Origin of the sequence: Streptococcus gallinaceus, assembly GCF_040545695.1 — a bacterium.
In the GTDB taxonomy this organism is placed as follows: Bacteria; Bacillota; Bacilli; order Lactobacillales; family Streptococcaceae; genus Streptococcus; species Streptococcus gallinaceus.
The window spans coordinates 1-57,671 of record NZ_JBEPMK010000005.1; the positions used below are offsets into that span (position 1 = coordinate 1).

The window sequence follows — 57,671 nt, forward strand, 5'->3', positions numbered from 1 at the left end:
ATAACAAGAGAAGCAAAACAAAATTAAAAGGACTGAGTCCCGTTCAATACAGAACTCAATCCTGTGCTTAAAATATAGTGTCCAACTTTTGGGGGCAGTACAAAATCTGTCAAGGACTTTGCTATTCTGAGGGCAAAGTCCATCTGTATCTTATAAGCCCATTTTGAGATTGAAGAAAGTTTTCATCCGTGAGTAGGCTAAATTTGAGCCGACAAAGTAGACATGATCACCTTTTTCAATCTTACCATACGGTCCAGGAGAAAGAACGAATTCTCCTTCATGTTCAATCGCAATGATGGTTGCACCCGTCAAATGCCAAATATTTAGCTCGCTCAGCGGTTTTCCAAAATGCTCTGTATCTTGGCTAACGATAATCTCATATGGCGTCAATGGGTATTGGCGACTAATGGATTGACTTTGGAGCAAAAATTCATTGACTAGAAGAGACAAATCTTCCATCTGCTCTTGCTGGTCCTTGATATTTTTTCGGATACGCTCCTTAATCACTGCAATCGAATGAGTGCTTTCGTACTTATCCAAAAACTCAATCGCTTTTTCTTGCGACAAGACAATTGCTCCGCTGCCGTGTTTGAGGGTGACAATTTTCAAGTCCGCCAAAATATTCAATGCTTTTCGCGTCGTCTCCGGAGAAACGTTAAATTGAGCAGACAAGGTCGAACGTGACTTCAACTTTTCGCCAGCTTCGTAATCCCCATCGGCAATGCGCTTGGCAACTTCTATCGCGATTTGTTGGTACTTTGATTCTTTGACTGTTGACGATTGTTTCTGCATTTTCAGTTGTCTCCTTTCGTAAATTTCTTATCTATTAAATCACAATTTTATATTTTTTTCAATATTTAGTGATGATTGACTGCACAAAGAAGAGCTGGTGTTCCAGCTCTTTTTCTATCTCATAACTATTCTTTTTCTGAATGTTGTGCGACGAATTCTTTTGTCTTTTCTGCACCAGTCGCTGCTGCTTCTTTGATTTTTTCAGCAGATTGACTTGCAAATTCACCCGTTGCTTGTGCAGCGTCTGTCAAGCGATCTTGAACCGTTACAGATGACTTTTCAAATTCTTCTTTGGTTTGAATATCCACGACATTGACGTTCAACTCAATCACTTTCAAGTGGGTCATGACTTCAACATTTTGGGCCACGATACCTTTCATACTTTCAACAATGGCTGGGATGTCTTTTCCGTATTCCACGATGACGTTCAAGTCTACAGCAACTTCTTCAGAACCAACTTCAACATTAACGCCATCTGTCACTGAATCCGAATTAACCAAGTTGTTTTTCAAATTTGAGAAAAATCCGCCATTAACAGCCAAGAGACCATCAACGTTTTCCAATGCATGCCCAACAATTTTTTCAATGACAAGGTCATTGTAAGTAAGGTTGCTTTTCATATTTTGTACATCTGTCATAGATTATTTCTCCTCATCAGTTGATTTTTTCAAGCCGTCTACTGCACCTTTTACAGTGTCCTTAACATCTTCAATCGTTTCTTTGACTTTACCAGCCAATTTTTCAACTTTACCTTCGGTTTCGACTTCTTTGTCGCCAGTCAATTTACCAAGACCTTCTTTTACAGATCCAGTTACTTGGTCCAATTTTGCATCGAATTTTTCTTCTGACATAGTTTGTTCCTCTTTCTTTTTTAAAAAATTATTTGACACGTGGTTCAGGTTTGAGGTCTTCTACCTTTTCAACACCTGTACCAACTGCTGTTTTAACGTTTTCTACTTGATTTGAAGCAAAGTTTGTCGTTGCTTGTGCTGCGTCTGTCACGCGATCTTGCAAGCTGATAGAGTCCGCTTCATGCTGCGCACGTGTTTTGATATCCACCACCTTGACATTTACTTCTACGACATCCAAGTCGGTCATCTTTTTCACTTCAGATTCAACAATGGCCTTGATGTCTGCGTAAATAGTCGGCAAGTGTTTTTGGTACTCTGCTACGATATCTAAATCCACAGCCACTTGTTTTTTACCAACTTCGACTGAAATCCCATCTGTTACAGACTCAGTATTGACCAACTTATCTTTTAGATTGGCAAAGAAGCCACCGTTGACAGCCAAGAGACCATCTACATGTTCAATCGCTAAGCCGACAATTTTTTCAATAACCTTGTCTTCAAAAGTGAGCTGGCCGCGAACTGCTTCCGTCGGAAGAGTTGATGTATTTTTTACGTAAGTATTCGTTGTCATAGTATTCCTCTTTCGTTATTTAAATTGATTGACTAACTTTGAAATCAAACCTGTCCGTTGGCAATAATTTCCCAACAAGACGCCAAAAATTGTAAATAGTATTAGAAAAATTGTTTTCAAGAACCCAACTGTTAAGAAGAGAAGTGCCAAGAACAGTCCCAAGCCCCCTCCTATAAGCGGGTATCGATAGGTTTTGAATAAATCCATTTCTTCTCCTTATAAGACGCGGTTGACAACACGGCCTGTTTGCCCAGCTGTCTGCAACTCGTCTACAAACACTTTGAAATTCACTGGTCTATCAACACCGATATACTGTTGAATGCCGTCCTCGATAACTTTTTTTGCACCTACTGCCGCATTTGCAAATCCTACTTCATTGGTCACAGCACCTTTGACATGCACCTTGAATTTCTTCTTGTACATGGTCACCGTTACACTTGGATGGACCAATAGATTTGACTCAAGGATGCAGGTACGAATGTAGCCTTCAAGCGCTGATTTCTTCAACAATAAGGAAGTGTCTTTTTCCAACAATGGAATTTCTGTGTAGGTCCGTGGGTAAAAGATGACCACTAGAACCGTCACAAGAATGATAGCGATGAAGATAAGGGCTAACCAGAAGTAAACGAAATGATAGTGTTCTTCTATAAAAGTAGGCAGTTGTAAATCCGTATTCAACCAAGCCCATTCACTCGGAAGTATCAACTGGCGCTGGCTGGCCACAACTACAAATGCAAGTAGACTGACTAATAGAAGACTTGCAAGGCTGTAGAGCCATTTCAGGGTCTTACTCATATCAGTTCCTACTTTCTAGTTTGATTTTCTAAGAAAGAAGGATACCACAGCAACCACGATAACTGCACCTAGGATTGATGGAACCAAGGCCATACCTGCCAAGTTTGGTCCCCATGCACCAAAGATAGATTGTCCGACAGATGAACCGATCAAACCGGCAACGATGTTGGCGATCCAACCCATCGAGCCACCTTTTTTAGTAATCGCTCCTGCAACTGCACCGATAAGTGCTCCGATAAGTAATTTCCAAAGAATCATAATTTTTCTCCCTTTTAAACAAATAACAAAGAATGCAATACCGATGGTATATGACAATAATAAGAATATTCTTTGTGGTTTGTACCACATAAAATATAGTGGGTTATCCTACGAATCCTAACCTAACAACATTATATAATGTGAGCTTTTACTCGATTGTTATTTTTTGTTGTAGTGACAACTTGTTTTATATTTTATATTGTCATTATATCACACTAAAAATAAATTGCAAGTGTTTTGCTCATTTTTTTAAGAGGTTGGAAAAGTGTGTTTTTCTGAAAAAGTTGGAATTTACATCTTTTCTGTTTATATAATGGTAAAACAATTACTTGAAGAATGCTGATTTATAGCCTTTTTTCTGCATTTTAGGCCATATCTTTGACAAAAGTGACATCACATGTTATTCTTTATGTGTTCTGTTTTTAAAAGCAGATTATTTTTATTTCAAAGTGACACTATCTTTTACCTTTGTGTTGCTTATGAATGGAGGAACAATGAAAACAATTTTAGAAGTAAACCATTTGACAAAAGTTTTCGGGAAAAAGCAAAAAGCCGCTCTCGAGATGGTCAAACAGGGAAAATCAAAAGAAGAAATTTTGAAAAAGACAGGTGCAACTGTCGGTGTCTACGATGCGAATTTTGACATTAAAGAGGGCGAAATCTTCGTTATCATGGGACTTTCCGGCTCTGGTAAGTCCACACTGGTTCGAATGCTCAATCGATTGATCGAACCATCATCTGGTCAGATTCTCTTAGGTGATAAGGATATCTCTAAGCTCAATGACAGCGACTTACGCGACATTCGTCGCCACGATATCAATATGGTCTTTCAGAGTTTTGCCCTCTTCCCACATAAAACCATTCTTGAAAATACCGAATTTGGTTTGGAATTGCGTGGTGTAGAAAAAGAAGAACGCCGTCAAATCGCCGAACGCGCTTTGGATAATGCCGGCCTCCTGACTTTCAAGGATCAGTACCCAAATCAACTTTCAGGTGGGATGCAGCAGCGGGTCGGATTGGCACGCGCTCTTGCTAACAGCCCTAAAATCCTCTTAATGGATGAGGCTTTCTCTGCCTTAGACCCTTTGATTCGCCGCGAAATGCAGGATGAATTGCTTGATTTGCAAGAAAATCAGCAACAGACCATCATCTTTATCAGTCATGACCTCAACGAAGCTCTTCGTATCGGTGACCGGATTGCCTTGATGAAGGATGGGAAGATTATGCAAATTGGCACAGGTGAGGAAATCTTGACCAATCCAGCCAATGACTTTGTCCGTGAATTCGTCGAAGATGTCGACCGTTCTAAGGTCCTCACTGCGCAAAATATTATGATTAAGCCTATCACCACTACCATCGGAATTGACGGACCTCAAGTTGCCTTGAACCGCATGTACAACGAAGAAGTTTCCATGCTGATGGCCACTGACCGCCGCAGACACTTGCTTGGTAGTGTCACGACTGATGCTGCTCTAGAAGCTCGTAAAAAAGGAATTCCATTGGCTGATGTGGTTAATACCGATGTCGTGACGGTCTCAAAAGACACGGTCATCACCGATATCATGCCATTGATTTATGACTCGTCTGCTCCAATCGCTGTCACCGATGACAACAATCGTCTACTGGGTGTCGTGATTCGAGGCCGTGTCATCGAAGCCTTGGCCAACATCCCCGACGAGAACAACTAATAGTGAAGGAACTGATTTATGATTGAAAATATATTAAAAACAAAAATTCCGGTAGCACCGGCTGTCGAGTCTTTGACAGAATGGGTTACCAAAACTTTTGCAGGATTTTTTGACCTCTTGCAAGCTGGTGGAAATGGATTGATGGATTGGACGACAAATACACTTCTCTTCATCAACCCACTCCTCTTCATGGCACTCATCGCTCTTGCTCTCTATTTCTTAACGAAAAAGAATTGGAAAATGCCAGCCTTGACGCTGCTTGGACTCTTCTTTATCTACAACCAGGGTCTTTGGGAACACATGATTAACACCCTTGTCTTGGTGCTGGTAGCCAGTCTGATTTCGATTATCATCGGTGTGCCACTCGGCATCTGGATGGCAAAAAATGCAACCGTGAAACGAATCGTCAATCCGATTTTGGACTTCATGCAAACAATGCCTGCCTTTGTTTACTTGATTCCTGCCGTTGTCTTTTTCGGGATCGGTATGGTACCAGGGGTATTCGCCTCTGTTATCTTCGCCCTTCCGCCAACTGTTCGCTTCACCAACTTAGCCATTCGTGAAATCCCAACTGAGCTAGTTGAAGCCTCGGATGCATTTGGTTCTACCCCAAGTCAAAAATTATTCAAGATTGAGTTACCTCTTGCCCGCAACACCATCATGGCCGGTGTCAACCAAACCATGATGCTCGCCCTTTCCATGGTCGTTACCGGATCCATGATCGGTGCCCCTGGACTTGGACGCGAAGTCCTTTCGGCTCTACAAAAAGCAGATGTCGGAAATGGATTCGTATCTGGTTTCGCCCTTGTTATCCTAGCCATTGTACTCGACCGCATTTCTCAACTCCTCAATCACCAAGGAAAAGAAAATGATCAAACTGGCAAATGGGTCGGCATCGTAGCCCTGGTTCTCTTTATCGGAGCAGCTTTGGGACGTAGCTTTACAACCATGAACACAGATGCCACTACCAAGGACAAAACGATTCGTATCTCCTATGTACAATGGGATTCAGAAGTCGCTTCTACCAATGTCATCGGTGAAGTCTTAAAACAAGCCGGTTACAAAGTAGACATGATTCCTCTTGACAATGCTGTCAGCTGGCAATCTGTCGCAAATGGAAATGCCGACTTTACCACCAGCGCTTGGCTCCCCGTCACACATGGTCAGCAATACAAAAAATACCAAGACAAGCTCGAAGATCTTGGCCCTAACTTAGAAAATATCCGACTCGGTCTCGTAGTTCCAAGCTATATGACCGATGTCAATAGTATTTCAGACCTGTCTGACCAAGCAAAAAAATCCATCACCGGTATCGAACCAGGTGCAGGTATTATGGATGCAGCCAAGTCTGCCAAAAAAGAGTATGACAATCTCTCAGATTGGGAACTGACTGCCTCCTCTACAGGTGCCATGACTTCTTCATTGGACAAGGCAATCCGCAACAAAGAAGAAATCGTTGTAACAGGCTGGTCTCCTCACTGGATGTTTTCAAAATACGACTTGAAATACCTTGAGGACCCTAAAAAGTCATTTGGCGAAGCTGAAAATATCAATACAATTGCTCGTAAAGGCCTGAAGAAAGACGCTCCTGAAGTCTATCAAATTGTTGATCGATTCCATTGGACCCAAAAAGATATGGAGTCTGTCATGCTCGAAATCAACAACGGAAAAACTCCTGAAGAAGCTGCCAAAAATTGGATTAAGCAAAATAAAAAAATCGTCCAAGAATGGACAAAATCCTAAACACAACTAACCACTACTAGTCTTTTTAACCCCTAAAACAAATAGAACCCCGGACCCTCGTCCCGGGTTTTATTTTCCTGCAAAGACCTGCGGACTCAAAAATGGTATACTGTAACTAATAAAAGAGGGCCTACTATGAAAGATATTACCATTCTCGTTAATCAACATTCTGGAAAAGAAGAAAAAGAACAGATCGTCGATAGCATCCTGGAGTATTTTAAAGAAAATACCGATATAACCGTTACTGTTCTCTATCCCGAGACAGCCGAGGAGATGCAGACGTTTGCCAAGGAAGCCTGCCAAAACAAGGTTGACATGATTATTCCGCTAGGTGGAGATGGGTCTATCAGCCTGGTCTGCACAGGGATTTTTGAAGGTGGTGGACATTCACGATTGGGTCTCATCCCGACTGGTACGGTCAATAATTTCGCAAAATCTCTGGGGATTCCTCTTGACCTCCCTAGCGCTTTGGACAATCTACTCAAGGGACACGAAGTCGCATTTGACCTCGCTCAAGTCAATGACCGCTACATGATTTCCAGTATGACACTTGGCCTCATGGCCGATATTGCTCTCGGGGTTACCTCTGAAAACAAGCGCAGATTTGGCTTTCTAGCCTTCCTATTTGCCGGATGGTCCATTTGGTGGCAGCAACAAAGCTACAAACTCTTTTTAGATTTCAACGGCCAACGATTGAAATACCGGACAAAAATCCTGCTCCTCACCATGACCAATCACATCGGTGGCAAGGAGGGATTTGCTCCTTCTGAACGCTATGACGACGGCCTTTTCACCGTCTATATCCTTAAAAAACTGCACCTCATCCGCTTTATGTGGTTCTACTTTGTTCGCAAAGGCGAGTTCAAAGACTACCGACACTGGGACCAATTTCGCACTTCTCAGCTAGAGATTCATAACCGTTCGAAAAACAAATACCACAATCCCGTTACTCGTATTGATGGCGACACGGCTAGCACTCTACCCGTTACCGTCACCATGCACGAAAAAGCCATTCGCACCATGGTACCTACAACAGCATAACCAAGTAAAACCACCACTTCCGCAGGAAATGGTGGTTTTACTATTCTACTTCTTCTCATTTTCCCTCTGTCTGACTCCACAGACTGACAAAGCGATGGGTTAACTGGGCTGTCATTCCCCATATATTTTCTGGTAAATCTTCGTAAAAAGGAATGAGGCGATTGTGGTGGCTAAACTGATAATTGGCCCCACCCGTGATGCGTTCAAAAGGGAAAGCCGAATCCGTCTTAATCGTAGCCTCCAAGGTATGGTAAACCGGTGGATTGTCCTGCAAAGTTTGCACCGGTACGGTAAAGAGGTGGGCTACCTCTTCATTGGGACGAATGCTTTGCCAATCTGGAACCTTGAGCTGCCCAACAAAGCAACGAATCGTTCGCTCTTGGTAGACGATATAATCCATCTCTCCCCAAATCTCGACGACTGATTCTGCCACATTGAGCTCCTCAATCGTTTCACGAACAGCCGCTGCTTGAAAGCTCTCGTCCTCCTCCACTCGTCCACCGGGAAACGACACCTCCCCAGGCTGCGAAATCGCCTGACTGCGCAATTCATAGAGAATCTGCCACTGGTCATCCTGCCAGATTAGGGGCAAAAAAACAGCATACACCTTTTCCTGACCCAAGGGTTGGGCTACATAGTCTTGAAAAAACAACTTCAAATCCTTCATCCCATATCCCCTAAAATTTCTCTTTCTATGACTGCCAAAACGCCTGATTCATCATTGCTAGGCGCCTGATAATTGGCAACTCGAGCGACATTTTCAGGACAACCTGCCATGGCATAAGAATTGCGCGTCCAAGCCAGCATCTCCAAGTCATTGTCGCTATCTCCAAAGGTCATCATCTCATCTGGTGAAATTCCCCACTGTTGCCCTAAAAACTGCAAGGCTGTCCCTTTATCAATACCGGACTGGATGATATCAATAAAGTGAAAACCGCTTGATACCGCACGCGCTTGCGGCCCTCCAACTTGATTGAGCTCCGCTACCAAGGCGGCAATATTCTGGTCAGGCACGTCCAAGGTCACGATGCAAAACTGATCTTGGGGCAAATCCGCAAAGCTATCCAACTCTTGCCAAGAATAATTGTGTTTCTTCACAATCTTCTTAAAATCCTCTGGCGCTGACGCTTCAAAATAAGCAGTATCCAGCCCGCCAATCATGCAACGAGAAAGCAAGTTTTTCTGCCCCAAAAGCCCCAGCATGGCTTCTACAACCGAGTTTTCAAAATGATACTCCTGCACCAAGTTCCCATTTTCATAAATCTTATTTCCAATTTCTGAAACGATGGTCATCTGATCCAAGTAAGGCTCAAAGAAGCTCTTTATCTGATGAAATTGATTGCCCGAACTGGCAACGATTTTCATATCGCGACGGACCAATTCATGAAAAATGCGGTCAAATCGTTCGCGGTCATAATCATTTTCTGAGTTCAAAAAGGTGCCGTCCATATCGAAAGCGACTAGTTTGATCATACTTCTTCCTCTATTCTACTCTTTGGACCAATCCAAGTGCATAAAATCGGTCATTTCTTGATAGGCAGCATCAACTCTCGCCTTAGTATCCTCATCCAACTGAACTCTGTGTTGGCCACCTTCGATGAAATCTTCCAGAACAAAAGTTTGATAGGTATAAAATGGTCCACCATCTGCAGCGTATTGGCCATTTGGCACACGACTAACCCATGTTGGATGTGCTGTTGCCGTCTGGATACGCGTTTTCCCTGCCTTTTTCTCAAAGGTAACATCCATCAAAACTCCACGCTCGGTCCACTGGGCATTGTTGACCCCTTCCATGGTTTCCAGGCGCTGGTTTGAAATGAAGTTTCCCATTGAATAAATAATGAGCTTTTTATCCCCATCTTTTTCCACAATTTCCGATGGCTCTGCCACATGCGGATGCCCACCAAAGACCACATCTGCACCCCAGTCTACCATTTTGTGGTAGAGCTCAACCTGCTCTTGTGTCGGCTCAAGCTGGTACTCAACGCCCATTTGCGGCATGATAATCGTGACATCCACCTCTTTCTCAGCACGCTCAATCTCCGCCTTCATCCGAGACTCATCCATATCGGACAGATAAGACTGGTATTCTTCTGGTGTCAAATTCCCTTCCATTCCGTTAAATCCATAGGCATACGCTAAAATGGCCACCTTAATCCCATTTACCTCACGAATCAATAGCGGAGCAGAAGACCGATTTCCCTCAGGATAGACACCAACTGTGCCAACACCTAAGTCTGTAAAAGTTTTTGCGGTTGAAATCAAACCCGATAATTGAGAATCCAAAATATGATTGTGCGCCAAGTCTACCACATCATATCCTGCGTCTTTGATTGCTGTCGCAACTGATGCAGGGGCATTAAACAAAGGATAACCTGCAAGCGGAAATTCTGACGAAATAGTCCCTTCAAAGTCCGCAATCGCTAAGTCTGCCTGCTCAATCCAAGGCTTGACATAGGTGAAATTTGTCGAAAAATCATACGAACCATCTGCTTGCTGGGCGCTCATGTAGAGTGCATCATGATAGAGCAAGTCCCCATGTGCCATGATACGTGCCGTTTGTGTTGATTCCTGTTTCTTTTCAGACGAGGATACCGCAGCCGATGAGGAACTCACTTCCTGATGTGTTCTCATCGGCTTTTTCCATCCAAATATGGCAACCCATCCACCAACCACCGCTAGCAAAATACCTAAAACCAGAGCAATTTTCGCTCTTTGTTTTTGCCGACGTCGCCGCTGTCTTTCGCGCTCTGTTCTTCTTCCCATGTCGATACCTCCTGTTTCTTCCAGTATACTCTATTCTTTGCCTTTTGAAAACAACAAATCAGGCTAATCTCCTAGCCTGATTTCTCCTATTCACTAATGTACTGCAACTTCCCACGGAAATCTTCTAGACTGCCATAGCCCTTTTCTTCCATAATAGATTGTAATTCCTGCGTAATTCGTTCAAAAGCGTACAAGCCTTCTTTTTGGAGGGTTGTCCCCAGTTGAACCATACTTGCTCCACAGAGAATATGCTCAAAAGCATCGCGTCCTGTCAGGACACCTCCCGTCCCAACGATTTGAATTGATGGATTCAGACGTTGGTAGAAAGCATGGACATTGGCCAAGGCAGTTGGTTTGATGTACTGACCACCAATCCCACCAAATCCATTTTTTGGCTTGATGACAACTGTCTCGTCTTCGATATAAAGACCATTTCCGATGGAGTTGACACAGTTGACAAACTTAAGCGGGAATTGATTGAAAATCGCTGCTGCCTGATCAAAATGCACCATGTCAAAATAAGGGGGCAACTTGATGCCCAGAGGCTTTGTGAAGTAGACAAAAACGTCTCTTAAAATCCGTTCCGTCATCTCAAAATCATAGGCAATCTGCGGTTTACCCGGCACATTTGGACAAGAGAGATTGAGCTCTGTCAAACCTCTAAAGTCACTGTCTTGAATGGTCTTCAAAATCGTATGTGTCTCTTCAGGCGACATCCCCACCACAGAAAGGACAAACGTTCGCTCGCTATCTGTCTGCTGCAAGTCCAAGAGATAGTTGAGATAGTAGTTCAACCCTTGATTGGGCAAGCCCATCGAATTGATAGAGCCCAAGGGAACATTCTGATAGCGTGGTTCTGGATTCCCCGCACGCTCTTCAAGGGTTGCTGTCTTAGTCACAAAGGTCCCTGCTGCAGAGTTCTTCACCCCGTCCAGCTCCTCCTTGGTCATACACCAGACACCCGCCGCATTCATGAAACAGTTGTCAAACTCCAAACCAGCCAAACTTGTTTTTGTCGAAACCATAGTCTTCTCCTTTAATTTTTTTCATTATAGCATAGAAAAGAAATTTGATTTCCACTTCAACTGTAAATTGGGAGGGAACATTCGGCTTTTGAATTTTTTTGCAAAAAATTGTCAGAAAATTCAACTTTTTACTTTACAAATGATTTTCCCGGTGCTATAATAATCCCATAAATTAAATTGTCAGACAATTTAATAAATCTAATTATTAAAAGGGGAACAGTTATGACAACTGCTAAAGAATACATCCAAACCTCATTTGAAGGCGTAAAAGCACGCAACTCCCACGAAAAAGAATTCCTCCAAGCGGTGGAAGAACTTTTCAATACCTTGGAACCTGTTTTCGAAGCACACCCAGAGTACATCACTGAAAACATCTTGGCTCGTATCGTTGAGCCAGAACGTGTCATTTCATTCCGTATCCCATGGACAGACAAAGACGGAAATGTACAAGTCAACCGTGGTTACCGTGTCCAATTCAACTCCGCAGTTGGTCCATACAAAGGCGGTCTTCGCTTCCACCCAACTGTTACACAATCTATCTTGAAGTTCCTCGGATTTGAGCAAATCTTCAAAAACGTCTTGACTGGTCTTCCAATCGGCGGTGGTAAAGGTGGTTCAGACTTCGACCCTAAAGGTAAAACGGATGCTGAAATCATGCGTTTCTGCCAAAGCTTCATGACTGAATTGCAAAAACACATCGGTCCGTCACTTGACGTACCTGCTGGTGATATTGGTGTCGGCGGCCGCGAAATTGGTTACATGTATGGTCAATACAAACGCATCCGTCAATTTGATGCAGGTGTATTGACTGGTAAACCTCTTGGATTTGGTGGCTCACTCATCCGTCCTGAAGCAACTGGTTACGGTCTTGTCTACTTCACAGACAACATGCTTCAAGCAAATGGAAAATCATTCGACGAACAAACTGTTCTTATCTCAGGTTCAGGTAACGTAGCACAATACGCAGTACAAAAAGCTACTGAACTCGGTGCCAAAGTAATTTCTGTATCTGACTCAAATGGTTACATCATCGACGAAACTGGTATCGACTTCGACCTCCTTTGCGACGTGAAAAACAACCGCCGTGCTCGTTTGACAGAATACGCTGCTGAAAAAGCAACTGCTACTTACCACGAAGGTTCTGTATGGGAATACGACGGACACGTTGACATCGCCCTTCCATGTGCCACTCAAAATGAAATTGACGGTGAAAAAGCAGCTCGTCTCGTGAAAAACGGCGTTTACTGTGTGGCTGAAGGTGCCAATATGCCATCTAACCTTGATGCGATCAACACTTACAAGGAAAACGATGTCCTTTACGGATTGGCTAAAGCTGCCAACGCTGGTGGCGTTGCTGTATCAGCCCTTGAAATGAGCCAAAACAGCCAACGCTTGTCATGGACTGCCGAAGAAGTGGACAACCGCTTGAAAGACATCATGGCAAACATCTTCAACACTGCTAAAGAAACAGCTGAAAAATACGACCTTGGCAAAGATTACCTTGCGGGTGCGAACATCGCAGCATTTGAACAAGTTGCTGACGCCATGATTGCACAAGGTTTGGTATAAGATAACAAACTAAAAACCACTCAAATGAGTGGTTTTTGTCTGTTCTAAAATTACTCTATCAAATCGCATCCGCATCATTGGTCGCCCAATAAACATTATTGTAAGTGAAACGATAGGTGTCTGAGTCATCAACGCCATAATACAGGGTCAAATGAACTTTTTCACCTGGCTTGATTTTTTCTGGCATGTCTTTACTATAAGTCTGATAGTCTAACACATAGTAGCCGCTAGTATCATCACCGTACACCGAGAACTCGTACTCATCAAAATAGTAGTCCTCGCCGCTAGTATTTTCAAGCGTCAGCGTCACGACCAAGGCTTTGTCCAAGCTATCATCCACTAGGGTGTCTGCATCTTTGACTTCCATTGACTCTACTTTGATGGATAAGTCTGCTAATTCAGCAGTCTCTCCAATGGAGTACTCATCGTATTCTGACCAGTCCATGCTTGTTTCATAATTAGTGTCCTTGTGCTCATCTACAAATTCGTTAACCGTCTGACTACCAAGCGCTAACAGAAGAAATCCAACTACAACGGACAAGAGCAAGGAAATAACCAATCCCGCGATACTGGTCCAAAACAAGGGTTGACGGTGAAGTGGATTTTTACGATAGTAAACCTGTCCATCTTCAACAATAAATTCTTTTGGAAACATATTCTTTCCTTTCTAGTGAGTGGTGCCGAGCTCTAAGCCAGCCTCCACAAAAGCTTGCTGGTAATATCCATAAAAATCATGATAAACCTGACTCTGTTGACCATTGGTCACAAACAGATGAATCCGGTATGAAAATTGTCCCGTTTCCGTCGTCTGCGGCCCCAGGATAAGGCAATTTTTAATGGCTTCGTATTGAGGAAGTCGCTCTTGATTAACCGTCTCAATGAGGCTGGTGACCAAGTTTAGGTCTACCCTACTTGGTAAGGGAAGATCAATCTGCACCCGCATATCACCACGAGACTTATTGCTCACCACTAAGATATTTCGGTTAGGAATAAAATGCAAGGTCCCATCCGCATCTCGAATCTGTGTGGTCCGAATACCGACAGACACCACTTTCCCAGATACGGTGATCGGTCCATTGGTCAAGCGCACGCTGTCTCCTACATCAAATTGCCGTTCAATGAGAATAAAAAAACCATTGACCAAGTCAGACAAGAAACCTTGGGCACCCAATCCAATCGCCACACCCGCAATCCCGGCCCCAGCCAACAAGCTAGAAACCGGCAAGCCACAAATGGCCAAGATACAGTAAATAAACAAGAAAACAAGTGTGTACTGTAAAATATTTTCCACCAGTCGAATGACCGTCTTTTGACGACCCAAATCTTGACTACTCAATCTTCCAGTCGATTGTACAGCCTTTTTAGCAATAAATTTGATAAGCCTTCGAAGAACCAAAAAGAGTAGGTAGAGAATCACGATTGAAATCAGATTCATCAAAATAGCTTCCACATCAAATCGTGCTAAATATTTTTGAAAAAATGCAAGCATAGAACTCCCTTCTAGGAATATTATATCACAATTCCAGACATATGCTCTCCCAAGAGAACGCAGAAATAGCTTCACAAACTCACTTTTTCGTCAACTTCCCTCCCCACCCAAAAACCACCACCTAATCGCTAGGTAGTGGTTTTCTTTACTTCTTCTTTAGGTATTCTTTTGTCTCTGCAATAACAATTGGTGACAAGGCCAAGAGGGCGATGAGATTGGGCAAAGCCATGAGTCCATTCACGATATCGGCAATCACCCAAATCAACTCCAACTCAATAAAGGCTCCTAGAACAACCATGGCCACAAAAAGGATACGGTAGGCTTTTAGGTATTTCACTCCAAAAAGAAATTCAAAGCAACGCTCTCCATAATAATTCCACCCTAAAATGGTGGTAAAGGCAAAGAGTGTGAGCAGAATGGTTAGTATTCCACTTCCCCACTGTGAATAGGTGCTAGTAAACACCGTCTGGGTTAGCGTTGCGCCATTTTGCGCGCCTGTCCAAAATCCTGTCACAATAATTGACAATCCTGTTAAACTACAGATAATCAAGGTATCAATAAAAGTCCCCGTCATCGAAATCAAGCCCTGTTCCACAGCGTGGTTCGACTTGGCAGCTGCTGCTACAATCGGTGCACTCCCCAAACCAGATTCATTGGAGAAAACCCCACGCGCAACCCCGCTACGCAAGGCAACCATCATGGTCGCTCCGACAAAACCACCCGTCGCAGCTGTCCCTGTAAAAGCAGATTTCACAATCAACTTGAGACTCGGCAACAGATGGTCTAGATGCATTCCTAAAATTCCCAAAGTCGCGAGAATATAGACAATAGCCATAAATGGTACTACTTTCGTCGCGACATCGGATATTGCATGAATCCCGCGGAAAATAATCAGTGCAACAATCAAGCCTAGCACGAGCCCAACAAGGCGTACATCCACCCCAAAACTATTCTGAACCGAGCTCGTAATGGCATTGACCTGTGTAAAGGTCCCCATCCCAAAGAGTGCTACCAAAAGACCACTAAAGGCAAAGAAAGTTGCTAACGGACGCCATTTCTCCCCCATACCAAGCAAAATATAGTACATAGGACCGCCCGAACTTTCGCCATTGGCATCCGTTGTCCTGTATTTTATAGCTAAAAAACCTTCCGCATACTTGGTCGCCATTCCCAAAAATGCTGCGACCCACATCCAAAATAAGGCTCCCGGCCCACCTAGCTTAATAGCAGTCGCTACTCCGACAATATTTCCCGTCCCAACAGTAGCTGCTAGAGCCGTACAGAGAGCAGCAAAACTAGAGACCTCTCCATCTCCTGACTGGTCGCCAGACAGAATCAAATGAAAAGCCTTGGGCAGCTTAAAAAATTGAAAAATTCCCAGTCGCACGGTCAAATACAAACCAGTCCCCACTAAAAGCAGCAAGAGGGGCGCACCCCATACCAAGCTTTGCAGTTGTTGCATCCATTCAAGCATATCACATTCTCCTTTTTATCCTAGAAAGCCAAGAAAAAGAGGCTATTGCTAGCCTCTGGATACACGAAAAACGTGGGGAAAATCCCTTTTTTCGCTCTGTCCTTTTGCCTGAGAGTTTCAGCAGAATCTGCCTTGCCCCTTCGGCGCCAAATGGTCTCTCCAGAGTTCCGTCCTGTCTACAGTCAGAAATCTCCTCCTATAGACCATCAACCGGTATTTTATTTTTATACTTTATATTATATAAAAAATTCAAAAATTTGCAAGTTTTTGTATGATTATTCTTTATTTTTTAATAAATCCACGAACAATCCATAACCAGCTGCTTCCATTTCCTCTCTGGGAATAAAGCGCAAGGCCGCCGAATTGATACAGTAGCGCAACCCACCCTTATCTGTCGGACCATCGTCAAAAACATGGCCGAGATGGGCTTGACCAGCACGACTTCTGACCTCGATTCGATTCATTCCGTGCGAACGGTCTTGGAAATAGGTCGCTACTTCCTTGCTAATCGGCTTCGTGAACGAAGGCCAGCCGCAACCCGAATCAAACTTGTCCGTCGATAAGAACAAAGGCTCCCCCGTCGTGATATCCACATAGATACCAGCTTGGTCGCTCTCGAAAAATTCATTTTCAAAGGGACGTTCCGTCGCTGCTTCCTGCGTCACTTGGTACTGCAAGTCGGTCAACTGGCTTTTAAGCTCTTCTTGACTGGGCTTTTGGTATTGCTGGGCATCAATAACTGGAATTTTAGCTTGCTGGACATCAATGTGGCAGTAGCCAGTTGGATTTTTCTTGAGATAATCTTGATGATAGTCCTCAGCTAGAATGTAGTGGCGCAAGGGCTCACATTCGACAGCCAGCTTTTGGTGACCGAATTTGGCAGCTTCTTCTGCCATCACAGCCTCAATCACGGACAAATCCGTGTCATCTGTATAGTAAATTCCCGTACGGTACTGACGTCCCTTATCTGGACCTTGTTGATTGACAGACACAGGGTCAATCACGCGGAAATAATAGAGCAAAATTTCGCGCAAGGACAGAAGTGACTCATCATAAGCCAGATAAACGGTCTCTGCATGGTCTGTCTGCTTGAGAAGTCGATAAGAGGTGGTTTCGACCTGACCATTGGCATACCCAACCGTCGTTTTTTCCACACCTTCAATCTGTGAAAAATATTCTTCTAGACCCCAAAAACAACCACCTGCAAGATAAATTTCTTTCATTTGCTACCTCCAATCTACAAAAATAGGAGGCTAGGCCTCCCACTGTGCTTGTCTATTAACCAATCTCAGCCAAGATTGCTTTAATCTGGTCTTTCGTGTGCACACCGGCTACTTGTTTGACCACTTGACCATCTTTTTTGAACAAGAGTGTTGGGATAGACATGATACCAAAACCACGCGCTGTTTCTGGATTTTCATCGACATCCATTTTGTAAATGCGCAATTCATCTTCGTCTACTTCTTCTGCCAATTGTTCCAAGATAGGAGCTTGCATACGACATGGACCACACCAAGTTGCCCAAAAGTCTACAAGAACCACGCCTTGAGCTGTTTCTGTTTCAAAATTTGCATCTGTAATAGCTTGTACCATAGAAATTCTCCGTTTCTTCATTTTGTACTGTTATTCTACAATAAAAATAAGAGATTGGGAAATAATTGCTACGTTTGGGACGATTTATGGTAAGATGATAAAAAAGAGAGGGAAAAAGATGACAACAATCTATGATTTTACAGTAAAAGGTCAAGATGATCGGGACATTTCCTTAGAAAGTTACCGTGGAAAGGTGCTCTTGATTGTCAACACCGCCACAGGTTGCGGACTGACACCCCAATACGAGGGACTACAAAAACTCTACGATACTTACAAGGAAAACGGCTTTGAAATTTTAGATTTTCCCTGCAATCAATTCTTGAGTCAAGCGCCAGGAACTGCTGAGGAAATCAATACATTTTGCAGCCTCAACTACCAGACGACCTTCCCTCGATTTGCCAAAATCAAGGTCAACGGAAAAGAGGCGAGTCCGCTCTATAGTTGGCTCAAAGACCAAGCATCTGGTCCAGTCGGAAAAGCCATCGAATGGAACTTTGCCAAATTCCTCATCGGACGAGACGGACAAGTTAGCCAACGCTTTTCTGCCAAAAGTCAGCCAGCCGACTTAGAAGAGAGTATCAAGGCATTGCTATAAAAATCCCCAGCGCTGCTGAGGATTCTTTTATAATTCAATCACATAAGTAAATTCTTGGTAGGATTCTTCTATATCAAAGTTTGAGAGGGCTGCCTCCTCGGACACGATATAGACTCCCTCGCGTTGGTAGTAGCTAATGGGATTGCCTGCTAGATCTGACAGAGCGAGCTTGCCTGCGGCCAGATCCAAGTCAAAATGAAAGTCTGGCTCTTGCTTGGGACTGCCAATCACCAGCCAATCGTGACAGACCAATTTTCCTCCCCATTTCTGGTAGAGATGATTGGCCGTATTACCGTCTCGTGTGAAGATGGAGAGCTTTTCAACCTTTTTCTCCTCTAATTTCGCTCTTGCCCTATCAAAAAGCGCCTGTGCAATTCCTCTTCCTTGAAATTCCGGATGGACCGCTAGATTGCTAAAATAAGCCACCTTATCTGCCGGTGCATAGCGATAGATTCGGCTGTATTCTTGATTGTAGATTTCTATGTCCAGAATCCCGACAATCTGACCTGCCTCTTCTGCCACCAACTCAATCCGCTCATCAAAAACCTCTCTGTCCAAGGCTGGTTTAAAGGTGTCTCTGTCATCGAAAAATGGCGAAAAGAGATAAGCCAAAGCCTTGGTGTAGACCCAGCCTTTCTCATCTCCTGCTTGGTAATTTCTAATCTTCATGCCAACTCTCAATCTTACTTAAAGGTCACAATGGTCGCGCCAGAGCCACCTGCATTTTGCGGTGCATAGCCAAACTCTTTGACGTTCCGATTGCGGCGGAGGTACTTGGTCACCCCTTCGCGGATAACTCCTGTCCCGATACCATGGATAATGTCTACTTGCGCCATATTGTTGAGCAGAGCCTGGTCGATAAATTCATCCAGTTCTTGCATGGCTTCTTCATAGCGCTTACCACGAAGATCCAGACGGGCACGTGGTCCTTTGGCAGACGACCGTTTGACGACATTAATCTGCTTCTGCTTAGGCTTGTCTTCTTTTTCAGCCTTGACAAGGGTAAATTCATCCCGTTTCAAGGTCATCTTAATCAAGCCAACTTGTGCTTCAAATCGACCATCTTTGAGCTGATTGGTCAATGTTCCTCGCTGACCGTAGGCCGTTACGACAATGTCATCTCCTATCTTGGCAGCCTTTTCTTCTTTGGCTTTTTTCAAGACCTTATTTTTCGATAGGTCAACGGTTGCAGGAGCTAATTTTTTCAGTTTCCCCTTGGCTTCGATAATCTGATGCGGTTTGAGGCTGGCTTGGTCATGGAGATTTTTGAGAATGTCCTCGCTTTCTGCCAAAGCCAAAGCAACAATTTCCTGAGCCTCGATGCGTGCCTTGTTCAGCTCTGACTCCCGTTCACGATTGAGTTCATTGTAGAGTTTGTGAAGGGCACGATTCATCTTGAGATTGTCCTGCTCGACATCACGAATCCGCTCCAGTCTTTTCCGACTCTCAAGAGTTTGACTTTCCAGCTTTTCAATAATCCGATTGACATCGCTATCCGTATCTGTCCACTCTTGAGCTGCTCCAATCACAAGATCCGACAAACCGAGGCGACGGGCAATTTCAAAGGCATTTGACCGACCAGGAACTCCCTGCAAAAAGCGATAGGTCGGCCGCAGACTGTCTGTGTCAAATTCCATACTAGCATTCTCAACAGCCGGCGTCTCAATACCGTAAGCCTTGAGCTCTGGATAGTGGGTCGTTGCCATAGTCTTGATGCCCCGCATCCGCAAATCATCTAGGATCGCCATAGCCAGACTGGCTCCCTCTTGCGGGTCTGTCCCCGCCCCCAACTCATCAAAGAGAATCAAGGAATGCTCATCCGCCTGGTCTAAAATCGAAACAATGTGCGTCATGTGACTAGAAAATGTTGACAAACTCTGCTCGATGGACTGCTCGTCACCAATATCCGCAAAAATCTGGTCAAAAATGCCGACACGACTGCCCTTATCGGCCAGAATTGGCAAACCAGACTGGGCCATCAACTGGGCCAAACCAAGGGTTTTCAGCATGATGGTCTTACCACCCGTATTGGGACCGGTAATGACGATTGCAGTCAAATTTTTTCCAAAGTGCAAATGATTGGCAACTGGATGTGAAATCAGGGGATGGCGGACGTTGAGAAGGGCGATGTCCTGCTCTGGCGACACCACCGGTACGACCGCGTCATAGCGCTGAGCAAAGAGGTGCTTTCCTCGCACCAAATCCAAGTGGCCAAGCACCCAAGCATTATTGCCGATAATGGCTGCATGCGGTCGAATCATATTTGACAAGTCTGTCAAAATTCGTGCAATCTCATGCCGTTCCTCCGCACGCGCATTGGTAATGTCCTCGTTGAGCGCCACAACTGAGCGCGGCTCGATATAAACCGTTGAGCCCGATGCCGAAATGTCATGCACCACCCCTGCAATCTTGTTGCGGAAGGTATTTTTAACAGGCAAGACATTGCGTCCATTTCGACTAGCCAAAACGGTATCGGACAGCATCTCTGCCTTTGTCTTGAGAAATTCCTGCATAACTTGGCGGACCTGCGTCTCTGATTCTTGGATTTTTCGTCGAATTTTCAGGAGATTTTCAGATGCAAAATCTTCAATAAAACCGCCATCGTTAATAGCTTGAAGCGAGCCTTGCAAACTAGGAAATAACTCCATTTTTTCAAACAAGACTTGCAATTGTCCCAGACTGACATTTTCCAAATCCGCATAAAAATCAGACAGATTTTTCGTGACCTCCAAGACCTTTTTCAGACTGAGGAGTTCAGAAATATTGAGATCGGCGTCCAATTGGAGCCGCTTGATGGCTGGCGAGACATCCACCGTCTTGCCAATGGCAAAGTGCGGATAATACTCAAAAATCGCCGCCATATCTGTCAATTCATCAAAGGACTGTTGGAGACGACCGCTAGCTGTCATGGGCGCTAGCTCTCGCAATTCTTGTAAGCCCTGTTCCGTCACCAAGAAGGGCTCTACCAGAGCGGTTACTTTCTTAAATTCTAAAGTTTCAATAATTTTTTGATTCATATTCTTCCTACTAAAAAAGAGGTAAGTCTCGCTTACCCCACCACATTTGTCACCCAGAGTTGCTGTAAAACACTCGTCATAATCGGGGTGTATTTGATAATCGCATTGGCGACAAAGCTTCCTTGCAAATAGTTCTGAACGGTCGCTATCGGTACAGTCGCAGCAACTGTCAAGACCAACTGAAGCGAAATCAAGGTCACAACCACAGACAAGCCACCACTAATCCCATTTGTCAGACGCGTATCTGGGTTGATAAAATTCAGCAAATGCACGAAAATTCCAATCAGACGCATGATGGCATAAACCAAGACATAGACCACTAAAAATGCTAAACCCGCGTAAAAGATTTCATCCAAACTAAAGAGGTATTTACTTGCAAAAAAAGCATTTTTCGAGCCATCTGTTGCTGTAGTAAAAGGTACCCAGAGATAGAGAATCTTGGCCAAGCTCTTGTAATTTCCAGACGCAATCATCAAGGAAAGGATGGCTGAAAACGTGTAGTAAGCCTGCAATACCAATCCACGGCTGTAGCCGATATAAAAGCTCCACAATAAAATAATCAACAAGATCAATGAAATCATAGGCTGTCCTCAAGTTCATCCAAGTCAACCAACGGTGTCTTGTTGTTCCCACTTCTTTCTGTCATTTGTTGTAACTTAGCCTCTGTTTTTTCAAAGGCAACCTCGCGCGTCAATTGAACTGACAAGGCATTGATCGCCAAGAGAAGAGCCAGAGTCTCTGGGTCTGCACTCGGCATTTTTTCTTTCAAAGCTAGGTATTTTTCTTGCGCCACACGTTCGATTTCTTCCATGAAAAGATTGTCATGCTCGGTGGTCAAGGTTAATTGTTTTTCTCCAAATGTAAATTTATATCGATTCAAGTTTGCCATAAAATCACCTCATTTTTCATTATACCCTAAAATGCGCTTTTTGACCATTTTGACCTTGCTGATTTAAGGCAAAAGAGCGGAAATATGCTATACTGATAAAATGAACACAATTGTATTGAAAGTGACGGAAGCTGTCAAACAAGAACTCCTCAAAACCTATCAAGCTTACCAGCAACCAAGCAAAAACGCCTACATGGCTGGTTTTTTTAAGCTAGACGGAGCTTCCTTGTCCATTTACACATCTGGAAAAGCTATATTTCAAGGCGAAAAAGCAGCTGTTTATGCAGCAAAATGGGGCTGGGTAGACGATACTGCTACTAGCTCTAGTCCTAGTGGACAAGGCCTGCCTATGATTGGGACAGACGAAGTCGGAAACGGTTCTTATTTTGGTGGTTTGGCAGTCGTTGCCAGTTTTGTGACACCAGCAGACCATGCCTTTCTTCGTTCATTGGGTGTAGATGATTCTAAAAAAATGACAGACCAAAAAATCTGCCAAGTCGCGCCACTCTTAAAAGAGAAGATTGCCCACCAAGCTCTGCTTTTGTCCCCTAAAAAATACAATCAAGTCATTGACCAAGGCTATAATGCCGTTTCCGTTAAGGTCGCTCTCCATAATCAGGCTATCTTTCTTCTTTTACAAAAAGGAGTGCAGCCTGAAAAAATCGTGATTGATGCCTTTACCAGTAGCAAAAACTATGACAAGTATTTGGCTAAAGAAAAAAATCATTTTCCAAACCCAATCACACTGGAAGAAAAAGCAGAAGGCAAGTACTTGGCTGTGGCCGTTTCATCCATTATCGCAAGAAGCATGTTTCTCGAAAATCTAGTCCAACTGGGACAAGAAATCGGCTGTGACCTACCTTCGGGTGCGGGCGCTAAATCCGACCAAGTTGCCAGTCGCATCTTACGAACACATGGATTGGCAGGCTTAGAAGCAACTGCTAAACTCCATTTTGCAAATACCCAAAAAGCACAAGCATTATTGAAATAAGGTTTTTTATATGAAATATTTTTTGAAAGAATGGGGACTTTTTACCCTTATCCTCACTGTTTTTATTCTTAGTCGTGTCTTGGTCTGGAGCCCCGTTACTGTAGACGGGCACTCCATGGACCCAACCTTGGCTGACCAAGAAAAACTGCTCATGGTTAAGACTACTAGCATCAAACGTTTTGATATTGTAGTTGCGAGTGAAAAAGATACTGCCGGCAAAGAAAAACTCATTGTCAAGCGGGTCATCGGCATGCCCAGCGACACTATTCGCTACGAAAATGACACTCTCTATGTCAACGACAAAGAGGTCAAAGAGAATTATTTGGCTGAATACCAAGCAGCCTTTAAAAAAGACAAGCTTCAATCTACCTACGCCTATAATTCCTACTTCCAAAAATTAGCACAACAGGCTGATTTCTTCACCCAAGATGCTTATGGAAATGGAAGTTTCACTGTTGTTGTACCTAAAGGAGAATATTTCCTACTAGGGGATGACCGCATCGTCTCACAGGACAGCCGAGCCGTTGGTAACTTTAAAAAATCAGCCATCAAGGGAGAAATTGTCTTCCGCCTCTGGCCATTGAATCGATTTGGTGGATTATAAGCAAGAGCAAGCGGTGACGGAAGTCCCGCTTTTCACATAAGCATTAAGAAAGATAAAAAATCATGTCTGAAGTTTACTTTTCTGGGACCATTGACCGGATTATTTTTGAAAATCCCAGTAATTTTTATAAGATTCTCCTGCTGGAAATTGATGATAGCGATGCTGATTTTGAAGATTACGAAGTCATTGTCACAGGGACCATTGCCGATGTCATCGAGGGAGAGGAATACCGTTTTTACGGCCAATTGGTAACTCATCCCAAGTATGGTCAGCAACTGCAAGTCAGCCGATACGAACGGGCCAAACCCACTTCAGCTGGCTTGGTCAAATATTTCTCCAGCGATCATTTCAAGGGAATCGGAAAAAAAACCGCTGAAAAAATCGTCACACTCTACGATGGTGACGACGTCATTGACCAGATTCTGGCTGAACCTGAAAAACTCACACAAATCACCGGACTCTCTCCAAAACACCGCCAAGAATTTCTGGACAAGCTCCGCTTCAATTACGGTACGGAAATGATTTTAGCCAAGTTAGCGGAGTACGGCATTCCCAATAAACTAGCCTTCCAAATCCAAGACCAGTACAAAGAAAAGACTCTGGATATTATCCAAGAAAATCCCTACCAGCTGGTCGAAGACATTCAAGGCATGGGCTTTACCATTGCCGACAAAATCGCTGAAAATCTGGGCATCGAAGCACAATCACCACAACGTTTCCGCGCTGGTCTGCTCTTTAGTCTCCTCAATCGTTGTCTGGAAATGGGAGACACCTACATCGAAGCCCGCGACCTCTTGGAGAGCACCCTTGAAGCCTTGGAAAAAGCGCGCAATATCGAGTTGGACCCTACGGCTGTCGCCAATGAATTAACTACCCTCATCAACAAAGGAAAAGTCCAGCAGATTGACACCAAAATCTTTGACAATAGCCTCTTTTTCGCAGAACAAGGCATCCAGAAAAATCTGACACGTCTCTTGGAAAAATCCACCGTTAAAACTTTCCCACGTGAGCAGATCGAGCAAGCTATTGACAAACTCCAAGTCGAAGCCGGAATGACCTATAACAGCATCCAAAAAGAAGCCATCATCCAAGCCATCAACAATCCGCTTTTTATCCTGACCGGAGGACCCGGTACCGGGAAAACAACCATTATCAACGGCATTATCGCAATCTACGCCATTCTACACAAGATTAACCTGCAAAAAACGAGCGGCGATTGTCCGATTCTTCTTGCCGCTCCGACAGGACGGGCAGCTCGTCGTATGAATGAATTAACCGGCTTGCCGAGTGCCACTATTCACCGCCACCTTGGCTTGACAGAGGATACTACTGAGCCTGGCCGTAATGATTTTTTGGATGCTGACTTGATTATCATCGATGAGTTTTCTATGGTGGATACTTGGCTGGCTCATCAGCTGCTCAATCACATTTCCTCGAACAGTCAGGTCTTGATTGTCGGAGACGCCGACCAGCTTCCGTCCGTCAGTCCTGGGCAAGTATTGGCAGACCTCTTGCAAGTTTCCGCCCTGCCCAGCATTCGGCTGGAAAAAATTTACCGCCAGTCTGATGACTCAACCATTGTAACCTTGGCCAGTCAGATTCGTCAGGGAAGTTTGCCAGCAGATTTTACACAGAAAAAGGCTGACCGCTCTTATTTTGAAGTGGGGAGCGAGCAAATTCCCACTACGGTGGAACGCATTGTCAGCGCAGCTATTAAGTCTGGTATCCCAGCATCCGAGGTGCAGATATTAGCACCCATGTACCGTGGAGCCGCAGGGATTGACCAGCTCAATCTCATGGCGCAAGCCTTGCTTAATCCCTTGGTGGAAAACGCCCTTGAATTCCAGTACAATGACCAAACTTTCCGTCAAGGCGACCGGGTCATCCATCTGGTCAACGACGCTGAAAGCAATGTCTTTAATGGTGATTTGGGCTACATCACCGACCTCCTTCCTGCCAAATACACCGACTCCAAGCAGGACGAAATCACCATCAATTTCGACGGAAATGAGATTTTCTATCCCCGAAATGAATGGTACAAGATTACCTTGGCCTATGCCATGTCCATTCATAAGTCGCAGGGCAGCGAGTTTCAGGTGGTCATCCTGCCCATTACCAGCAGCAGCCATCGCATGCTCCAGCGCAACCTCATCTACACCGCCATCACTCGTGCCAAGAGCAAACTCATTCTCTTGGGGCAGGTCCGCGCCTTTGACTACGCCGTTCAAAACGCAGGTACCAGCCGAAAGACCTATCTGGTTCCACGATTTTCTGGGGAAATAGCAGAGCTGGAAACAAGCCCCACAGAGACAACTTCCACTCAGCCAGCCGATTACCGCCTGACTGAGAATAATCTCCTCACCATCGATCCCATGATTGGCATCACGGAAGAGGATATCGCTCAATTTTTCAAGAAATAATACAAAAAGCGAGACCGGCCGTCTCGCTTTTTTCTTACCTAAAATTCGTCACGGTTACGCCCAACAATCGTATGCCTTTCCTAGGCTCTCCTACCGCTTCAAAGATTTCTTGGGATTGACGTTCGATTACATCTTCTTTCCGTGTTGGCTCGTCCAAACTCACTCGTTTTGTCAGGGTCGTAAAGTCACCATATCGGATTTTCACGACAACTGTTTTACCTGATTTTCCATGTTTTTCTAAACTCCGGCTGACACGTTTTGACAAGCTGGCCAATTCTTTTTTGACATCCTCATCTGTATACAAGAGCTTGGCATAGGTCCGCTCCTTGCCGATGGATTTGCGAATACGATTAACCTTGACCTTATTCGACGAAATGCCACGTGCCTTGCGGTAGAGGTCAAAGCCGAAACGACCAAATTTATCAATCAGGACCATCTCAGGAATTTCCAGCAAATCTGCACCTGTAAAGACATTCATCTCATGCAATCGCTCCACGGACTTCTTGCCCACACCGTGGAATTTCTCGACAGGCAACTGCCCCAAAATCTCCTCTGCCTCCTCATGCAAAATCAGGGTCAATCCGTGTGGTTTGTCCATATCCGAAGCAATTTTTGCCAAAAATTTATTATAAGAAACACCTGCTGAAGCCGTCAGATGTAGCTCATTCCAGATATCGTACTGAATCATCTTAGCGACTTTGACAGCCGACTTGATGCCCAGCTTATTTTCCGTCACGTCCAAGTAAGCCTCATCAATTGACATGGGCTCTACTAGGTCCGTATAACGCTTGAAAATTTCCCTAACCTGCAGCCCGACTTCTTGGTACTTTTCATAGTTTCCTGAGATGAAAATCCCTTGCGGACAACGCTCATAAGCTTCTTTGGAAGACATGGCAGAATGAACGCCAAATTGTCGCGCCTCATAAGAACAAGTCGACACCACACCCCGACCACCCGTCTTTCGAGGGTCTCTTGCAATGATAACGGGTTTTCCTTTCAAAGAAGGATTATCCCTCTGTTCAATGGCAGCAAAAAAGGCATCCATATCAATATGAATGATTTTCCGAGATGTGTCATTGATCAAAGGAAAAATTAACATATGCCCTCCATTTTCTCCCTAATTATACTCTATTTTCCCTTAAAATACCGACTTTGAAAACCCTGAAAAATCATGAAAAAATTGTAACTTTTTTGTAAACTTTTTCAATGATTTTTCAGGGTTTTTGACCTTGAAGAAAGTGCTTCCAAGTGTTATAATGTAAGCATTAAAGGTGTTTGCAACACTTAATAAAAAGGAGAAACCTCATGTCAACAAAGGTTAAAACTAAAAACGTAACTGAAGACATTTTCGCCCAAGCCTGGGAAGGCTTTACAGGTACTGACTGGCAAGATAAAGCCAGCGTATCACGTTTTGTTCAAGCAAACTACACACCATACGATGGTGATGAAAGCTTCCTTGCAGGTGCAACTGAGCGTTCACTCAAGATCAAAAAAATCGTAGAAGAAACAAAGGCTCATTACGAAGAAACTCGTTTCCCTATGGACACTGACCGTGCAGCATCTATTGCTGATATCCCAGCTGGTTACATCTCAAAAGAAGACGAATTGATTTTCGGTCTTCAAAACGATGAACTCTTCAAATTAAGTTTCATGCCAAAAGGTGGTATCCGTATGGCTGAAACTACTTTGACAGAAAACGGCTACACACCAAACGAGACTCTACATGAAATTTACACAAAACACGTAACAACCGTTAACGACGGTATCTTCCGTGCTTACACTTCAAATATCCGTCGCGCTCGTCACGCGCACACAGTAACTGGTCTTCCAGATGCTTACTCACGTGGCCGTATCATCGGTGTTTATGCTCGTCTTGCCTTGTACGGAGCTGACTACTTGATGGAAGAAAAAGTTGCTGACTGGAATGCTGTAAAAGAAATCAACGAAGAAACCATTCGTCTTCGTGAAGAAATCAACCTTCAATACCAAGCCTTGCAACAAGTTGTTCGCCTCGGTGACCTTTACGGCGTTGACGTTCGTAAACCAGCCATGAACGTAAAAGAAGCTATCCAATGGGTAAACATCGCCTTCATGGCAGTCTGCCGTGTTATCAACGGTGCTGCTACTTCACTTGGCCGTGTTCCAATCGTTCTTGACATCTACGCTGAACGTGACTTGGCTCGTGGTACATTTACTGAAAGCGAAATCCAAGAATTCGTTGATGACTTCGTTATGAAACTTCGTACAGTGAAATTCGCTCGTACAAAAGCTTACGACGCTCTTTACTCAGGTGACCCAACATTCATCACAACTTCTATGGCAGGTATGGGGGCTGATGGACGCCACCGTGTAACGAAAATGGACTTCCGTTTCCTCAATACACTTGACAACATCGGTAACTCACCAGAACCAAACTTGACTGTTCTTTGGACTGATAAATTGCCATACAGCTTCCGTAAATACTGTATGAAAATGTCACACAAACACTCTTCAATTCAATACGAAGGTGTGACTACAATGGCTAAAGATGGTTACGGCGAAATGAGCTGTATCTCATGTTGTGTATCACCACTTGACCCAGAAAACGAAGATGCACGCCACAACATCCAATACTTCGGTGCTCGTGTAAACGTCTTGAAAGCTCTTCTTACTGGTATCAACGGTGGTTACGACGATGTACACAAAGACTACAAAGTATTTGACATCGACCCAATCACTGACGAAGTTCTTGATTTCGAAACAGTTAAAGCTAACTTTGAAAAATCTCTTGACTGGTTGACTGACACTTACGTAGATGCCTTGAACATCATCCACTACATGACTGACAAGTACAACTACGAAGCAGTTCAAATGGCCTTCTTGCCAACTAAACACCGTGCAAACATGGGATTCGGTATCTGTGGTTTCGCAAATACAGTTGATACATTGTCAGCTATCAAATATGCTACAGTTAAAACTATCCGTGATGAAAACGGCTATGTTTACGACTACGAAACAACTGGCGACTACCCACGTTGGGGTGAAGATGACCCACGTTCAAACGAATTGGCTGAATGGTTGATTGAAGCTTACACTACTCGTCTTCGTAGCCACAAACTCTACAAAGACGCTGAAGCTACGGTTTCACTTCTTACAATCACTTCAAACGTTGCCTACTCTAAACAAACAGGTAACTCACCAGTTCACCGTGGTGTTTACTTGAACGAAGACGGCACAACTAACTTGTCACAACTTGAGTTCTTCTCACCAGGTGCTAACCCATCTAACAAAGCTCGTGGTGGCTGGTTGCAAAACTTGAACTCACTTGCTAGCCTTGACTTTGCTTATGCTGCTGATGGTATCTCATTGACAACACAAGTATCTCCAAAAGCTCTTGGTAAAACATTTGACGAACAAGTCACAAACTTGGTAACAATCCTCGATGGTTACTTTGAAAATGGTGGTCAACACGTTAACTTGAACGTTATGGACTTGAAAGATGTCTATGACAAGATTATGAGCGGTGAAGACGTTATCGTTCGTATCTCTGGTTACTGTGTAAATACTAAATACCTTACACCAGAACAAAAAACTGAATTGACTCAACGTGTCTTCCACGAAGTTCTTTCAATGGATGACGCTGCAGAAACTCTTTCAGCTAACTAAGTAATAACCCCTTCTGCCATATAGGCAAGGGGTTTTCTTGAGCACTCTCTCAGCTCCACTAAATCCTTTAAGGATAAACAAAAAGACCAGCTTATCAGCTAGCCTCTCTGTTTAATATTTAGGATAAATGTAAGATAATTGACTTGTCGTGTCTTGCGGGTTAATCCATCCGCGGTGATTGTCAATCCACTGACGACCGTTGGTATTGGCTTCTAGAACTTGAATACGCCCATCTGCTGCTACATCTGTTACATAGGCTACATGACCATAGGCACCATCATCCCAAACAGCAATAGCGCCAGCTACAGGAACAGCTCCAATTGTATAGCCATCGCGCGAAGCATTTCTAGCCCAATCAGCAGCATTTCCCCACCAATCGCCGGCCCAACCAGTTAATTTTTGTACTGCCCAAGTACATTGCCCTACTGGATAATTGATGCCAGGTTCATAATCATAGCCTTCTAGATAGTAAGAGGAAGCTGCTGTAGTCGAGCTTGGTGTCGCTGCTGCAGCCGTTTCCAAAGCAGAAACTTGAAGTGTTTGGCCAACTGTAATGTAATCCGCTAACGTCAATCCATTCAGACTTGCTAACTGACCTGCATCCATACCATAAACAGCCGCAATGCTAGAGAAGGAATCTCCCTCCTGCACCACATAAGTCGTCGTCGCTGTTGGAGCACTATTCTCAACCGCTACAGGCTGCGTTGTCGTCCCTGGAATCGCCAATACTTGCCCAGGTCCAATCACATCAAAGATATCCATTTGATTTGCCTGCGCTAGCTCATAGGCGTCAATCCCGTAGGATTGGGCAATTGAAAAGAAAGAATCTCCATTCTGAATCACATAATCATCTGCCGATACGAACTGCTGTCCTACAAGACCGCTCGTTAAAATAGCGGCATACACGGTAACTTTTCCTAAAATTTTTCTCATGTCTCATCTCCATATTATTGATAGTATTATTTTATCAAAATAGTGCCCAGGAAAAATCACAGATACATTAAAAATATAGGAGATATATTACAATCCGGTATCATTTCAAGCTGGATTGTGACAAAGTCATGTCACGATATTTGACACATCAAAACACCCTATCAAAAAAGCACTTCAATTCGAGTGCTTTTCTTTTTACAAATTTTCCTTGATAACATCACGTAATTCTCTGCGTTTTTCAATCCAAAGAGGTCGATTATCATAGTGATAGGTACGATTGGTGAGAAATATCGCTGCTTTTTGCGCTTTGCGATTGACCATGATAAAGGGTCCTGTGTAACCTGTATGGTCCAACCAATCCTCTTCATCAATGTTCCAGACAATCGAGCGTGGTTTGGAACTGCTGACATTGATCGTCAGATTTTCTGCAAAATCATCCTGCAAATAATGCTCTAAAAACAACTCCAAATCAGAAAGTGTTGAAAATAGCCCAGCAGAGCCGCAATGCACTCCCAAAACTTTAGCCTTGGGATCATGAACGAGACCCGCCCTTTGGCCTTTGACTGTTGCCACAGCTTGCTGCCGTGGACCAAAGCCAGTCTCCGTCATTTCCCACGGTTCAAAAATCTTTTCCTGCAAAATTTGATCCAAATCTTTTCCAAACAAGCTCTCCACCATAAAGCCTAAGAGAATCAAGTTGACATCCGTGTACTTAAAAGACTTGTCTGCCGTCACCGTCAGCTCATGCATAGCTGCTTTTAGCCCCGCAGCATCCAACCTATCCCGATTGGGAATAAAGGGGTCAATCCCTGAAGTATGGGTAACCAACTGGCGAATGGTTACCGTCTGGTCGTGAAAGACTGGGTAGTAGGTAGGAAAAGGCTCATCCAAGGCAATCTTGCCTTCCTGAATCAACCAAATCAATACTGTCCCAACTCCGACGACTTTAGAAACCGAAGCCAAGTCATAGACCAGACCGGGCTTGATTTCCATATGCTCCTCGGCCTGTCCCAAGTAATACTCCTGCCATTGACCGTTAGAAAAGAGAGCCAACGAGGCTCCCGGATAGAGTTTTTCAGCTATTTGAGCTTGAATTTTTGTCAGAATCTCTTGTCTCATTTTTCAAACCAAACTTCAATACCACTTGGGTCTACGGACTGAATAAAGCTTTCTTTTTTATCTTTGAAGAAAGCTCCTGGCAGTTTTGCTTCTAATTGAGCCCAATCCATATCAGCAGCTACTGTAAAGCGTAAGCTGTCTAAATCCCAAGTGCTGTCAGCAGGTGCTAGTAAGTCTTCTCCTTCTGCCTCTTGGAATGCCAAAATAGATTGTTCTGGTAAGAGTGCCTGATAAAAATCGCGACTCTTTTCTACCTGCGGACTATTGATGACAATCTTCTCAACCGTAAATGCTGTCAAACCAGTAAAATTAGTCAATTCTTTGAATTCTTGCGGTGCTGCAATTTCATTCAAATCAGCCCCGCCTTCTTCTGAATGAAGAAGAAAAGTGTATTTTTCAGGTGCTTCAGCAGCAAAAGCATAGCCATTTCTACCTTGATACAGCTTGGTAAAGCGACTTCCTCTCGCTAATAGCGCTTCAATCTCTAAAGGATTTTCTACTTTGATAACAATTTGGGATAATTTTTTCAAGCCTTTAACGGCACGAGTCCGCATACTTGGAGATTCAATCAAGACCAGCTGGGCTTCTTTTTTACCCTGCCCACTAAACTCTGCAAATGGACCATCTTCTAAAATCGTCTTCATTCCCAAGTCTTGCTCAAGAAAATCTTGGTTCATGGTCCGATTGTTGACGCGTAGGGCTGGAACTATTTTATTTGTGTCTATATACATGCTCATCTCCTTCAGTTCATACCCTTCTATTGTAAAGGAAAATCATGCATTTGACAAATATTTATACACAATTTCAAAATATAAAAAAGAGGCAAATCTCTTTTTATAGAATCTATAATTTATCGATCTCAACCTACTCCCCTAAGAAGAGCATAGAAAAAGAAGCCGGAATAGAAATCCCTAGCTTCTTCTTTATATTCTTATGCGTACAATACTTTAAAAAGTGCAACTGCAGCAATCCCTGCAAGGATAGGTGCTACAACTGGTACCCAAGCATACCACCATTTTGAATCTGCCTTAGCTTGACCAAGTACAGATGTTGGCAATACTGCGTGGAGGATACGTGGACCAAGGTCACGAGCTGGGTTGAGGGCTGGTCCAGTAGGGCCACCAAGGGCTGCTACAAGAGCCATTACCAAGAAACCAAGCGCCAAGTGAGCTACGCTAAGACCTGGGTTAAGGAAGTTTGTTAATTGCATTGAAGTAGCTTTGTTTGAAAGGTCTGCACCTTGTGATGAAACATATTGCAATACTTCCGCACCGAAATAGTTTTTCGTCAATGCCATTGCTCCAAAGAACAAGACAAATGAACCGAAGAATTCGTTCAAGAAACCGTTAATCCATGAAGCTTTGCGGCTTTCTTTTGTACCATCATCAAGAGCTGAGATAGTTGAGAATGAACCCAAGATGTGGTTTGGATTTTCAGTTTTCATGAAGTAAGGGCGGTAAACACCGACAACAACTGCTTGACCAGCGATAGCACCAGCGATTTGAGCTGCGATGTAACCTGGTACCAAGCTCCATTTGAAATAGCCTAAAACAGCTAAACCAATTGTGAAGGCTGGGTTGATGTGGTTACCTGATACGTTGCCAAACATAAGAGCCGGCATCATAACGGCAAGACCATAACCAAGTGCAATAACGATCCAACCTGAGTTGTTTCCTTTTGTACCTTTAAGGTCAACGTTGGCAACAGCACCATTTCCCAAGATGATAAGAAGAGCTGTTGCAAGAAATTCTGTGATGTACTTAATATGTACTGCTACGTCCATTTTTTGAGTATCCTCCAATATTTTTTAGACAATCCTTATTTTATCAGCTATAATGGGTTATGTAAAGGAAATATTCAAGTTTAGGAGAATGTATGCGTTTTAATCAATTTTCATATATCCAATTTTCAACAGAACGGATGCTAGCAGAGTTAGCCGAGCTCGGTTTCCATCTTTCCAACCAATTTTCTGACAAGAAAAACCTTGAACTCTTCGTTCGTAAAACCTTCTTTTTAGTAGAAGATACAGATACTGCTTTGGCAAATTTATTGGCGGACTGGGACTGTGATTTGTTGGGTTTTTTCCAATCAGACCGTCCTCTGACAGACCAAATTTTTTACCAAGTAGCCTTCCAAATGCTAGGCTTCGTTCCCAATTTTGACTACAGCAATATAGAAGATTTCCGTTCAGAATCAGGTTTTCCGATTGTATTTGGCTCCATCATCGAAAATCTCTATCAGCTGCTCAGCACGCGTACCAAAAATGGGGCACTCTTGGTGGAACAACTGGTCAGCGATGACTTGATTCCTGAAGACAATCATTATCATTTCTTCAATGGAAAATCTCTAGCTACCTTCTCGACTCACGATGTCCTACGTGAAGTGGTTTACGTGGAAACGCCTGTTGATACAAGCAAGGCCGGACAGACTGACCTGACCAAGGTTTCCATCCTGCGTCCTCGATTTGCCGGGAAAGTGCCTGCGGTCATCACAAACAGCCCTTATCACCAAGGAACTAACGACAAAGCTAGCGACGATGCACTCCATAAAATGGAGGGAACATTGGCGCAAAAAGCTGCCGGTCAAATCACCCTAGAAGAACCAAGTTTTGAAACATTGCCTGCTGATGAACGTGACCTACCAATTTCTAAGGCAACTGAAAAATTGGGACATATTTCGTCCTACTCTCTCAACGACTATTTCTTGGCGCGCGGATTTGCCAGCATCCATGTGTCTGGCGTGGGAACACTGGGTTCGACAGGTTATATGACATCCGGTGATTACCAGCAAGTGGCTGGCTATAAGGCCGTCATTGACTGGCTCAATGGTCGAGCACGCGCCTACACTTCTCACAAACGCGACAAGATCGTTCTGGCTGACTGGGCAAATGGAAAAGTGGCAACAAGCGGTATCTCCTATCTCGGAACCATGTCCAATGCTCTAGCAACAACCGGTGTGGATGGACTAGAAGTCGTCATTGTCGAGGCAGGAATTTCTTCTTGGTATGACTACTACCGTGAAAACGGTCTGGTAACTAGCCCCGGCGGCTACCCTGGCGAGGACTTGGACAGCTTGACAGCACTGACCTACTCCAAGAGTTTACAAGCAGGTGATTTCTTGAAAAATAAGGCCGCATACGAGGCAGGAATCGCTGCAGAACGAGCACAGTTGGACCGCACCAGCGGTGATTACAACCAATATTGGCACAACCGCAATTACCTACTCAATGCGGACAAGGTCCAGTGCGAAATGGTCTTTACACACGGCACACAGGATTGGAATGTTAAGCCGATCCACGTCTGGAATATGTTCCACGCGCTGCCAAAAACTGTCAATAAGCACCTCTTCTTCCACCACGGGGCCCATGTCTATATGAACAACTGGCAGTCCATTGACTTCCGCGAATCCATGAACGCCCTCCTTAGTCAGAAATTGCTGAGCTATGAGAACGGCTACCAACTACCAAGTGTCATCTGGCAAGACAATCGTTCCGCACAGACTTGGACAGTGCTGACTGATTTCCAAGGGACTAGCCAGCAAGAATTTGCACTCGGGACAGGTGTCAAAGATATTCAAAACCAATATGCTGATGACGATTTTGCCCGCTATGGAAAGGCTTATCCTAGCTTCCACCAGGACCTCTGGAATGACAAGGCGCATCAAATCACCATCGATTTGCCAATCGAAGAAGACCTGCATCTCAATGGTCGTGCCAGCCTGCAACTACGCGTCAAATCAAGCGTCTCCAAGGGTCTCTTATCTGCTCAAGTACTGGACTTTGGACCTGCCAAGCGACTGACGCCAATTCCAACTGTACAAGAGCGCAACAGGCTGGATAATGGCCGTTTTTACGCCCAAGAAAATCTAACTGAATTGCCATTTGTCCAAACACCGCATCGCCTAGTCACAAAAGGCTACCTCAACTTGCAAAACCGCAGTGATTTATTGACAATCGAGGTTGTCACCGCTGACGAGTGGATGGACTTGACTTGGGACTTGCAGCCAACCATCTATCATTTCCCTAAAGGAAGCACGCTTCGCGTCATTCTCTACACAACTGACTTTGAAGTGACCGTTCGTGATAATAGCGACTGGACCATTTCAGTGGACTTGGAGCAATCCAAAATTCAACTTCCAATCAATTAAAATTAAAAAGAGGCCATTAGGCTTCTTTTTTGTCTATTTTCCCACTACAAGGCATCGCCGCCGCGTTCGCCCGTCCGGATACGGATGACTTCTTCAATCGGGATGATGAAAATTTTTCCATCATCGACATCTCCTGTGCGGACTGCTTCTGCAATCAGATTTACGATAGCTTCTACACTAGCATCATGTGCGACAATTTCAATCTTGACTTTGGCCAGCAAGGTCGGAATAATTTTTTGACCGCGCACGTATTCTGCAAACCCTTTTTGATTGCCGTAGCCCAGAACTTGACTGATGGTCATCCCTTTAGCCAAGCCAGTTTCAGACAAGGCGTCTTTCAAATCTTCCAACTTATCAGCACGGATAATGGCTTCAATTTTTTTCATTTTTCTTCTCCTTGCTTACGAATCTAATCCCATGAAAGTTGGATAAGCCGTTTCCTCATGCTCACTATCATCCAGACCAATGGCTTCTGCACGGTCACTCACACGTAAAGGCATGATTGCTTTGATTCCTCTAGCAATCACGTACGTAGCTCCCGCTGACCAAGCAATTGTAAAGAGAATGGCGAGCACTGTCACGAGTAATAATTTTGGATTGCCATAGATAATCCCGACAAAATCTTTGTTTAAGGCTAATTCTGGAGTGGTAAAAATTCCTGTTGCAATACCACCGAAAATACCGCCGATACCGTGACAACCAAAGGCATCCAAAGCATCATCATAGCCAAATTTTTCCTTCAAGGTCGAAATGGCAAAGTAACAAATCGGACTAACCAACAGCCCAATCAAGATCGAACTCCAAACAGAAACAAATCCTGCACCGGGAGTGATGGCTACTAGACCTACAACCAGACCTGTAGACGCTCCAACCAAGGATAAGTTACCCGTCATCCGATGTTCAACAAGGAGCCAAGACACGAGGGCCGCAGCAGCAGACACATGGGTCGTTAGAAAAGCGTGAACCGCAAGACCATTGGCTCCCAAAGCAGAGCCTGCGTTAAATCCAAACCAGCCAAACCATAGAATTCCTGCCCCCAAAAGAACAAAGGGAACATTGTGCGGGCGGTAGACATTGTGCGAATGATCCCGACGCTTCCCAACTATAAGCGCGAGCACCAAGCCAGAACCCCCTGAGGTGATATGAACCACATCCCCACCAGCAAAGTCGATAGTGCCCCATTGAGCCAAGAGCCCCTCATCCCAGACCATATGCGCAAATGGGAAATAAACGACAAAGAGCCAGATAGCCATAAAAAGTAGCAAGGGGGTAAATCGCATACGTCCCGCAACTGCTCCCGTTAAAATGGCTACGGTAATAATCGGAAACATCATCTGGAAAATGGCGAATAGGGCATCTGGAATGTCCAATCCTCGACTGGAAGCTGTTTCACTCACTCCATTGAAAAACAAATGGGAAAAATCCCCAACGAGACTTCCGTGTCCACCAAAAGACAAGGAATAACCACAGACAATCCACAAAACAGAGGCAAGTCCCATCGGTACAATACACATCATCATGGTATTGATGACATTTTTGCGCCTACCTAAACCACCATAGAAAAAGGCTAAACCAACTGTCATAAAAAATACTAAGCATGAACAAACGAGCATAAATGCAATACTACCTGACTTCATAAAAAACTCCTAAACTTCCATGTCACATAATATAACATAAAATAAAACACAACGTCAAGGTTTTTATTTGAATTTTCTGATTTTTTAATTTTAAACCAGCAACAACCGAACAATTTTTCCATCATAAAACACCAGAACCTAGATTCCGGTGCTTGATTTACTGAATAACTGCCATACATTTCCCGCTACAAATCGGGCATTTTTCAAGGTCTCGGATTCTTTCATGGCATTTTCTAAGGATTGCGCCTTTGTCTGAATAGAAAATACAGCCAAGAAGTCCGAGTAGAGTGCCAGTTCCCGCTCTCCTACTGCCCCACAGAGCGCGATGACCGGACGATTGTAAACCTGTGCCAACTCAGCCAAACCAACGGGTGCTTTCCCTTGAAACGACTGGCTGTCCAAACGTCCTTCGCCCGTAATAACAAGGTCTGAATGAGCAACTTTTTCTTCTAGACCGATTAAGTCAACTATACTTAAAAAGCCAGGCCGAAGCTTGCCTCCTAGCACGAGAATAGCTCCGCCGAGCCCGCCTGCTGCACCACTTCCAGCTAGTTTCTGCAAGTCCATTTGCTTTTCAGCCCTTATCTTGTGAACGAATTCTCGGGCTCGCGCATCTTCAACGGCAATCTGTTCCGGGGTTCCGCCTTTTTGCGGACCGAAAATCCGTGCATATCCTTCGGGTCCTGCGTAAGGATTTCTTACATCTGTTAGGCCGATTATCTCCACTTGACGGAGTTGTTCTGCGTACGGAACCAACTTTTCCAAGAAACCACGGCCACCATCTGAGCTACCTGTTCCGCCCAATGTCACAAAAATCTGTCGGCAATTTCGCTCCAGCGCATCTAAAACTAGATCCGCTAAACCAGCTGACGAAGCTTTCTCAAATATTTCTGGACTGGGCGTAATCTTATCAATTCCCAGTAGACTAGCTGACTCTATAAAAGCTCGACCTTGCGCTACGAGATAGGCTACGGACAAAGGCCGGCCAAGCAAGTCAGTAGCCTGCACCTGAACCATCTCGCCTGATAAAGCACAAGCAAGAGCATCTAGGATCCCTTCCCCGCCGTCAGCAATGGCCACAGTCTCCACTTCCAGAGACGGTGACGCATCCAGCAAACCAGCCCTGACTGCCTGATTCATTTCAGCTGATGTCGCCGACCCTTTAAAGGAATCAATCGCAACTAACACACGCATATGAAGCCCTCCTTTTACTTTATTATAGCACAGCAAAAAGAGGCTGGACAATCGCCAACCTCTTACTTTTTCTTCAAAAAATGATGAACTAAACCAATCACAAAACCAACCAAAGCAAAGCTCATCCAACCCAGAGAATATCTTCCCAAAGGCACAACTTGTCCAAAGAAATGAAGCAGACCTGCTGGTAATTTAAAGAGGCCTGTCATCCCTGCAAGAGTATTGACCGCATCATAGAAACCAGCGATAAAGGTCCAGCCAATCGTCCAGCGGTAAACAATCGGATCATGCTGGAACCATTTGCCCATCAAGGCCAAGAAGATAATGGCAACGGTCAACGGATAAAGCAAGAACAAGACCGGCAAAGACCACTTGATAATTTCAGACAACCCACCAAAGTAGAAAACAAGCGCAATAATGGTAAACACAGTTGCCCAAACGGCATGAGAAACTGCTGGTAAGAGCTTATGGAAATACTCCGCACAGGCTGTAATCAAGCCCGTCGCAGTTGTGATACAGGCCAGGAAAATCACGACAGCTAAAACCGCTCTACCAATCGCTCCCAAGTAGAAATGCGAAGCCTGACTCAGAACATGTCCACCATCAATGACCTGCCCCTTGAGTTGGAACGCTCCCGCTGTAAAGTCAAACAAGCTTTGTGAAGTTGCACCGATACGCGCAACAAAGATATACACTAGGGCAAGGAGGACGCTCGCAATCACACCTGATTTCAAGGTAATGCCTGCGACTTCTTGATTGTCCTTAGCTCCAAACACCTTGGCTGAATTGATCACCACAATCGAAAAAGCCAATGACGCAAGGGCATCCATGGTCCCATAACCTTGAATCAAGCCTGCTACAAATGGCAAATTAGCAAAGGCGTCACTGGTTGCTGGAGTGGCATTATGTGCTAGCCCCATTTTTCCAGCTGGATGAAGGAAAGAGGCAATGACTAAGACAGCCAATACAAAGAGTAGGGTCGGCGTCAGGTATTTCCCGATACGGTCCGCCATCTTGCTCGGACGAATAGCCAACCAATAGGAAATCCCAAAGAAAATCAGAGCATAAATGACTTTCCCCATAAAAGACGGTCCAAAAATCGGCTCAATCCCGATAGAGTAGGAAGTTGCACCTGTCCGAGGAATGGCAAAAAATGGACCAATGGACAGATAGAGAGCAACTGAAAAACAGAGAGCGTATAGTTTAGAAACTGGTCGCGCAATGGACTCCGCATCCTCCGTTCCCGTATAGGCGATAGCCGCAACCCCCATCAAGGGCAGGGTAACAGCTGTCAAACAAAAGCCAACAATAGCCAGCCAAACATTGCTTCCCGCATAAATTCCAAGATAGGCAGGGAAAATCAAATTCCCAGCACCAAAAAAGAGGGCAAACAGCATCAATCCAATGGTGACATAAGCACTAAGCGACGGTTTCTTTTTCATTATCTTACCTTTTTCTAGAATAAATTCATTCTCTCTATTCTAACAGAGTCTAGCGCCGAATTCAAGAAAAACGAGGCTAAATCACTGTCTAGCCTCACTTTCTTTTATGCTTTAAAATTGTATTGCTTGCAAAGGGTATCTAAATCTGCATTGATTTTGGCAATGCTATCTTCACCACCGACTTTCAAGTCATTTTGGCGGTCAAAGAGGGCATCCACTGCATCGGAAATTTTTTCTTTCACCGTTGCATCTGCCATCTCTTCAGCTACTTTCAAAGACGCCCACAATCGTTCTTCCAGAGCATCCATTTCCGGACCAGTTACCTTGGCACCTTCTTCAGTGTTGTCTTCATCAGCGCCATCTTCCTTGTCTGCTGGCTCCTCAGATGGGGAAAAATTATTGGTTTCAGGGTCGCTAGCGTTGCTACCATGTCCATAGTCACTACTGTGGCCCCATCCGTCTTTGGCAGGCAATTCGTCAGGGTGGGCAATGTAGTACTTAATCGTCGCAAAGAATTGCTCTAAAGTATAACCATCTGGCGCAGTATACAACTTTTCATCAAACCAGCTAAACTTGAGGTTGTGGTAATGGTCTGTATGCGGAATGATGATGTAATCGTCCGATACTTTGACCGCATAAGCTGCATTGTAGCTCATCTTTTCAACTGGAACAATCTTAGCTGGTGCTACGCGCTCATACAGCTCTTTGGCAGAAAGATTTGCCAGTGGATTCGTTGGTTCAGCAGATTCTGCAGGTTTTTCTACTGGCTTTTCTACTGGTTTATCGACAGTTTTTTCTGTTGATTTTCCAGCCAAGAATTCCTCAGCCGCCTTGCGTTCTGCGGGTGACAAATCTTCCTTAGGAACCCAGTGCTCATGCGTCATGTGAGGGATAATATAAGCCTCTCCCAAATCCTCTTTGATATCTTTCGCATCAAAGATATAGCCGTCTGACGTTGCATATTTACCTGCTGCCTTTGCAGCGGCCACTTCTTCTGGGCTATAGATAATTTTTGAATTTGGCTTACCAGGACGCTCTGCTATAGGGGTAAAATAGGTCACATGCTTGCCACCATGATGCTCCTCCGAAACAATCGGTTTCGGACTTGGTTGCGCGGGTTGAGGTTGATGGGCAATTGGTTGTGGTTGCGGCTTCTGTTGCGGTGGATTCACCCTTTCTGGTTCGTGGAAGCCACTCACATTTGCCCCAATAGGAATACTACGGACAATTTCTTGTTCCAACGGGCTCATCTGTGAATAAGGAATCATATGGTAGTGATTGCCGTGCGGTACCACGACTCCTTGCGGAACCCGACGCGTGATTTGTGCAGGGTCAAAAACGAGACCGTCTGGCTCTACATGACGTTGATTGCGTGGGAGATTGTATAATTGGCGAAGTAATTCGCGCCAATTTCCAGCTGAATGGCTTGGTTGACTAAGAGGACTTACTTGATGACGAGGCGCATCATAACCTGTCCAACTGTTGCTAGGAACTCCGTAGCTGACGGACGAATTTCCGCTTGATTTGCCTTGCTTTTGGTCCCAATAAGCCTGAGCTGCTTGCAGTTCTGCTGGTGACAAGTCCTTTTTAGGGATGTAATGGAAATGGTCCCCATGCGGTACTAAAAAGGCATCTCCAAAGTCATCGATGATGTCTGTCGGGCTAAAGACATATCCATCATCCGTAGTATAGCGTCCTTGTGCCGCTGCAGACGCCAACTGACTAGCCGAGGCTTGACCAGATAATGCACGACTATGTCCACCCCATTTTTTCTGCTCTGCTTCAATCTGAGCCTTTGTACGGATATTGACTTTCTTGCTACCCGGCTTCAGATAGAGGTAATAAGCTCCATCCACTTTGATAATGTAGCCATCTCTCACTTCGTTGATGACGTCAGAAGATTTGAAGACGTAATGTGGGTCTTTCATAATCAATTCTTCACTGATAATCGCATCGTAGGGCACTTTCCCGTTGAAGAAATGGAAATGGTCTCCGTGAGATGTGACGTAGCCCTTGTCCGTGATTTTTACAACGATTTGCTCTGCGTGAATGCCTTCTTCGTCACTGATTTCGTCTGGCGTTTTTTCCTTATTGGCCAGAGCTTTTGTTTTTTCTGCCTTTCCATCTATATACGCAACTTTCTGACTAGCTCCTATCTCCGCTTTTGCCTGGTAATGTCCCGCCTGGTAACCCGCAAAGCTCAAAATAATCGCTACAACAGAACCATAAATATAGTGTTTTTTCATCGGCATCTCCTATTCTAAATCTTTGGCTAGAACAGCTAAATTTGCATCTAAATTCTCAATAAAACTTTTCTCATTTGCTGGGTCTGCTTCAAGAGGTTGCAAGACCTTCAACTTCACATTGGTCGATGTCTTCAAGGTCTTGGCTAGCTTATCCGATACCCCGTGTTCTACAAAAATGGTCTTCACCTTGTAACGCTCGATAAATTCTTTTATTTCAGCGAGCTGACGTGGACTTGGCTCCTCTTCAGACACCCCTGCAATCCCTAATTGCTCCAACCCAAATCGCTTGGCTGTATAAGCAAATGCCGTGTGCTGAGTTACAAAACTCTTCCATTTGCAGGCTGCAAATTTCTTTTTGTATTTATCTGTTAGCTGTTCTAACTCTTTTGTCATCTTGTCTGCATTTTTGTGGTAGGTTGTTGCATTTTTCGGATCAAGTTCTGATAATTGATTGGCAATGATGGCAACTTCTTGGCTCACCAAAACCGGATCAAGCCAACTATGAGGATCGTAAAGTGTCGACTCATCCATACCCGCACCCGCTTGAACATCTTCTAAACCTGCTACTCGCTCTAAGTCAATCCCTTTTGACGCCTCAATCATCTTGACTTTTGAGTGTTGAGTGGAAGGATTCAGACGCCCAGCCCAGGATTCTAAAATGTGAGAATGATAGAAAAAGACATCCGCATCATAAATGGCCTGAATATCCGTCACAGACGGCTCAAATGAATGAATTCCTTGCCCAGATTGAATCATGCGCACGTCGTTTAACTCCCCTGACACCTCCTTTGTCATGGCATAGATAGGGTAGAAACTAGTGACAATTTTCATTCCTTTATTTTCTTCCACCTTGGGCTTACCGCAGCCAAACAAGGTCAGCACCGACAGGAAAACCAACAAACTACCGACTAATCTTTTCACAATATCCTCCTTATTTATAAAAAATATAATTAACCAGTTAACTATTCGATAGTATACCATTTGAAAAACTGACTGGCAAGCAAAAATCGTTTTCTGGCGAAAAAATAAAAAACCTTGCATTTACAAGGTGGTTAAATCCGATCTTTCAGCTTTTCTACGAATAAATAAGCCGCTGGACAGGTCAATGTATTCTTGATGGTTAAATGGTTGATTTGATAAATTTTCTTGCGGTCTGTGTGGGGAAATTCCCGACAGGCCTTTGGACGAACATCATAGATTGAGCAGAGATTATCCTCTCCCAGAAACGGGCAAGGCATGGACTTGAAAATCTTGTCCCCATCTTCGTCCACTTTGAGGTACATCTCCTCAAAGGGTGATAATTTCATCCGGAAATGCTTGGAAATCCGCTGAATATCCGCCTCTGTAAACAAGGGGCCTAGAGTTTTACAGCAATTTGCACACTTGATACAATCAATTTCATTGAAGACTTCCGTATGTACTTGCTGGACAATCTTGTCCAAATTTTTCGGTGCCTTCTTCTTCAAACTCGCCAAAAACTTGCGGTGCTCTCCCTGCTTTTGCTCGGCCAAGGCCCGATATCTTTCCAAATCCATATCCAATCTCCTCTATCTAGTATGGAAACTATTATAACAAAAAATAGGTAGAAAGAAATCCCTTGGTCGATCAACCACTATTTTCATGAGATAAAAAACACAATCGAGTCCGAAAACTCGACTGTAGGATTTATTTTTTGAATAGGACTGCCATGATTGTTCCTTTTCCGATGGAGCTAGATAGATTCAGGCGACCATTATGAAAGGCTAGCGCTTTTTTAACGATAGACAAACCTAGGCCGGTTCCTCCGACTACTTTTGAACGGCTCTTGTCCACTCGATAAAAGCGTTCGAAAATCCGCTCTTGATCATCCGAAGCAATCCCAATCCCCGTATCTGCCACAGTCAGGCTAATCTCATGCGGCAGATTTGCCACAGTCACTTCAACACTGCCGTGCTCTTTGTTGTAAATGATGGCATTGTCGCACAAGTTATAAACCAAAGAATGAAGCAAGACAGGATTTCCACGGAGAAGGGCATCTTCTCCCTTCAAGACAAGTGAAACATCTTTTTTCTGAGCTTTTAGCTGCAAATCCTCTATCACCGACTCAGTAAGCTGGTAGAGATTGACTTCTTCCATTGGAAATTCATATTGCTCATCCAGTTGAGACAGATTGATGATGTCTTCTACCAATTTGACCAAGCGGTCAGACTCTGTATGAATTTTCGTGGCAAACTTAGGTACTTCTTCACTCGGTACCATTCCATTGGCCAGCAATTCTGAATAGCCCGAAATAACATGAAGAGGTGTTTTTAATTCGTGGGAAACATTGGCGGTGAATTCCCGCTGCAATTCTTCCAAGTGTAGTTGATCCGTGACATCAAAGAGCAAAATCACCAAACCAGTTACAGTGGCACCATCCTTGGTCGGTCTCACCAGCACCTTGTACTGACTTTGCTCAATCGCGATGACCCCTTCGCGCTTTTTCCCTGCAAGTCCTTGGTCAATCAAGGAGGTCAGGGTCAGGTCACGACTGATTTCCAGCATCAAGCGTCCCTGCCACTCGCCCTCCACATGGAAGAGGCGGCGGGCTTCCGCATTGATACTGACAATCCTTGCCTGGTCGTCTAGGAGAACCATGCTTTCTTTGATTTTTGCGATAATGGTGTCAAATTCCTTTTGTTGCCGTTGAAGCATGGATTTTTGCTGACGAATCTCGCTTTGGTGGCTATCAATCCGTCTCAACAGAGGCGTGATTTCTTCATAGCTGTCGTTTGAAAGCGGGTGTTCCAAGTCCAGATTATTGAGCGGCTGAGAGACTTTTTTGGAAATATACCGGGCAATAAAGACCGACAGCCCCACAGACAATAGGACAATGAAGAGAATGGGCGATACCATTCCCAACAAGAGAACGAAAATCGTTTGCTGGGCTACAGATAGGCGGACAACAGTGCCGTTAGGGAGACGCTGCGCCGCGTAAATGGATTTTTCTGTCAAGGTCGAAGACCAGCGAGTACTTTCACTGTAACCATCTTTCAGCGCTTCTTTAATCTCTTCGCGGTTGGCATGATTTGGCATGGACTTGGCATTCGACTGGGTATCATACAGGACCTGACCACTATTGTCCACCCAGGTTATCCGCACGCTAGATGTTTTGAGATTTTCAAAGAAATCCTTGCCCTCAAAGGCAATTCCTTGCGCCGCCAGAGCCGTCTGGGTCCGTAGCTGTTCTCTTTGGATTTGACTGAAGTAATTATAGAGAAATCCGAGGAGCAATAATATGGTCACAAAGACCATGCCGAGGCTGGCGGATAGAGTCGTCCGAAAAATCTTTTTAATCATGGTCTTCCTCCAAACGATAGCCAACACCGCGCACGGTCGCAATCAAGTGGCCGTCATCGCCTAGCTTGGTTCTCAACGTGCCAATGTGGACATCAACCGTTCTCGTCTCACCCAGAAATTGCTCGCCCCAGACCTTGTCCAAGAGTTCCTGGCGGGTAAAGACGCGATTAGGATGGCGGAAAAAGAGTGCCAACAAGTCAAATTCTTTCAAGGTCAGCTGAATTTTTTCCGTGCCGCGCTTGACCAAGTAATTGCTGGTATCTAGGTCAAGATTGCCGATAAGGATGTGGTCTTTCTGATCACTTTTCTGGCTTCTTCGAAGTACTGCCTTGATGCGCGAAATCATTTCCATCATGCCAAATGGCTTGACCAAGTAGTCATCTGCTCCCAAGTCCAAGCCTTTGACCTTATCGTACTCGCTCCCTTTTGCCGTCGTCATCAGGACAGGAATCATCTCTGTCTGACGCTTGCTTCGTAGCTTGTCAAGAATGGTCAAGCCGTCATCACCAGGTAGCATAATATCGAGCAAGACAAGCTCAGGTTTCTCCTGGTCAAGAGCTTGCCAAAAATCCTCACCATTTGAAAAACCTCTAGCTATAAAACCGGCCATTTCTAGGGTATAGAGCATCATTTCACGAATATCTGCATCATCTTCCACACAATATATCATTACGCTTCTCCGTCTAGGTGTCCTGTGATTGAAAACAGTACCCATTTAGCAATATTGACGGCGTGGTCTCCGATACGTTCCAAGTATTTTGCAACCATCAAGACGTCAATCGGGTATTCCCCTTCTACATCTGGTACTGAAAAAGATAAAACTAACTGCTTCTTTATTGTATCAAATTCCTGATTAACTGTCTTATCTTGCTGAATAACTTGGTGGGCTTGATCCTCGGTTCCGTAGATAAAGGCATCGATACTCTTGGTCAGCATTTCAATCACGTTTTTGGACATGTGGTCTAGCTGCTGCCGTTCTGGTCCAGTACCTTGGACAATATGACCCAAGCTAATGATTTCTGCAATTTCATAGGACTGGGCACCAATCCGTTTCATATCATAGACCATCTTCAAGGCAGAAGAAATCCGGCGTAAGTCCTTGGCAACTGGCTGCTGACGCAACAAGAGTTTGAGACATTTTTCTTCAATATCCCGCTCCATTTCTTCAATCTTATGATAGGTTTCTGAAATGCCCTCCAGCGATAGCTCTTGACCATCTGTCAGAGGAGCCAGAGATTTCCCAATAATATCCTCGCACAAGGCTCCCATAAAAATAATTTCTTTATTCAAGTCATTAAGCTGATTGGTAAATTTTGAACGAATCATCCGAATCTCCCCGTGATATAGTTTTCTGTGCGCTCATCCTGCGGCAATGAAAAGAGTTGGCTGGTTTTATTGTACTCCACCACCTCACCCATTAAGAAAAAGGCAGTCTTGTCTGAAATCCGCACAGCCTGTTGCATATTGTGGGTGACAATCACGATAGTGTAGTTCTTCTTGAGCTCCATGACCAAATCTTCGATTTTAGCTGTTGAAATCGGGTCTAGGGCACTGGTCGGCTCATCCATCAAGAGAATGTCTGGTTCAATAGCCAATGCACGCGCAATGCATAGACGCTGCTGCTGCCCGCCCGACATGCCTAAAGCTGACTTGTGCAGACGATCTTTGACCTCATCCCAGAGAGCAGCCTGTCTCAGCGAACGTTCGACAATGGCATCCAACTCCACCTTGGCATGGATACCATGTGTTCTCGGTCCAAATGCCACATTATCGTAGATGCTCATGGGAAATGGATTTGCTTTTTGGAAGACCATTCCCACTTTTTTACGCAATTGATTGATGTCTAACTCCCGATAAACGTCCTGACCTTCCACCGTGATTTCTCCAGTGATTTTGCAATTTTTCACTAGGTCATTCATGCGGTTGAGACTCTTCAAAAGAGTGGATTTTCCGCAACCTGACGGTCCGATAAAGGCTGTAATTTCTTTTTCTTCGATGTCGAGATTGATATTTTTAAGAGCATGAAAATCTCCGTAATACAAATCCATATTCTTAATCGCTAATTTACTCACTATTTGACTCACTTCCTAAATGCTTGGCAACTCGGCCTGACACAAAATTCACCACCATGACCAAGACCAATAAAACAACTGCTGTGGCATAAGTCTGATTGACATACAACCCTTCTCCCGAGATAGCATACATATGAACTGCCAAGGTCCGAGTCGAACTAAAGACAGACTGGGCTACCTTAGCGACTGTCCCCGCTGTAAAGATCAAGGCCGCCGACTCACCGATAATCCGGCCAACCGCCAAGATAATTCCTGAAAATATCCCCGAGACCGCACTCGGCAAAACAATTCGAAAAATGGTACGCAACTTTCCAGTACCAAGAGCAAAAGCCCCTTCCCGATACGAATCAGGTACCGACAAGAGCGCTTCTTCGGTCGTCCGCATAATCAAGGGCAAGATCATAATGCTCAAAGTCAAGGAACCCGATAGTAAGGAAAGCCCCAAATGCGTGTATTTGACAAAGAAAAGCGCGCCAAATAAGCCGTAGATGATTGACGGGATACCTGCCAGTGTCTCCGTGGCTATCCGTATGATTTTCAGATAAGGATTGTCCCGTCGAGCATATTCAGTCAGGTAGATAGACCCACCAATCCCCAAGGGAACGGCTACCAGCATGGTCAAAACAATCATAAAAACAGTATTGATAAAGGCCGGTAGCAGCGATACATTTTTCGTGTCATAGGTCCAGGCAAAAAGGCTAGCATTGATATGCGGCACCCCCTTGACCAAGATATAAACCACGACGAAGGCAATAGTCAGCACACTCAGAAAAGCAGCTAGATAGACAATGGTAAATAAGAAGAAAGAGAGTGGATCTCTTTTAAGAGACTCCCAATACTGCTTGGGAGTTCGTTGATTGATATTTTCCATCTTACCCCTCCTTCTGAAGCGCTGAAAAGCTGATATTGATCAACAAGATAAAGACAAACAGGACAACCGCTGTCCCGATAAGAGCCTGCCGGTGAAGACCAGATGAATAGCCCATTTCCATAACGATATTGGTGGTCAAGGTGCGGACGCCAGAGGTCAATGATTGCGGCAAGATAGCTTGATTTCCAGCTACCATGATGACCGCCATGGTTTCCCCAATCGCGCGCCCTGTACCAAGAACGATTGATGCCAAAATCCCCCGCTTAGCCGCTGGGACTACCGCAAAAAAGACGCTCCGCTCGTGGGAGGCTCCAAGAGCAATCCCACCCTCATAATAAGCAGCAGAAACTGCCCTCAGAGACGACTCAGAGATACTGATAATGGTCGGCAAAATCATCATGCCAAGCAAAATCGAGGCCGCTAGGACGCCCATACCAAAGCCACCCAAAGACTGGCGAATCATGGGAACAAGAACGACCAACCCAAAGAAACCATAGACTACAGACGGAATCCCCGCCATCAAGTTAATGGCTGACTTCAGCGGCTTGTAGAGAACTGGCGGGCAAAAATAGGCCATAAATACAGCTGTCAAAATCCCGATTGGACCACCCAAAATCAAGGCACCAGCTGTCACATAAAGCGAGCCCACAATCATAGGAAAAATCCCGAAAAGGCTATTCCCCGGACGCCAAACCTTCCCCAAGAGAAAGTCTCCCCAACCAATTTTCATAACGGCAGGTAAACCACTTGCAAAGAGAAAGATACAAATTAAAATTGCTGATACGACACTAACACAAGCTGTGAGGAAAAACACAGCTTGCATCAGATCTTCTTTTGTTCGTTTCATGTATTCTTCTTACCTTATTTTGATAAGTCGGCCCAAGACGTTGTCTTCCCAGTGAAGATTTCTTTTACCTGTTCAGTTGTTAAATCACTCACTTTATTTTTCTTGTTAACCACGACAGCGATACCGTCTGTGGCAATAACAGTTGCTTTGACACCTTTGCCAGATTCTCCGTCTTTCAATTCACGAGAAGCCATACCGATGTCTGCCGAGCCGTCGATGGCACTTGTGATACCTGTTGATGAATCACTTTGTTGGATTTCCACATCGACCTTAGTATTTACTTTTTGGTAAGCTTCCTTGATTTTTTCCATGACAGGCGTTACCGAGCTAGAACCTGCCACCACCACCTTGCCCGATGAAGCTGTTGACTTGTAAGCTGCTGCATTGTCTAGCGGGATGTAACCAGCAGTTTCCACCACCTTTTGGCCATCCGTACTCAAGATATAATCCATAAAATCTTGCGCTGCTTGGCTGACCTTGTCTTCTTTTGTCACGATATTAAATGGACGTGAAATCTTGTAGGTTCCATTCTTGATGTCTGCCACACTAGCTGTCTTACCGTCGATATTTAACACTTTTACGCTATCATTCAATGAACCAAGCGAAGCATAGCCAATCGCTGACGCATCCTCAGCCACAGTTGTCAACATGACAGAAGTCGAGTTGGTCACAATAGCTGTGGTAGACGTATTGTCAACTTTTTCACCGTTAGCATCCTTTTCTTCCACGCCAAACAATTCAATAAATGCCCCACGCGTACCGGAACCTTCCTCACGCGAAACCACGTTAATGGTATCGCTGGCAGAAAATGAAGAGCCTCCCGAACAAGCCGCCAAGATACCCAGTCCCATCAATCCAGTCGCTGCCAAAAGTAAAATTTTCTTAGATGTTTTCATGTCAAACTCCTCTATTTTGATTAGCTTCAGTATACCCAAGAAATGTCAAATCTATTTGTAGACTTTTGTAAAATCTATGTAAAATCAAAAAAGTGTCCTGAACTCTCAAAAAATTCTCGGCAAAATAAAAAAGCAAGACCATCACTGATCTCACTTTTACTAACTACTTTTATTTTTGGCGTTTTTTAACACCGACTAACACGCTAAATCCTAGAAGAATACTTCCTAAAACAATGGCCAATCGTCCTTGTTAGTCTCCTGTTTTTGGTAATCCTTTGGTTTTAACTGCAGGTGATGGCATAGCAGTTACTTGCTTCTTGGCATCGGACGCTTCCTTATTTCCTGTTGCTGGAGTTACTTGTGTTGATGGCTGAGTGTCAGCTGCAACTCCTGGTTGAACTGAAGTAGATGCTGCAGAAGTTTAGGTTCTGCCTTTGGCATTTCACCTTGAACTGTTTTGCCTTCAACTTTTGGCTCTGTTTTTGGCTCCACTGATGCTTTATCGGATGGTTCAGAATAGTTCGCTTTATTTAGGTATTTTGAATTCCCAATTTCTGAATAATCTTTGATTGTGATATTGCCAAGCATAGAAGATGGATCTGTAGACATAAAGTGCTCTTTTCCATCTTCTGTCACCAAATGATAATGATCTTGGTGCTTGTAGACTTCCTTAACGAGGCTACCATCAATCTTCCAATCCTTGATAACCGCATCGTGAGAAACATCTTTCCCCTTTAGCGTCTTAGGATCACACACATGGCGAACTGTTTCTTCAAGCGCCTTGGTCCAGTTGCGGGCGATATTAGCTGCTTCTCGTGTCTTAGACTGGCCCCAATCATAAGTAGACTGCCCATTCGCCTGAGCAATTTGAAGCGGAGTTAATACTGTTGGTACAGGAGTTATATATTGATTGTTCGCATAACTTGACGAAGTAGTCGGTGGCACTTGTCGCAACATTTGCACCAACCCCTACAAATTGACCTCCTATAAATCCAGCTAATGCTCCTATCCCGGCACCTTTAAGTGTAGAGCCAGCTAGTGACCAGTCACATTGACCAGATGAATAAGCATCATGGCCAAAGACAATAGCTCCAGTAGCCGCACCACCAATAGCCATAGCTACAGAGGAGCCTAGACCTCCTGTTGCTACTGTAAGGGCAATACCGACACCGATTGCTCCTGCAGTGACACCAACCTTCTTCCAGTCAACATTTTTCAAGAATTTTACAGTAGCCTTTTTAATACGTTTACCCGTCTTACATACGTGGGTATACATATCTTTGAGTGCTTTACCCCAGTTGCGGAAGAGACTCTTTCCTTCACGAGTCTTAGGAGTTTTCTTGAGACCAGTAGCTTGAGCGTAGTCCTCTCGGATATGTTGCTGGCGATGTTGTTCTGCTTGTGCTCGTTGTTGGGTTTGTTGGTACTTCTGTTCCACATAGTTGCTAGTTCCATTATAGGCATAGGGATTACCTGTATACTACATTAACATCAACTGACACATCCTTATCTGATAGACTCTTAATTTTTATAGTAAAGTCTTTCTTAGATTGAAAGCTAAATGTAACATCTTTGGGAGTATCTATGCTTATACCTTCCTTGTCTACTGCAATACCGTCCAGTGGATTCTGCAAAATCATTACTGCACTCTTCCCTAAGACTGAATCATACTCCCATTTTTCGACCTGAGCAGTAGTTATATTATAGTGAATATCTGCATTAGCATTATACCAATTATGCCCGTATGATAACTTTATTCTTCCACTGTTGCGATAACTTATTACTTGGATTTCAATCAGAGCATCCAAAGATTGAGTATTGCCTTTTATTCTAATTAGTCGTTCCTCATCTGGCTTTAAATGATACTTGTTCAGTTTAATTTGTAGAAAAAACATCAACATAATGCTTAAAATTCCTATAATGATAATCCATTTATTCAAAATAATTTCCTGTCATAAAACTTTTGAATGCTTTCCAATCTGCTTCGAAAAATCCAAGCGATTTAATATCTGAAACCTCTTGAGCTGCTCCTGCGGCAAACTTTAAATAATCATCTGAAGAATGTAAATAGCCTTTCCCAACATAACCATACAAATAATTTCCTGCATAGTCATTTTTTACACTATTTCCCCAATCTCTACTCCAAATTGAATAACCTACATCTTCTGTTGATTTATAGGATCTATTCTTTAAGTCTAACGGCTGTCCAGTATTAACTAAATTATAGAATTGATAATTATCCTGAATACTTGCCGATATTTTACTTCCTGCTACGAATGGAATATATCCTGCATTAGAGTTTACAGATAAAATATCATCTCCCATTTGTTGCAAGATAGTTTTTATATTCACACCAGATTTTTGTAGCTTTTCTCCAAGTTTTCTTTCTGCAGCTGCAGCTACTTGATTTTCTGCGATATTCCAAGTTTTAGATTTTTTCTAACAGTCCAATACTCATCAAAAGCAGCTTTATTAGTATTATATAAATAATCCTCATATGCTTTGATGATTTCATCTGATCTGATACTATCCGATTTAGAACTTGCTTTGATTATTTCTAAAGAATTATCAAGTCTAGCTTTCTCAATAGAAATATTGCCTTCAAAGGTTACTGTACTAGCGTGAACAGTTGTTCCGTCAGTTGCTCTACCAGCTACTTCACAAACATGGCGGATTGTCTCTTCCAGTGCTTTCGTCCAATTATAAGCGATGTTTTTGCTTTCTCTAGTCTTAGATTTGCCCCAGTCATAGACAGATTGACCTGCCTGTTTAGCTAGCGTCCATGCGTTTGAAACTGTTTGATAGGCTCTTGAAATTCCATTCATCACTCCATTGTATGCACTGTTCGCTGACTTATAGAGCGGGGTTTGTTGGAAATTATACCATTACTTACTTGCAAAATTAACTATGGCTTTAGGAGCGTTGATAATTCCTTTAACAAGATTTGTTCCAATATTTACGGCGGATTTCACAAGATTACCCAGTGGTTTTGCTACTGATTTGACAACACTCTTTACTGCATTAACTGCTTTGTTATAAAGGTTCTTAGCACCCTTAATTAGCCCTTTTAAGAAATGCCCACTAGGGTCGGTGTAGTTGACAGGGTTGTTCTCTACATAGGCATAGCGATTTTGGCTAAGTGGGTCTAGTTGTGTCCCTGCGTAGGAATCCTCGATCAAGAAGGTTCCAGCGCTGCTATCATAGTACATCACCTAATTCTTCATCGATTAGCAACTCATCTGTAATCGCAGAGAATCGTGCTGGAGCTGTTACAAAAATTTCCTCACCATTTATTAGATATGATGATGTAAAGTCTTTTACATAAGTATTCTCCATTATTGAATTACCTTCCTTAATATGACTTAAGTGAACTAAATTTATTAGTTGACTCATCATAAGTTAATGTATATTGTACGGTATTCGCCGTTGGTTCGCCACCTCTAACAGATGTTTGGTATTTAATGATAGTATAACATGTGTTCCCAAGAAAGTAGTATTTTTCATCAGCTATCTGTGTCTTGACATCTTTATTTACTGTAGCATACGGAGATAGGTTACTTACAACTTCTTCTGTTGCATAATTCATCGCCTTTTCTTGGTATGCTAACAATCGTATCAGATGTGTTCCACCAAAAACTAATGAAGAGCTACTTAGAATTGAGTTATTTTCTAAAAATGATATAATGTCTAATGTACGAGAAATAGCCCTCCTGAAGTATCGAATGGCACTATCAGGCAGTTACTATTTACAAACAAGGTCTAAACCCTTGATACGAAAGGAATCTAGAAAATCTTATGATGAATATGCAAGACTTGTTCCACGATTTTTAAAGTCTTGTAATCGTTCAAAACGTTGATTTAAAGCCTTTTATGATTCTTTAAAAAACAGCAACAACGAATAAAATTATCTCAATAAGACCAAAAATAGACAATGGCAGTATCTTCTTTGTAATCTAAAAACCGCTTTACTTGATGAAGTAAAACGGTTTTTGTTTTGTTAATTTATTCCTCATATTTATATATCTGAATACAAAACTTGAAAAATAAATACTAATATTGTGATTATTGGTTTTACATTAATAATAGTTCACCTAAAAATTAAGTCCGAGATACTTTATCTCATTTTCTATCTAGTCTAGACACCATAATCATCAATCAATCCATCTAAACCATCCGAAGAAAACTCTTTGACTATACAGTCTTGAGGCAATATTGATGGATAGCCATTGTTAACGACGATTAATTGAAAATCATTTTCACGCTCTTGTCCCAATTTTATAAAATATTTAATGATAGATTCATATATTCGCTCATCTCTAAATTCTGCACTTTTTGAAGATGAGCCTAAATTTTTTCTAGGTGTATCAATCATTAATAATCCTATATGGTTGCCAGCCTGTTCTTCTGAACAAATCATTACTGATAGGTAATAAGCCATTGTTATCAGTGTTACTGCACCCAAACTACCTAAATCACTATATTTTACACCTCTAACATAGGGTAAATAACTCCTATCTTCTATATACGCTAAATGCAGATTCGGAAAATCAAAAGACGATAAAATAATTGAAAATATCTGCGTTAATTTTCTTAATTTATTGTCTTTAGCAACTTTATTCTTCTGCTTTTCAATTTTATCCTTAATTCCTTCAACCTCAATCCTTTTTTCAGAAAGCAACTTTTCTAAAGTAGTAAGCTCTTCGATAAACTTTAAACTTTCTTTTAAATTTTTTTTAGATTCATAAAGTTCCCCTACTTTTATTGACAATGAGCTAATTGCGGTTGAAAGTGGACTAATATATTGTCTAGTCAGCCCATCCAATTTTTCTTCATTCAAGTCGATATTATCCTGTAGATTACTAATTTCTGATTCCGACCTCGCTCTTTTTTCCACTTCCAATTCAATGTATTTATGAAGTTCGTTTTTCTTTTTTGTAAGTTTTGTTCTCTCTTTTCTTAACTCTCCTACCTCAATAATCACACTGTTCATATTTTGGTTACACAACAAACAATTCGATTCATCGTGAAGAGATAAAGGTTGCAAACAATTTGGACAATAAATATACTCATACTTATTAATAGCCTTAATACCTGCTAATTGTTCAGAAATCTTTTCTATATCAGCAAAGTATTGATTCTCCAATAATTGTAATTTTTGTATATATTGTTCCTGCTCTAAAAATTTATTTCTCAACTCACGCAATTCTTCTTTTTGCCCATCAATATGAAGCACTAAATCGTTAATATCATTTCCTAATTCTGCACTTATAATATCAAGTTTATAATTTTCAAGTTTAGAGTTAATACTATCTATCTCAGAATCAATTTCAAAAGATTTCTTTTGTACGGTTTCGTAATTTTCAATCTCTGCCTTCTCTAGAAATCCATGTACAGCATCATATCTAATATTTTTTTCCTTTAATACTTCTTGCTCAATTTTAAGACTTTTTTGTAAATCACTCAGCAAATTATCATATATGTCTAAAATGATTTCAAAAGTCGCCTTTTCTTTTCGATTACCAGCCCAATTCTGGCTGTCTAGAATATTCTCACTATCAATTTTTGTTTGTTTTAAATATGAAAATTTAAATAAGTCTCTAAAACTAAAGCTATCACCCATAACGGTTAAATTGTTTAAATTAAGCTTTGATAACAAGAAGTATGACAAAGAATTTTCTTTTGAGGGATTATCAATCGTCAAAATACGATTTTGAGAAAATTGTTTTTTGGTATTATCATAAGCCTGCAAAAGGACTGGTTCGCTAAACGCTGACAGTGGTCTCTTAATTTTATATAAATTTTCCAATATATAAAACTCTAGCTCCACATCAGTACAACTTTCTCCAATCTCAATATATGCTTTGTGCTTAGCTTTTCCCAAAGCATAATCTATTAATTCTAGGATTGCTGTCTTACCCGTCGAAGTTGGACCTGATATATAATTCAATCCTTTATGAAAATGTATTTCATAGTTTTTTCTTACACCGACTAATCTAAGTGTTTTTAGTAATAATTTCATCTAACTCCTCCGTATTTTATTCAATCTATCCTGTATCATAGCCTGACCAGACGATAAAGATTTACTTAAAACTTGAGCAACTATAAACTCACACGAATTCTGTATTGCATCCCAATTTATATCTTCTTCACTAAATAAATCTACAACGAATGCATTTCCCCTATCCGTAACTAAATACCTATTATTTACAGGATTGAGAGTGATAATCCCCCTAGCTGACAAATCAGCTAGAACTGCATTATATAACTTATAATTAGGTTTCCAATGGAAATATGAAAACTTTGTATCAAATTTACGTAACTCTATTTCGCTCGATGTTAACTCTGGAAATTTTAGAAAGAAATCACCGATAATTAACTTATCCTTATTTGTATCCTTCTTGTGCTCTTTTCCCAAAAAATTTAACAATACTGCAACCCTATTTCGAGTCAAACAGTATTCTTGAAAGCTTATACCATCAATTATCTCTATCATTATTTGCCTCCATATATCTATCCAGAACTTCTAGATAATTATCAACCCATCCTAACTTCTTATCATCAGCAAGTTGATGTAAGATACCTTTTTTAGCTAACAAATTAAAACTACTTATTTGAGTTTCCAATGTGCTAGAATCTAAGTCCTCAACTCTAAGATAAGTTTTATCTATTAAGGTATTCCCGTCACTAAAGTGTTTATGCTGTCGGTATTGGGTCTGCCAAATTGAGTATATTTTCTTTCTTAAGTTTGCATATTGTCTTTCTCCATTAATATCATCTTTACTACGTGCCTCATGTTTAGCAATTTCTGCATTGTAAAAATCAATCTTAAAGTCCTCAACTTCTATAATTTGTGCACTTTTCAACATCGAAATAAATACCGTATCATTGTACATAGATGAAATATCATCTATATCATCTTCACCATATAAAACTTCTTCATATACCCTTTTATTGGCATCTTCAAGAAAAATTCTAACCTGCTCCAAATCATTTCTGATATCATCATCAAATGTTGAGTTATAACCACTACATTTTTTAAATTCTTTCAATAGAAATGCCCCATCACATAATTCTATCTTTATTTTATGCTGAGCCTTCGTTTTACTTTTCCATGTTGACCACCATTGTAGTTCT

The 57,671-nt window shown here is 43.1% G+C and carries 59 protein-coding genes, 1 pseudogene and 1 riboswitch (1 of these 61 running past the window's edge); of the genes and pseudogenes, 11 read left to right on the top strand and 49 right to left on the bottom strand.

The annotated features are described in order from the left end of the window. Window positions 1–71 (top strand): IS3 family transposase (locus ABID27_RS07085; RefSeq protein WP_354281430.1); only part of this gene is annotated, 71 nt, incomplete at its 5' end. Between the two features lie 79 nt (window positions 72–150). Here the strand turns inward: ABID27_RS07085 and ABID27_RS07090 are convergent. The 7 genes from ABID27_RS07090 to ABID27_RS07120 all read right to left on the bottom strand — a co-directional run bounded on the left by ABID27_RS07090 (window position 151) and on the right by ABID27_RS07120 (window position 3,267). Continuing rightward, window positions 151–792, bottom strand: a complete 642-nt coding sequence (locus tag ABID27_RS07090) for a GntR family transcriptional regulator (protein ID WP_354281213.1) — start codon at window positions 790–792, stop codon at window positions 151–153. A gap of 125 nt (window positions 793–917) precedes the next feature. Then, window positions 918–1,430 (bottom strand): Asp23/Gls24 family envelope stress response protein, encoded by a 513-nt coding sequence (locus tag ABID27_RS07095; RefSeq protein WP_354281215.1) that lies wholly within the window; start codon window positions 1,428–1,430, stop codon window positions 918–920. A 3-nt stretch (window positions 1,431–1,433) separates the two neighbouring features. Continuing rightward, window positions 1,434–1,643 (bottom strand): CsbD family protein, encoded by a 210-nt coding sequence (locus ABID27_RS07100; RefSeq protein ID WP_354281217.1) that lies wholly within the window; start codon window positions 1,641–1,643, stop codon window positions 1,434–1,436. A gap of 28 nt (window positions 1,644–1,671) precedes the next feature. Next, window positions 1,672–2,214, bottom strand: coding sequence for an Asp23/Gls24 family envelope stress response protein (locus ABID27_RS07105; protein ID WP_253365632.1), 543 nt, complete (start codon window positions 2,212–2,214; stop codon window positions 1,672–1,674). A 15-nt stretch (window positions 2,215–2,229) separates the two neighbouring features. After that, window positions 2,230–2,421, bottom strand: coding sequence for a DUF2273 domain-containing protein (locus ABID27_RS07110; RefSeq protein WP_354281219.1), 192 nt, complete (start codon window positions 2,419–2,421; stop codon window positions 2,230–2,232). Between the two features lie 9 nt (window positions 2,422–2,430). After that, on the bottom strand, window positions 2,431–3,009 hold the full coding sequence (gene amaP / locus ABID27_RS07115; protein WP_354281221.1) for an alkaline shock response membrane anchor protein AmaP: 579 nt from the start codon (window positions 3,007–3,009) through the stop codon (window positions 2,431–2,433). Between the two features lie 15 nt (window positions 3,010–3,024). Beyond that, the gene (locus ABID27_RS07120; protein WP_301282838.1) at window positions 3,025–3,267 is read right to left on the bottom strand and encodes a GlsB/YeaQ/YmgE family stress response membrane protein; all 243 of its coding nucleotides are present in this window, start codon (window positions 3,265–3,267) and stop codon (window positions 3,025–3,027) included. A gap of 494 nt (window positions 3,268–3,761) precedes the next feature. Here ABID27_RS07120 and ABID27_RS07125 point away from each other — a divergent pair, with 494 nt between their 5' ends. The 3 genes from ABID27_RS07125 (at window position 3,762) to ABID27_RS07135 (ending at window position 7,739) form a co-directional block, all read left to right on the top strand. Beyond that, complete coding sequence (locus ABID27_RS07125) at window positions 3,762–4,955, top strand: quaternary amine ABC transporter ATP-binding protein (protein ID WP_354281223.1); 1,194 nt, start codon at window positions 3,762–3,764, stop codon at window positions 4,953–4,955. Between the two features lie 21 nt (window positions 4,956–4,976). Next, window positions 4,977–6,698: an ABC transporter permease/substrate binding protein gene (locus ABID27_RS07130; RefSeq protein WP_354281432.1), complete on the top strand. Its 1,722-nt coding sequence runs from the start codon at window positions 4,977–4,979 to the stop codon at window positions 6,696–6,698. A 135-nt stretch (window positions 6,699–6,833) separates the two neighbouring features. Then, on the top strand, window positions 6,834–7,739 hold the full coding sequence (locus tag ABID27_RS07135) for a diacylglycerol/lipid kinase family protein (RefSeq protein ID WP_354281225.1): 906 nt from the start codon (window positions 6,834–6,836) through the stop codon (window positions 7,737–7,739). A gap of 55 nt (window positions 7,740–7,794) precedes the next feature. Here the strand turns inward: ABID27_RS07135 and ABID27_RS07140 are convergent, their stop codons facing one another. The 4 genes from ABID27_RS07140 to ABID27_RS07155 form a co-directional block, all read right to left on the bottom strand. Continuing rightward, complete coding sequence (locus tag ABID27_RS07140; RefSeq protein WP_253365622.1) at window positions 7,795–8,406, bottom strand: NUDIX hydrolase; 612 nt, start codon at window positions 8,404–8,406, stop codon at window positions 7,795–7,797. Further along, window positions 8,403–9,212 carry a Cof-type HAD-IIB family hydrolase gene (locus ABID27_RS07145; protein WP_354281227.1) on the bottom strand — a complete coding sequence of 270 codons (810 nt, stop codon included), beginning with the start codon at window positions 9,210–9,212 and terminating at the stop codon, window positions 8,403–8,405. Before ABID27_RS07145 ends, ABID27_RS07140 begins: the two co-directional genes overlap by 4 nt. Window positions 9,213–9,227: 15 nt before the next feature. Beyond that, window positions 9,228–10,505, bottom strand: a complete 1,278-nt coding sequence (locus ABID27_RS07150; protein ID WP_354281229.1) for a CapA family protein — start codon at window positions 10,503–10,505, stop codon at window positions 9,228–9,230. An 86-nt stretch (window positions 10,506–10,591) separates the two neighbouring features. Further along, complete coding sequence (locus ABID27_RS07155) at window positions 10,592–11,530, bottom strand: dihydroorotate oxidase (RefSeq protein WP_354281231.1); 939 nt, start codon at window positions 11,528–11,530, stop codon at window positions 10,592–10,594. A 222-nt stretch (window positions 11,531–11,752) separates the two neighbouring features. Here ABID27_RS07155 and gdhA point away from each other — a divergent pair, with 222 nt between their 5' ends. Next, entirely contained in the window at window positions 11,753–13,099 is a 1,347-nt protein-coding gene (gene gdhA / locus ABID27_RS07160) for an NADP-specific glutamate dehydrogenase (protein WP_354281233.1), read from the top strand. Between the two features lie 58 nt (window positions 13,100–13,157). On the opposite strand, the gene ABID27_RS07165 is transcribed toward gdhA, so the two are convergent. The 5 genes from ABID27_RS07165 to trxA form a co-directional block, all read right to left on the bottom strand. After that, entirely contained in the window at window positions 13,158–13,754 is a 597-nt protein-coding gene (locus ABID27_RS07165) for a DUF4352 domain-containing protein (RefSeq protein WP_354281235.1), read from the bottom strand. Window positions 13,755–13,766: 12 nt separating this feature from the next. Further along, on the bottom strand, window positions 13,767–14,588 hold the full coding sequence (locus tag ABID27_RS07170; RefSeq protein WP_354281237.1) for a mechanosensitive ion channel family protein: 822 nt from the start codon (window positions 14,586–14,588) through the stop codon (window positions 13,767–13,769). A gap of 145 nt (window positions 14,589–14,733) precedes the next feature. Further along, a complete protein-coding gene (locus ABID27_RS07175; RefSeq protein ID WP_354281239.1) occupies window positions 14,734–16,062 on the bottom strand; it encodes an alanine/glycine:cation symporter family protein in 1,329 nt (442 codons plus the stop codon). An 86-nt stretch (window positions 16,063–16,148) separates the two neighbouring features. Then, a riboswitch (glycine riboswitch) is annotated at window positions 16,149–16,235 on the bottom strand. A gap of 102 nt (window positions 16,236–16,337) precedes the next feature. Then, on the bottom strand, window positions 16,338–17,285 hold the full coding sequence (msrB, locus tag ABID27_RS07180) for a peptide-methionine (R)-S-oxide reductase MsrB (RefSeq protein ID WP_253365603.1): 948 nt from the start codon (window positions 17,283–17,285) through the stop codon (window positions 16,338–16,340). 55 nt (window positions 17,286–17,340) lie between these two features. Next, complete coding sequence (trxA, locus tag ABID27_RS07185; protein WP_253365601.1) at window positions 17,341–17,655, bottom strand: thioredoxin; 315 nt, start codon at window positions 17,653–17,655, stop codon at window positions 17,341–17,343. Between the two features lie 118 nt (window positions 17,656–17,773). Here trxA and ABID27_RS07190 point away from each other — a divergent pair, with 118 nt between their 5' ends. Further along, the gene (locus tag ABID27_RS07190) at window positions 17,774–18,250 is read left to right on the top strand and encodes a glutathione peroxidase (RefSeq protein WP_354281242.1); all 477 of its coding nucleotides are present in this window, start codon (window positions 17,774–17,776) and stop codon (window positions 18,248–18,250) included. Window positions 18,251–18,277: 27 nt separating this feature from the next. Here ABID27_RS07190 and ABID27_RS07195 read toward each other — a convergent pair whose 3' ends face one another. Genes ABID27_RS07195 through ABID27_RS07210 form a run of 4 tightly spaced genes read right to left on the bottom strand, consistent with a single transcriptional unit; the run spans window position 18,278 to window position 22,156 of the window. Further along, window positions 18,278–18,919: a GNAT family N-acetyltransferase gene (locus tag ABID27_RS07195; protein ID WP_354281244.1), complete on the bottom strand. Its 642-nt coding sequence runs from the start codon at window positions 18,917–18,919 to the stop codon at window positions 18,278–18,280. A 14-nt stretch (window positions 18,920–18,933) separates the two neighbouring features. Then, a complete protein-coding gene (locus ABID27_RS07200) occupies window positions 18,934–21,267 on the bottom strand; it encodes an endonuclease MutS2 (RefSeq protein ID WP_354281246.1) in 2,334 nt (777 codons plus the stop codon). Window positions 21,268–21,299: 32 nt separating this feature from the next. Continuing rightward, window positions 21,300–21,848 (bottom strand): CvpA family protein, encoded by a 549-nt coding sequence (locus ABID27_RS07205; RefSeq protein ID WP_354281248.1) that lies wholly within the window; start codon window positions 21,846–21,848, stop codon window positions 21,300–21,302. Next, on the bottom strand, window positions 21,845–22,156 hold the full coding sequence (locus tag ABID27_RS07210) for a hypothetical protein (RefSeq protein ID WP_354281250.1): 312 nt from the start codon (window positions 22,154–22,156) through the stop codon (window positions 21,845–21,847). Before ABID27_RS07210 ends, ABID27_RS07205 begins: the two co-directional genes overlap by 4 nt. Window positions 22,157–22,256: 100 nt before the next feature. Here ABID27_RS07210 and rnhC point away from each other — a divergent pair, with 100 nt between their 5' ends. The 3 genes from rnhC to recD2 all read left to right on the top strand — a co-directional run bounded on the left by rnhC (window position 22,257) and on the right by recD2 (window position 26,171). Beyond that, window positions 22,257–23,147, top strand: a complete 891-nt coding sequence (gene rnhC / locus ABID27_RS07215) for a ribonuclease HIII (protein ID WP_354281252.1) — start codon at window positions 22,257–22,259, stop codon at window positions 23,145–23,147. Between the two features lie 10 nt (window positions 23,148–23,157). Continuing rightward, window positions 23,158–23,751, top strand: a complete 594-nt coding sequence (gene lepB, locus ABID27_RS07220; RefSeq protein ID WP_354281254.1) for a signal peptidase I — start codon at window positions 23,158–23,160, stop codon at window positions 23,749–23,751. Window positions 23,752–23,813: 62 nt separating this feature from the next. Continuing rightward, on the top strand, window positions 23,814–26,171 hold the full coding sequence (recD2, locus tag ABID27_RS07225; RefSeq protein WP_354281256.1) for an SF1B family DNA helicase RecD2: 2,358 nt from the start codon (window positions 23,814–23,816) through the stop codon (window positions 26,169–26,171). Between the two features lie 34 nt (window positions 26,172–26,205). Here recD2 and dinB read toward each other — a convergent pair whose 3' ends face one another. Then, window positions 26,206–27,270, bottom strand: coding sequence for a DNA polymerase IV (gene dinB / locus ABID27_RS07230; protein WP_354281258.1), 1,065 nt, complete (start codon window positions 27,268–27,270; stop codon window positions 26,206–26,208). A gap of 206 nt (window positions 27,271–27,476) precedes the next feature. Here dinB and pflB point away from each other — a divergent pair, with 206 nt between their 5' ends. After that, window positions 27,477–29,816, top strand: a complete 2,340-nt coding sequence (pflB, locus tag ABID27_RS07235) for a formate C-acetyltransferase (RefSeq protein WP_354281260.1) — start codon at window positions 27,477–27,479, stop codon at window positions 29,814–29,816. 111 nt (window positions 29,817–29,927) lie between these two features. Here pflB and ABID27_RS07240 read toward each other — a convergent pair whose 3' ends face one another. From ABID27_RS07240 to gla, 4 genes are all read right to left on the bottom strand, one after another. Then, a complete protein-coding gene (locus ABID27_RS07240; RefSeq protein WP_354281262.1) occupies window positions 29,928–30,749 on the bottom strand; it encodes a LysM peptidoglycan-binding domain-containing protein in 822 nt (273 codons plus the stop codon). Between the two features lie 195 nt (window positions 30,750–30,944). Continuing rightward, window positions 30,945–31,868 carry a serine hydrolase domain-containing protein gene (locus ABID27_RS07245; protein WP_253365576.1) on the bottom strand — a complete coding sequence of 308 codons (924 nt, stop codon included), beginning with the start codon at window positions 31,866–31,868 and terminating at the stop codon, window positions 30,945–30,947. Beyond that, a complete protein-coding gene (locus ABID27_RS07250) occupies window positions 31,865–32,599 on the bottom strand; it encodes a CppA family protein (RefSeq protein WP_253365574.1) in 735 nt (244 codons plus the stop codon). Before ABID27_RS07250 ends, ABID27_RS07245 begins: the two co-directional genes overlap by 4 nt. 200 nt (window positions 32,600–32,799) lie before the next feature. Then, the gene (gene gla / locus ABID27_RS07255; protein ID WP_354281265.1) at window positions 32,800–33,651 is read right to left on the bottom strand and encodes an aquaglyceroporin Gla; all 852 of its coding nucleotides are present in this window, start codon (window positions 33,649–33,651) and stop codon (window positions 32,800–32,802) included. A gap of 92 nt (window positions 33,652–33,743) precedes the next feature. On the opposite strand from gla, the gene ABID27_RS07260 reads away from it, so the two are divergent. Further along, window positions 33,744–36,014 carry a Xaa-Pro dipeptidyl-peptidase gene (locus ABID27_RS07260; protein WP_354281267.1) on the top strand — a complete coding sequence of 757 codons (2,271 nt, stop codon included), beginning with the start codon at window positions 33,744–33,746 and terminating at the stop codon, window positions 36,012–36,014. A gap of 44 nt (window positions 36,015–36,058) precedes the next feature. Here the strand turns inward: ABID27_RS07260 and ABID27_RS07265 are convergent, their stop codons facing one another. The 24 genes and pseudogenes from ABID27_RS07265 to ABID27_RS07375 all read right to left on the bottom strand — a co-directional run. Continuing rightward, window positions 36,059–36,400 carry a P-II family nitrogen regulator gene (locus tag ABID27_RS07265; RefSeq protein ID WP_354281269.1) on the bottom strand — a complete coding sequence of 114 codons (342 nt, stop codon included), beginning with the start codon at window positions 36,398–36,400 and terminating at the stop codon, window positions 36,059–36,061. A 15-nt stretch (window positions 36,401–36,415) separates the two neighbouring features. Continuing rightward, window positions 36,416–37,651 carry an ammonium transporter gene (locus ABID27_RS07270; protein WP_354281271.1) on the bottom strand — a complete coding sequence of 412 codons (1,236 nt, stop codon included), beginning with the start codon at window positions 37,649–37,651 and terminating at the stop codon, window positions 36,416–36,418. 138 nt (window positions 37,652–37,789) lie between these two features. Beyond that, the gene (locus tag ABID27_RS07275) at window positions 37,790–38,845 is read right to left on the bottom strand and encodes a glycerate kinase family protein (protein ID WP_354281273.1); all 1,056 of its coding nucleotides are present in this window, start codon (window positions 38,843–38,845) and stop codon (window positions 37,790–37,792) included. Between the two features lie 62 nt (window positions 38,846–38,907). Then, window positions 38,908–40,287, bottom strand: coding sequence for a branched-chain amino acid transport system II carrier protein (gene brnQ / locus ABID27_RS07280; protein ID WP_354281275.1), 1,380 nt, complete (start codon window positions 40,285–40,287; stop codon window positions 38,908–38,910). A gap of 104 nt (window positions 40,288–40,391) precedes the next feature. After that, entirely contained in the window at window positions 40,392–41,537 is a 1,146-nt protein-coding gene (locus ABID27_RS10205) for a pneumococcal-type histidine triad protein (RefSeq protein ID WP_435533074.1), read from the bottom strand. Continuing rightward, window positions 41,520–42,539, bottom strand: a pseudogene (locus ABID27_RS10210) (pneumococcal-type histidine triad protein); the annotation flags it as partial. The gene ABID27_RS10205 and the pseudogene ABID27_RS10210, both read right to left, overlap by 18 nt. A gap of 3 nt (window positions 42,540–42,542) precedes the next feature. Then, window positions 42,543–43,514, bottom strand: a complete 972-nt coding sequence (locus ABID27_RS07290; RefSeq protein ID WP_435533071.1) for a metal ABC transporter solute-binding protein, Zn/Mn family — start codon at window positions 43,512–43,514, stop codon at window positions 42,543–42,545. A gap of 71 nt (window positions 43,515–43,585) precedes the next feature. After that, window positions 43,586–44,068: a YkgJ family cysteine cluster protein gene (locus ABID27_RS07295; protein ID WP_354281279.1), complete on the bottom strand. Its 483-nt coding sequence runs from the start codon at window positions 44,066–44,068 to the stop codon at window positions 43,586–43,588. A gap of 130 nt (window positions 44,069–44,198) precedes the next feature. After that, window positions 44,199–45,851, bottom strand: a complete 1,653-nt coding sequence (locus ABID27_RS07300) for a sensor histidine kinase (RefSeq protein ID WP_354281281.1) — start codon at window positions 45,849–45,851, stop codon at window positions 44,199–44,201. Beyond that, window positions 45,844–46,521 (bottom strand): winged helix-turn-helix domain-containing protein, encoded by a 678-nt coding sequence (locus ABID27_RS07305; RefSeq protein WP_354281283.1) that lies wholly within the window; start codon window positions 46,519–46,521, stop codon window positions 45,844–45,846. The genes ABID27_RS07300 and ABID27_RS07305 overlap by 8 nt, the downstream gene beginning before the upstream one ends. Next, window positions 46,521–47,177, bottom strand: coding sequence for a phosphate signaling complex protein PhoU (gene phoU / locus ABID27_RS07310; RefSeq protein ID WP_354281285.1), 657 nt, complete (start codon window positions 47,175–47,177; stop codon window positions 46,521–46,523). Before phoU ends, ABID27_RS07305 begins: the two co-directional genes overlap by 1 nt. Then, window positions 47,174–47,923, bottom strand: a complete 750-nt coding sequence (gene pstB / locus ABID27_RS07315; RefSeq protein WP_253365555.1) for a phosphate ABC transporter ATP-binding protein PstB — start codon at window positions 47,921–47,923, stop codon at window positions 47,174–47,176. Before pstB ends, phoU begins: the two co-directional genes overlap by 4 nt. Then, window positions 47,916–48,794, bottom strand: a complete 879-nt coding sequence (gene pstA / locus ABID27_RS07320; protein ID WP_253365553.1) for a phosphate ABC transporter permease PstA — start codon at window positions 48,792–48,794, stop codon at window positions 47,916–47,918. The genes pstB and pstA overlap by 8 nt, the downstream gene beginning before the upstream one ends. A 1-nt stretch (window position 48,795) precedes the next feature. Next, entirely contained in the window at window positions 48,796–49,641 is an 846-nt protein-coding gene (gene pstC / locus ABID27_RS07325; protein WP_354281287.1) for a phosphate ABC transporter permease subunit PstC, read from the bottom strand. 14 nt (window positions 49,642–49,655) lie between these two features. Beyond that, window positions 49,656–50,537: a substrate-binding domain-containing protein gene (locus ABID27_RS07330; RefSeq protein WP_354281289.1), complete on the bottom strand. Its 882-nt coding sequence runs from the start codon at window positions 50,535–50,537 to the stop codon at window positions 49,656–49,658. A 354-nt stretch (window positions 50,538–50,891) separates the two neighbouring features. Beyond that, on the bottom strand, window positions 50,892–51,503 hold the full coding sequence (locus ABID27_RS07335; RefSeq protein WP_354281291.1) for a hypothetical protein: 612 nt from the start codon (window positions 51,501–51,503) through the stop codon (window positions 50,892–50,894). Between the two features lie 503 nt (window positions 51,504–52,006). Then, window positions 52,007–52,477 carry a hypothetical protein gene (locus ABID27_RS07340; RefSeq protein WP_253365542.1) on the bottom strand — a complete coding sequence of 157 codons (471 nt, stop codon included), beginning with the start codon at window positions 52,475–52,477 and terminating at the stop codon, window positions 52,007–52,009. Next, window positions 52,470–52,889, bottom strand: coding sequence for a polymorphic toxin type 44 domain-containing protein (locus tag ABID27_RS07345; protein ID WP_354281294.1), 420 nt, complete (start codon window positions 52,887–52,889; stop codon window positions 52,470–52,472). The genes ABID27_RS07340 and ABID27_RS07345 overlap by 8 nt, the downstream gene beginning before the upstream one ends. Window positions 52,890–52,936: 47 nt before the next feature. Further along, window positions 52,937–53,362 (bottom strand): hypothetical protein, encoded by a 426-nt coding sequence (locus ABID27_RS07350; RefSeq protein ID WP_253365538.1) that lies wholly within the window; start codon window positions 53,360–53,362, stop codon window positions 52,937–52,939. Window positions 53,363–53,422: 60 nt separating this feature from the next. Then, window positions 53,423–53,746 (bottom strand): RHS repeat-associated core domain-containing protein, encoded by a 324-nt coding sequence (locus tag ABID27_RS07355; RefSeq protein WP_253365537.1) that lies wholly within the window; start codon window positions 53,744–53,746, stop codon window positions 53,423–53,425. Next, window positions 53,736–53,933, bottom strand: coding sequence for a hypothetical protein (locus tag ABID27_RS07360; RefSeq protein WP_354281296.1), 198 nt, complete (start codon window positions 53,931–53,933; stop codon window positions 53,736–53,738). The genes ABID27_RS07355 and ABID27_RS07360 overlap by 11 nt, the downstream gene beginning before the upstream one ends. 739 nt (window positions 53,934–54,672) lie before the next feature. Further along, the gene (locus tag ABID27_RS07365; RefSeq protein ID WP_354281298.1) at window positions 54,673–56,556 is read right to left on the bottom strand and encodes an AAA family ATPase; all 1,884 of its coding nucleotides are present in this window, start codon (window positions 56,554–56,556) and stop codon (window positions 54,673–54,675) included. Beyond that, window positions 56,557–57,030 carry a hypothetical protein gene (locus ABID27_RS07370; RefSeq protein WP_047205507.1) on the bottom strand — a complete coding sequence of 158 codons (474 nt, stop codon included), beginning with the start codon at window positions 57,028–57,030 and terminating at the stop codon, window positions 56,557–56,559. Continuing rightward, a protein-coding gene (locus ABID27_RS07375) for an ABC-three component system protein (RefSeq protein WP_354281301.1) crosses the window boundary here: on the bottom strand, window positions 57,014–57,671 show its 3' portion. Its footprint extends 323 nt past the window's final position; the window shows 658 of its 981 coding nt (coding positions 324–981); its start codon lies beyond the right edge, outside the window; it ends in the stop codon at window positions 57,014–57,016. The genes ABID27_RS07370 and ABID27_RS07375 overlap by 17 nt, the downstream gene beginning before the upstream one ends.

Coding starts and splice junctions, on each gene's coding strand:
- ABID27_RS07090 (WP_354281213.1), bottom strand. CDS start 792: ATGCAGAAACAATCGTCAACAGTCAAAGAATCAAAGTACCAACAAATC.
- ABID27_RS07095 (WP_354281215.1), bottom strand. CDS start 1,430: ATGACAGATGTACAAAATATGAAAAGCAACCTTACTTACAATGACCTT.
- ABID27_RS07100 (WP_354281217.1), bottom strand. CDS start 1,643: ATGTCAGAAGAAAAATTCGATGCAAAATTGGACCAAGTAACTGGATCT.
- ABID27_RS07105 (WP_253365632.1), bottom strand. CDS start 2,214: ATGACAACGAATACTTACGTAAAAAATACATCAACTCTTCCGACGGAA.
- ABID27_RS07110 (WP_354281219.1), bottom strand. CDS start 2,421: ATGGATTTATTCAAAACCTATCGATACCCGCTTATAGGAGGGGGCTTG.
- amaP (WP_354281221.1), bottom strand. CDS start 3,009: ATGAGTAAGACCCTGAAATGGCTCTACAGCCTTGCAAGTCTTCTATTA.
- ABID27_RS07120 (WP_301282838.1), bottom strand. CDS start 3,267: ATGATTCTTTGGAAATTACTTATCGGAGCACTTATCGGTGCAGTTGCA.
- ABID27_RS07125 (WP_354281223.1), top strand. CDS start 3,762: ATGAAAACAATTTTAGAAGTAAACCATTTGACAAAAGTTTTCGGGAAA.
- ABID27_RS07135 (WP_354281225.1), top strand. CDS start 6,834: ATGAAAGATATTACCATTCTCGTTAATCAACATTCTGGAAAAGAAGAA.
- ABID27_RS07140 (WP_253365622.1), bottom strand. CDS start 8,406: ATGAAGGATTTGAAGTTGTTTTTTCAAGACTATGTAGCCCAACCCTTG.
- ABID27_RS07145 (WP_354281227.1), bottom strand. CDS start 9,212: ATGATCAAACTAGTCGCTTTCGATATGGACGGCACCTTTTTGAACTCA.
- ABID27_RS07150 (WP_354281229.1), bottom strand. CDS start 10,505: ATGGGAAGAAGAACAGAGCGCGAAAGACAGCGGCGACGTCGGCAAAAA.
- ABID27_RS07155 (WP_354281231.1), bottom strand. CDS start 11,530: ATGGTTTCGACAAAAACAAGTTTGGCTGGTTTGGAGTTTGACAACTGT.
- gdhA (WP_354281233.1), top strand. CDS start 11,753: ATGACAACTGCTAAAGAATACATCCAAACCTCATTTGAAGGCGTAAAA.
- ABID27_RS07165 (WP_354281235.1), bottom strand. CDS start 13,754: ATGTTTCCAAAAGAATTTATTGTTGAAGATGGACAGGTTTACTATCGT.
- ABID27_RS07170 (WP_354281237.1), bottom strand. CDS start 14,588: ATGCTTGCATTTTTTCAAAAATATTTAGCACGATTTGATGTGGAAGCT.
- ABID27_RS07175 (WP_354281239.1), bottom strand. CDS start 16,062: ATGCTTGAATGGATGCAACAACTGCAAAGCTTGGTATGGGGTGCGCCC.
- msrB (WP_253365603.1), bottom strand. CDS start 17,285: ATGAAAGAAATTTATCTTGCAGGTGGTTGTTTTTGGGGTCTAGAAGAA.
- trxA (WP_253365601.1), bottom strand. CDS start 17,655: ATGGTACAAGCTATTACAGATGCAAATTTTGAAACAGAAACAGCTCAA.
- ABID27_RS07190 (WP_354281242.1), top strand. CDS start 17,774: ATGACAACAATCTATGATTTTACAGTAAAAGGTCAAGATGATCGGGAC.
- ABID27_RS07195 (WP_354281244.1), bottom strand. CDS start 18,919: ATGAAGATTAGAAATTACCAAGCAGGAGATGAGAAAGGCTGGGTCTAC.
- ABID27_RS07200 (WP_354281246.1), bottom strand. CDS start 21,267: ATGAATCAAAAAATTATTGAAACTTTAGAATTTAAGAAAGTAACCGCT.
- ABID27_RS07205 (WP_354281248.1), bottom strand. CDS start 21,848: ATGATTTCATTGATCTTGTTGATTATTTTATTGTGGAGCTTTTATATC.
- ABID27_RS07210 (WP_354281250.1), bottom strand. CDS start 22,156: ATGGCAAACTTGAATCGATATAAATTTACATTTGGAGAAAAACAATTA.
- rnhC (WP_354281252.1), top strand. CDS start 22,257: ATGAACACAATTGTATTGAAAGTGACGGAAGCTGTCAAACAAGAACTC.
- lepB (WP_354281254.1), top strand. CDS start 23,158: ATGAAATATTTTTTGAAAGAATGGGGACTTTTTACCCTTATCCTCACT.
- recD2 (WP_354281256.1), top strand. CDS start 23,814: ATGTCTGAAGTTTACTTTTCTGGGACCATTGACCGGATTATTTTTGAA.
- dinB (WP_354281258.1), bottom strand. CDS start 27,270: ATGTTAATTTTTCCTTTGATCAATGACACATCTCGGAAAATCATTCAT.
- pflB (WP_354281260.1), top strand. CDS start 27,477: ATGTCAACAAAGGTTAAAACTAAAAACGTAACTGAAGACATTTTCGCC.
- ABID27_RS07240 (WP_354281262.1), bottom strand. CDS start 30,749: ATGAGAAAAATTTTAGGAAAAGTTACCGTGTATGCCGCTATTTTAACG.
- ABID27_RS07245 (WP_253365576.1), bottom strand. CDS start 31,868: ATGAGACAAGAGATTCTGACAAAAATTCAAGCTCAAATAGCTGAAAAA.
- ABID27_RS07250 (WP_253365574.1), bottom strand. CDS start 32,599: ATGTATATAGACACAAATAAAATAGTTCCAGCCCTACGCGTCAACAAT.
- gla (WP_354281265.1), bottom strand. CDS start 33,651: ATGGACGTAGCAGTACATATTAAGTACATCACAGAATTTCTTGCAACA.
- ABID27_RS07260 (WP_354281267.1), top strand. CDS start 33,744: ATGCGTTTTAATCAATTTTCATATATCCAATTTTCAACAGAACGGATG.
- ABID27_RS07265 (WP_354281269.1), bottom strand. CDS start 36,400: ATGAAAAAAATTGAAGCCATTATCCGTGCTGATAAGTTGGAAGATTTG.
- ABID27_RS07270 (WP_354281271.1), bottom strand. CDS start 37,651: ATGAAGTCAGGTAGTATTGCATTTATGCTCGTTTGTTCATGCTTAGTA.
- ABID27_RS07275 (WP_354281273.1), bottom strand. CDS start 38,845: ATGCGTGTGTTAGTTGCGATTGATTCCTTTAAAGGGTCGGCGACATCA.
- brnQ (WP_354281275.1), bottom strand. CDS start 40,287: ATGAAAAAGAAACCGTCGCTTAGTGCTTATGTCACCATTGGATTGATG.
- ABID27_RS10205 (WP_435533074.1), bottom strand. CDS start 41,537: ATGAGCCCGTTGGAACAAGAAATTGTCCGTAGTATTCCTATTGGGGCA.
- ABID27_RS07290 (WP_435533071.1), bottom strand. CDS start 43,514: ATGGTATACTATCGAATAGTTAACTGGTTAATTATATTTTTTATAAAT.
- ABID27_RS07295 (WP_354281279.1), bottom strand. CDS start 44,068: ATGGATTTGGAAAGATATCGGGCCTTGGCCGAGCAAAAGCAGGGAGAG.
- ABID27_RS07300 (WP_354281281.1), bottom strand. CDS start 45,851: ATGATTAAAAAGATTTTTCGGACGACTCTATCCGCCAGCCTCGGCATG.
- ABID27_RS07305 (WP_354281283.1), bottom strand. CDS start 46,521: ATGATATATTGTGTGGAAGATGATGCAGATATTCGTGAAATGATGCTC.
- phoU (WP_354281285.1), bottom strand. CDS start 47,177: ATGATTCGTTCAAAATTTACCAATCAGCTTAATGACTTGAATAAAGAA.
- pstA (WP_253365553.1), bottom strand. CDS start 48,794: ATGGAAAATATCAATCAACGAACTCCCAAGCAGTATTGGGAGTCTCTT.
- pstC (WP_354281287.1), bottom strand. CDS start 49,641: ATGAAACGAACAAAAGAAGATCTGATGCAAGCTGTGTTTTTCCTCACA.
- ABID27_RS07330 (WP_354281289.1), bottom strand. CDS start 50,537: ATGAAAACATCTAAGAAAATTTTACTTTTGGCAGCGACTGGATTGATG.
- ABID27_RS07350 (WP_253365538.1), bottom strand. CDS start 53,362: ATGAATGGAATTTCAAGAGCCTATCAAACAGTTTCAAACGCATGGACG.
- ABID27_RS07355 (WP_253365537.1), bottom strand. CDS start 53,746: ATGTACTATGATAGCAGCGCTGGAACCTTCTTGATCGAGGATTCCTAC.
- ABID27_RS07360 (WP_354281296.1), bottom strand. CDS start 53,933: ATGATGAGTCAACTAATAAATTTAGTTCACTTAAGTCATATTAAGGAA.
- ABID27_RS07365 (WP_354281298.1), bottom strand. CDS start 56,556: ATGAAATTATTACTAAAAACACTTAGATTAGTCGGTGTAAGAAAAAAC.
- ABID27_RS07370 (WP_047205507.1), bottom strand. CDS start 57,030: ATGATAGAGATAATTGATGGTATAAGCTTTCAAGAATACTGTTTGACT.